The organism is Sphaerisporangium sp. NPDC051011, assembly GCF_040653595.1.
Lineage (GTDB): Bacteria > Actinomycetota > Actinomycetes > Streptosporangiales > Streptosporangiaceae > Sphaerisporangium.
On the sequence record NZ_JBFAGG010000005.1, the window covers coordinates 170688 to 228358 of the forward strand.

The 57671-nt window shown below is 71.1% G+C and carries 48 protein-coding genes (2 of these 48 cut by a window edge); 16 read left to right on the forward strand and 32 right to left on the reverse strand.

Features of this window, described 5'->3' with window-relative positions:
- The 13 genes from AB0H21_RS13675 to thrC form a co-directional block, all read right to left on the reverse strand.
- Positions 1 to 136, reverse strand: partial view of an MraY family glycosyltransferase gene (locus AB0H21_RS13675; protein ID WP_358515858.1) — the start only. 1118 nt of this gene lie to the left of the window's left edge; only the first 136 of its 1254 coding nucleotides appear in the window; it begins with the start codon at positions 134 to 136; the stop codon falls past the left edge of the window.
- Between the two features lie 60 nt (positions 137 to 196).
- The gene (gene glyA / locus AB0H21_RS13680) at positions 197 to 1507 is read right to left on the reverse strand and encodes a serine hydroxymethyltransferase (RefSeq protein ID WP_358515861.1); all 1311 of its coding nucleotides are present in this window, start codon (positions 1505 to 1507) and stop codon (positions 197 to 199) included.
- A 215-nt stretch (positions 1508 to 1722) separates the two neighbouring features.
- Positions 1723 to 2106, reverse strand: coding sequence for a hypothetical protein (locus AB0H21_RS13685; RefSeq protein ID WP_358515864.1), 384 nt, complete (start codon positions 2104 to 2106; stop codon positions 1723 to 1725).
- 33 nt (positions 2107 to 2139) lie between these two features.
- Positions 2140 to 3774: a hypothetical protein gene (locus AB0H21_RS13690; RefSeq protein ID WP_358515866.1), complete on the reverse strand. Its 1635-nt coding sequence runs from the start codon at positions 3772 to 3774 to the stop codon at positions 2140 to 2142.
- Between the two features lie 213 nt (positions 3775 to 3987).
- Positions 3988 to 4911, reverse strand: coding sequence for an L-threonylcarbamoyladenylate synthase (locus AB0H21_RS13695; RefSeq protein WP_358515869.1), 924 nt, complete (start codon positions 4909 to 4911; stop codon positions 3988 to 3990).
- 60 nt (positions 4912 to 4971) lie between these two features.
- Entirely contained in the window at positions 4972 to 5826 is an 855-nt protein-coding gene (gene prmC / locus AB0H21_RS13700; RefSeq protein ID WP_358515872.1) for a peptide chain release factor N(5)-glutamine methyltransferase, read from the reverse strand.
- 60 nt (positions 5827 to 5886) lie between these two features.
- Entirely contained in the window at positions 5887 to 6939 is a 1053-nt protein-coding gene (gene prfA / locus AB0H21_RS13705) for a peptide chain release factor 1 (RefSeq protein ID WP_358515875.1), read from the reverse strand.
- Between the two features lie 130 nt (positions 6940 to 7069).
- Positions 7070 to 7288: a 50S ribosomal protein L31 gene (gene rpmE, locus AB0H21_RS13710; RefSeq protein ID WP_358515878.1), complete on the reverse strand. Its 219-nt coding sequence runs from the start codon at positions 7286 to 7288 to the stop codon at positions 7070 to 7072.
- Between the two features lie 422 nt (positions 7289 to 7710).
- Positions 7711 to 8355: a response regulator transcription factor gene (locus tag AB0H21_RS13715; RefSeq protein ID WP_358516548.1), complete on the reverse strand. Its 645-nt coding sequence runs from the start codon at positions 8353 to 8355 to the stop codon at positions 7711 to 7713.
- Between the two features lie 11 nt (positions 8356 to 8366).
- Complete coding sequence (locus AB0H21_RS13720) at positions 8367 to 9659, reverse strand: sensor histidine kinase (RefSeq protein WP_358515881.1); 1293 nt, start codon at positions 9657 to 9659, stop codon at positions 8367 to 8369.
- 702 nt (positions 9660 to 10361) lie between these two features.
- Entirely contained in the window at positions 10362 to 12404 is a 2043-nt protein-coding gene (gene rho, locus AB0H21_RS13725) for a transcription termination factor Rho (protein WP_358515884.1), read from the reverse strand.
- A 426-nt stretch (positions 12405 to 12830) separates the two neighbouring features.
- Positions 12831 to 13790: a homoserine kinase gene (gene thrB / locus AB0H21_RS13730; RefSeq protein WP_358515887.1), complete on the reverse strand. Its 960-nt coding sequence runs from the start codon at positions 13788 to 13790 to the stop codon at positions 12831 to 12833.
- A 572-nt stretch (positions 13791 to 14362) separates the two neighbouring features.
- A complete protein-coding gene (gene thrC, locus AB0H21_RS13735; protein WP_358515890.1) occupies positions 14363 to 15421 on the reverse strand; it encodes a threonine synthase in 1059 nt (352 codons plus the stop codon).
- A gap of 314 nt (positions 15422 to 15735) precedes the next feature.
- Between thrC and AB0H21_RS13740 the strand changes: the two genes are divergently transcribed.
- On the forward strand, positions 15736 to 17034 hold the full coding sequence (locus AB0H21_RS13740) for a methyltransferase domain-containing protein (RefSeq protein WP_358515893.1): 1299 nt from the start codon (positions 15736 to 15738) through the stop codon (positions 17032 to 17034).
- A 134-nt stretch (positions 17035 to 17168) separates the two neighbouring features.
- Complete coding sequence (locus AB0H21_RS13745; RefSeq protein ID WP_358515896.1) at positions 17169 to 18845, forward strand: glycosyltransferase; 1677 nt, start codon at positions 17169 to 17171, stop codon at positions 18843 to 18845.
- Positions 18846 to 18884: 39 nt separating this feature from the next.
- On the opposite strand, the gene AB0H21_RS13750 is transcribed toward AB0H21_RS13745, so the two are convergent.
- The 5 genes from AB0H21_RS13750 to AB0H21_RS13770 all read right to left on the reverse strand — a co-directional run bounded on the left by AB0H21_RS13750 (position 18885) and on the right by AB0H21_RS13770 (position 25758).
- Positions 18885 to 20615: a glycosyltransferase gene (locus tag AB0H21_RS13750; RefSeq protein ID WP_358515899.1), complete on the reverse strand. Its 1731-nt coding sequence runs from the start codon at positions 20613 to 20615 to the stop codon at positions 18885 to 18887.
- On the reverse strand, positions 20612 to 21721 hold the full coding sequence (locus AB0H21_RS13755; RefSeq protein ID WP_358515901.1) for a glycosyltransferase: 1110 nt from the start codon (positions 21719 to 21721) through the stop codon (positions 20612 to 20614). The genes AB0H21_RS13750 and AB0H21_RS13755 overlap by 4 nt, the downstream gene beginning before the upstream one ends.
- Before the next feature lie 272 nt (positions 21722 to 21993).
- Entirely contained in the window at positions 21994 to 23280 is a 1287-nt protein-coding gene (locus tag AB0H21_RS13760; RefSeq protein ID WP_358516550.1) for a homoserine dehydrogenase, read from the reverse strand.
- Between the two features lie 92 nt (positions 23281 to 23372).
- Entirely contained in the window at positions 23373 to 24755 is a 1383-nt protein-coding gene (gene lysA / locus AB0H21_RS13765) for a diaminopimelate decarboxylase (RefSeq protein WP_358515904.1), read from the reverse strand.
- Between the two features lie 127 nt (positions 24756 to 24882).
- Positions 24883 to 25758: an anticodon-binding protein gene (locus AB0H21_RS13770; RefSeq protein WP_358515907.1), complete on the reverse strand. Its 876-nt coding sequence runs from the start codon at positions 25756 to 25758 to the stop codon at positions 24883 to 24885.
- 165 nt (positions 25759 to 25923) lie between these two features.
- Between AB0H21_RS13770 and AB0H21_RS13775 the strand changes: the two genes are divergently transcribed.
- Positions 25924 to 26550 (forward strand): Uma2 family endonuclease, encoded by a 627-nt coding sequence (locus AB0H21_RS13775; RefSeq protein ID WP_358515910.1) that lies wholly within the window; start codon positions 25924 to 25926, stop codon positions 26548 to 26550.
- Between the two features lie 25 nt (positions 26551 to 26575).
- Here the strand turns inward: AB0H21_RS13775 and AB0H21_RS13780 are convergent, their stop codons facing one another.
- Entirely contained in the window at positions 26576 to 27478 is a 903-nt protein-coding gene (locus tag AB0H21_RS13780; RefSeq protein WP_358515913.1) for a MerR family transcriptional regulator, read from the reverse strand.
- Between the two features lie 296 nt (positions 27479 to 27774).
- On the opposite strand from AB0H21_RS13780, the gene AB0H21_RS13785 reads away from it, so the two are divergent.
- Positions 27775 to 28146: a glutaredoxin domain-containing protein gene (locus AB0H21_RS13785; protein WP_358515916.1), complete on the forward strand. Its 372-nt coding sequence runs from the start codon at positions 27775 to 27777 to the stop codon at positions 28144 to 28146.
- A 4-nt stretch (positions 28147 to 28150) separates the two neighbouring features.
- Here AB0H21_RS13785 and AB0H21_RS13790 read toward each other — a convergent pair whose 3' ends face one another.
- The 3 genes from AB0H21_RS13790 to AB0H21_RS13800 form a co-directional block, all read right to left on the reverse strand.
- Positions 28151 to 28657 (reverse strand): phosphotransferase, encoded by a 507-nt coding sequence (locus AB0H21_RS13790; protein ID WP_358515919.1) that lies wholly within the window; start codon positions 28655 to 28657, stop codon positions 28151 to 28153.
- A 294-nt stretch (positions 28658 to 28951) separates the two neighbouring features.
- Complete coding sequence (locus AB0H21_RS13795) at positions 28952 to 29158, reverse strand: DUF397 domain-containing protein (RefSeq protein WP_358515922.1); 207 nt, start codon at positions 29156 to 29158, stop codon at positions 28952 to 28954.
- A gap of 14 nt (positions 29159 to 29172) precedes the next feature.
- Positions 29173 to 30033 (reverse strand): helix-turn-helix transcriptional regulator, encoded by an 861-nt coding sequence (locus AB0H21_RS13800; RefSeq protein WP_358515925.1) that lies wholly within the window; start codon positions 30031 to 30033, stop codon positions 29173 to 29175.
- Between the two features lie 565 nt (positions 30034 to 30598).
- Here AB0H21_RS13800 and AB0H21_RS13805 point away from each other — a divergent pair.
- Entirely contained in the window at positions 30599 to 31063 is a 465-nt protein-coding gene (locus AB0H21_RS13805) for an ATP-binding protein (protein ID WP_358515928.1), read from the forward strand.
- On the opposite strand, the gene AB0H21_RS13810 is transcribed toward AB0H21_RS13805, so the two are convergent.
- Positions 30989 to 31522, reverse strand: a complete 534-nt coding sequence (locus tag AB0H21_RS13810) for a hypothetical protein (RefSeq protein ID WP_358515931.1) — start codon at positions 31520 to 31522, stop codon at positions 30989 to 30991. The genes AB0H21_RS13805 and AB0H21_RS13810 overlap by 75 nt on opposite strands.
- A gap of 9 nt (positions 31523 to 31531) precedes the next feature.
- A complete protein-coding gene (locus tag AB0H21_RS13815) occupies positions 31532 to 33892 on the reverse strand; it encodes a hypothetical protein (protein ID WP_358515934.1) in 2361 nt (786 codons plus the stop codon).
- A gap of 459 nt (positions 33893 to 34351) precedes the next feature.
- Between AB0H21_RS13815 and AB0H21_RS13820 the strand changes: the two genes are divergently transcribed.
- Complete coding sequence (locus tag AB0H21_RS13820) at positions 34352 to 36112, forward strand: asparagine synthetase B family protein (protein WP_358515937.1); 1761 nt, start codon at positions 34352 to 34354, stop codon at positions 36110 to 36112.
- Between the two features lie 285 nt (positions 36113 to 36397).
- Positions 36398 to 38098 (forward strand): maltose alpha-D-glucosyltransferase, encoded by a 1701-nt coding sequence (gene treS, locus AB0H21_RS13825; protein WP_358515939.1) that lies wholly within the window; start codon positions 36398 to 36400, stop codon positions 38096 to 38098.
- A gap of 62 nt (positions 38099 to 38160) precedes the next feature.
- Here treS and AB0H21_RS13830 read toward each other — a convergent pair whose 3' ends face one another.
- The 3 genes from AB0H21_RS13830 to AB0H21_RS13840 form a co-directional block, all read right to left on the reverse strand.
- Positions 38161 to 40434, reverse strand: coding sequence for an FtsX-like permease family protein (locus AB0H21_RS13830; RefSeq protein ID WP_358515942.1), 2274 nt, complete (start codon positions 40432 to 40434; stop codon positions 38161 to 38163).
- Between the two features lie 135 nt (positions 40435 to 40569).
- Complete coding sequence (locus AB0H21_RS13835; RefSeq protein WP_358515944.1) at positions 40570 to 41337, reverse strand: ABC transporter ATP-binding protein; 768 nt, start codon at positions 41335 to 41337, stop codon at positions 40570 to 40572.
- Positions 41338 to 41374: 37 nt separating this feature from the next.
- Complete coding sequence (locus tag AB0H21_RS13840; RefSeq protein WP_358515947.1) at positions 41375 to 41881, reverse strand: PadR family transcriptional regulator; 507 nt, start codon at positions 41879 to 41881, stop codon at positions 41375 to 41377.
- A 130-nt stretch (positions 41882 to 42011) separates the two neighbouring features.
- Between AB0H21_RS13840 and AB0H21_RS13845 the strand changes: the two genes are divergently transcribed.
- From AB0H21_RS13845 to AB0H21_RS13870, 6 genes are all read left to right on the forward strand, one after another.
- Positions 42012 to 43271 (forward strand): ABC transporter substrate-binding protein, encoded by a 1260-nt coding sequence (locus AB0H21_RS13845; RefSeq protein ID WP_358515950.1) that lies wholly within the window; start codon positions 42012 to 42014, stop codon positions 43269 to 43271.
- A gap of 96 nt (positions 43272 to 43367) precedes the next feature.
- Positions 43368 to 44699, forward strand: coding sequence for an ABC transporter substrate-binding protein (locus AB0H21_RS13850; protein WP_358515953.1), 1332 nt, complete (start codon positions 43368 to 43370; stop codon positions 44697 to 44699).
- Between the two features lie 11 nt (positions 44700 to 44710).
- Positions 44711 to 46201: a sugar ABC transporter permease gene (locus AB0H21_RS13855; RefSeq protein WP_358515956.1), complete on the forward strand. Its 1491-nt coding sequence runs from the start codon at positions 44711 to 44713 to the stop codon at positions 46199 to 46201.
- Positions 46198 to 47094, forward strand: a complete 897-nt coding sequence (locus tag AB0H21_RS13860; RefSeq protein ID WP_358515959.1) for a carbohydrate ABC transporter permease — start codon at positions 46198 to 46200, stop codon at positions 47092 to 47094. The genes AB0H21_RS13855 and AB0H21_RS13860 overlap by 4 nt, the downstream gene beginning before the upstream one ends.
- A gap of 96 nt (positions 47095 to 47190) precedes the next feature.
- Positions 47191 to 47586, forward strand: a complete 396-nt coding sequence (locus tag AB0H21_RS13865) for a hypothetical protein (RefSeq protein ID WP_358515962.1) — start codon at positions 47191 to 47193, stop codon at positions 47584 to 47586.
- Positions 47587 to 47627: 41 nt separating this feature from the next.
- Positions 47628 to 48305 carry a uracil-DNA glycosylase gene (locus tag AB0H21_RS13870; protein ID WP_358515965.1) on the forward strand — a complete coding sequence of 226 codons (678 nt, stop codon included), beginning with the start codon at positions 47628 to 47630 and terminating at the stop codon, positions 48303 to 48305.
- Positions 48306 to 48441: 136 nt separating this feature from the next.
- Here the strand turns inward: AB0H21_RS13870 and pgm are convergent, their stop codons facing one another.
- Positions 48442 to 50091, reverse strand: coding sequence for a phosphoglucomutase (alpha-D-glucose-1,6-bisphosphate-dependent) (gene pgm / locus AB0H21_RS13875; RefSeq protein WP_358515968.1), 1650 nt, complete (start codon positions 50089 to 50091; stop codon positions 48442 to 48444).
- Positions 50092 to 50317: 226 nt separating this feature from the next.
- On the opposite strand from pgm, the gene AB0H21_RS13880 reads away from it, so the two are divergent.
- The gene (locus AB0H21_RS13880; protein ID WP_358515971.1) at positions 50318 to 51082 is read left to right on the forward strand and encodes an SAM-dependent methyltransferase; all 765 of its coding nucleotides are present in this window, start codon (positions 50318 to 50320) and stop codon (positions 51080 to 51082) included.
- 87 nt (positions 51083 to 51169) lie between these two features.
- On the opposite strand, the gene AB0H21_RS13885 is transcribed toward AB0H21_RS13880, so the two are convergent.
- Complete coding sequence (locus AB0H21_RS13885; protein ID WP_358515974.1) at positions 51170 to 51493, reverse strand: MTH1187 family thiamine-binding protein; 324 nt, start codon at positions 51491 to 51493, stop codon at positions 51170 to 51172.
- Positions 51494 to 52792, reverse strand: a complete 1299-nt coding sequence (locus AB0H21_RS13890) for a deoxyribodipyrimidine photo-lyase (RefSeq protein ID WP_358515977.1) — start codon at positions 52790 to 52792, stop codon at positions 51494 to 51496.
- Positions 52793 to 52943: 151 nt separating this feature from the next.
- Here AB0H21_RS13890 and AB0H21_RS13895 point away from each other — a divergent pair, with 151 nt between their 5' ends.
- Positions 52944 to 53930, forward strand: coding sequence for a MerR family transcriptional regulator (locus AB0H21_RS13895; protein WP_358515980.1), 987 nt, complete (start codon positions 52944 to 52946; stop codon positions 53928 to 53930).
- Between the two features lie 208 nt (positions 53931 to 54138).
- Positions 54139 to 54663, forward strand: a complete 525-nt coding sequence (locus tag AB0H21_RS13900; RefSeq protein WP_358515983.1) for a sigma-70 family RNA polymerase sigma factor — start codon at positions 54139 to 54141, stop codon at positions 54661 to 54663.
- A 108-nt stretch (positions 54664 to 54771) separates the two neighbouring features.
- Here AB0H21_RS13900 and treZ read toward each other — a convergent pair whose 3' ends face one another.
- Both treZ and treY read right to left on the reverse strand, forming a co-directional pair.
- Complete coding sequence (treZ, locus tag AB0H21_RS13905) at positions 54772 to 56496, reverse strand: malto-oligosyltrehalose trehalohydrolase (protein WP_358515985.1); 1725 nt, start codon at positions 56494 to 56496, stop codon at positions 54772 to 54774.
- Between the two features lie 64 nt (positions 56497 to 56560).
- A protein-coding gene (gene treY, locus AB0H21_RS13910; protein ID WP_358515988.1) for a malto-oligosyltrehalose synthase crosses the window boundary here: on the reverse strand, positions 56561 to 57671 show its 3' portion. It continues 1166 nt past the right edge of the window; only the last 1111 of its 2277 coding nucleotides appear in the window; the start codon falls outside the window, past its right edge; the stop codon is at positions 56561 to 56563.

The window sequence follows — 57671 nt, forward strand, 5'->3', positions numbered from 1 at the left end:
GGGTCCGGACGGTGTGCACGTCGCGCTCGCGGATCTCGGGCGCGGCGCCGATGCGGAGCGCGAAGACCCTGACCAGGGGGACCAGCAGGTAGGTAACCGCGGCCGCCACCAGCGCTATGAGTGTGTATTCGCGCACGTACCTAGTTTCCCGGATTGTCCGGTCATCTGTGACCGGAAAACTGCACAGAACTGCACATTAACCCCGCGGATATGCCGGGTGACCCCGTGTGAGCCGCGTCACCCGCTCGGCCACCGACGTTATCGCACCTGGATCCCCCACCGCTTGCGCCACCATCGACGCGATCTCCTTCATCTCCGGCACGCCCATGCCCTGCGTCGTCACGCACGGCGTGCCCAGACGGATGCCCGAGGTCACCGTGGGCGGCTCGGGGTCGTACGGGATCGTGTTGCGGTTCAGGGTGATCCCCGCGCGGGCGCACGCGTCCTCGGCCTCGGCCCCCGAGACGCCGAGGTCGCGCAGGTCGATGAGCGTCAGATGCGTGTCGGTGCCGCCGGAGACCGGGCGCATCCCCTCCGCCGCCAGCCCGTCCGCCAGCGCCCGCGCGTTGGCCACCACCTGCCCGGCGTACGCGCCGAAATCCGGGCGGGACGCCTCGCCGAACGCCACGGCCTTGGCCGCGACCGCGTGCATCAGCGGCCCTCCCTGCGTGAACGGGAACACCGCGCGGTCGACGCGCGAGGCGATCTCGTCGGTGCACAGGATCGCCCCGCCCCTCGGACCGCGCAGCGCCTTGTGCGTCGTGAACGTCACCACGTCGGCGTACGGCACCGGCGACGGGATCACACCGCCCGCCACCAGCCCGATCGTGTGCGCGACGTCGGCGAGCAGCCAGGCCCCGACCTCGTCGGCGATGCCCCGGAACACGGCGAAGTCGATGAGCCTCGGGTACGCCGTCGCGCCGCAGATGATCAGCTTGGGCTGGTGGCGCAGCGCCAGGTCGCGCACCTCGTCGTAGTCGATCGTCTCGGTGTCGCGCCGCACCCCGTACGCCACCACGTCGAACCAGCGGCCCGAGAAGTTGACCTTCGAGCCGTGCGTCAGGTGGCCTCCGTGCGAGAGCGCCATGGCCAGAACCGTGTCGCCGGGCTGGAGCAGCGCCGCGTAGGCGGCGAGGTTCGCGGAGGCGCCCGAATGCGGCTGGACGTTGGCGTGGTCGGCGCCGAAGAGCGCCCTGGCACGGTCGATCGCCAGCTGTTCCGCGCGGTCGACCACCTCGCAGCCGCCGTAGTAGCGCCTGCCCGGGTAGCCCTCGGCGTACTTGTTGGTCAGCGTCGAGCCGAGCGCCGTCATCACCGCGGGCGAGGTGAAGTTCTCACTGGCGATGAGCTGCAGGCCGGCGCGCTGGCGTTCCAGCTCGTCCAGCAGCACCAGCGCGATCTCGGGGTCACTGCGCAGCAGCTCGGAGAAGTCGGGGCCGTAGAAGACACCCTCGCCCGGGGGCGCGTCGCCGGGCCGTCGTCCGTGGTCTCGCCCTTTCGCCCGCATGGCTCGATCACCATCCCCTCCTCGCGCCGCGACGCGCGTGGCAAAGGACCGCCGATTTCCCCACTGTATGCCCCGGCGCGGGCGGGCCCGCCCGCGCACACCATGCCGGACCTGCTCAGGGCGCTCCCGGACGGCTTCCAGGCGTGCACCACCCGTACGGCCCGGCGTGTGCGGCGGGCCGTACGGGTATCAGCCGTATCGGTTTCTCAGCCGTCTCAGCTGTAGGCGTGCGGGGCCGAGGAGGAGACCGGGACCCAGCGGGGGGTGTCCGCCGCCTGGTCGCTGATCGCGGTCAGCACGGCCTGCCGGTACATGCCGAGGCGTGTGCGCCACTCACCCATGTCCTGCACGTACCTCTCGGCGACCGGCGCGTCCCAGACGTCACGGCTCCGCGCCATCTGGTACGCCTTGTCCAGCGAGCCGGTGAGGCTCTCCAGCAGCGGCTGGGCCTGCTGCCAGAGATCGACGAGCTTCTGGTACTCGGGGTTGAAGCGCCAGCTCGTCGCGTGCCCGTCCGGGCTGAACGGATCGGGCGACGCCGACGCGGGCGGCATCTCCCCGGGCTGCAGCGGCCTCGGCGCGGGCGGATCCGCGTACATGTCGGAACACCACTCCTTCAGCTGGCGGACGACTTAGCCGGCGGACGACGAAGAGCGGGAGCCGTCGGAGGCGGCGTGGCTCGGGCCCCGGTCTTCGGTCGCGTCGCCGTCGTAGGCGGGGTCGGTGAACGGGTCGCCAGTGTATGGATCGGCGGGCGAGGCGAATGGGGACTGTGAGGCGCTGAGATCGCCGAGCCGGGGCGCAGAGTCCGGGGGCATGTAGACGCCCGACTGCACCTGTCCTCCCGCCTGGACGGCGCCCTGAGGCGCGCCCATGGGCTGGTCAGGCGTCTGGCCGCCGGAGCCGGACGGCTGGGCGCCGGTATCGGACGGCTGGGCGCCCGGGTCGGGCGGCAGGGGCGCCGACGGCTTGGCCGCGCCGGACGGATCGCCGGGCTGGACGTAGCCCACTGGGCCGTCGGAGTGAGGATGCCCCGGCTGCGCGCCGTCCGGAGGGACGACCACCGGCTGCTCCATGGGAGGGATCTTGTCCATGTTCTGCGACAGCCAGTCGAGGTGCTCGGCACTGGGCGGCTTCATGGTGACCTCGACCACCCGGACGCCGTCGACGTTCACCACCCGCGTGCGTTCCTGGCTGGTGTCGATGTCGTTGGCGTTGTCGGGCCTCGAGGTGTCCAGCCGGCCGTCGCCCCCGCCGCCCTGCGTCGCCGTCGGGTCGACGTACTGCGGCTGGTCGGCCTTGGGAACCGGCTCGGCCTTCGGGGCATGATCGGCCTTCGGCGCCGCGTCGTGCTTGGGGGCCGGGTCGTGCTTGGGCGCGGGGTCGCCCTTGTCCGTGGGAGCCGGATCGTGCTTGGGCGCGGGCTCGTGCTTGGGGGCCGGGTCGTGCCTGGGGGCGTCGTTCTTCTCGTGCGTGGGCGCCTCGTGCTTGGGCGCCTCGTCCTTGGGCGCCTCGTGAGTGGTCGGTTTGTCCGCGCGGGGAGCGTCCTGCCCGTCGGATCGCGGCGGCTCGACCTTGTGCGTCTGGTCGTTCTTCGGCGGGTCCTGCTTCTCGACCTTGGGGTCGTCCCGCCTCTCCCCCTTTGGCGCGTCCTTGTCGCCCTTGGGCCCGTCGTCCTTGTGCTCCTTGGGCGCGTCCTTGTGGTCTTTGGGCGTGTCGTCCTTGTCGGCCTTCGGGGACGGGTCCGCCGAGTGCTTGTCCCGATCGTGCGGCTTGGTGTCCTTGTCGGGCTTGTCGTCCTTCGGCGCGTCGTGCTTTTGGGGCTGGTCGTGCTTTTCGGGCTTAGGCGCGTCGTGCTTGTCGGTCTTGTCGGCGGGCGGGCGGGCCTTCGGCTTGTCCTTGGTCTGCGACTCCGACGTGGGAGCGCCGTTCCGGTCGCCCTTGTCGGCCTTGTCGCCCTTATCAGCCTTGTCGCCGTCGTCCTTCTTGTCCGCAGCCGTCTGCTTCATGGTCTTGGGAGCGGCCGGCCCCTCGTTCTGCTTTTCTTTCTTCTCCAGCAGCACGAGGCGCGCGTTGACGTCCTTGACCAGTGTGTCCCCGGCGTCGGCGACCTGCGCGGGCCGGTGGGTCGCCGGGACGGCCAGGCCCGCCGCGCTCGTGAGCTGGGTGATGCGGGACTCGACCGTGCGCATCTGATTGCCGGCCTGCCCGACCTCGGCCAGCAGCTCGCGGACCAGCTTGGGGTCCATGCCGTTCAGCTTGCCCATGGGCGCCTCCCTGCTCGTGGTCGCGCTCCGCCGGTCGCTCTGTGGCAGGGCTTTCACCCTGCCCGCAGCCATGCTCCCCCGCCACGGCCCGTCGCTCAAGAGCGCGGACGCGGTTCACGGTACTGTCCGCGGCGAGCCGGACCACCCATCGATAGCCACAGAGCATGAATCACGGTCACGCGCTGTCGCGGGGGCGGCCCGCCCGGACCCGGCTCAGGCCTCGCCGTCCGCCTTTTTTGCCTGCTCGACGGGCTTGTCCACCGGCTTGCCGGCCGGCTTCGGCTCCTCGGCGACCGTCTCGACGGGCTTCGGCTCCTCGACCGGCTTCCCCTCAACCGGCTTGACCTCAGCCGGCTTCCCCTCGGCCGCCTTGACCTCAGCCGACTTGACCTCGGCCGGCTGCTCCTCGGCCGGCTTGACCTCGGCCTGCGCGTCCTCCGGCTTCTCGGCCTCGGCGCCGGGCAGAGAGCGGCGGGTGTCGACCTCGGGCTCGCCGTCGGTGGCGATGTACCCGACGATCGCGCGCAGCTTCTCGACCGGCACGGCACCCTTGCGCAGCACGCGGGGCACGGGCGTGGTGAGGTCGACGATCGTGGACGGAATCTCGTCCGCGCAGGACCCGCCGTCCAGGTAGACGCCGACCGACTCGCCGAGCTGGGCCTCGGCGTCGGCCGCGGTGGTCGCGGGCGGCGCGCCGGAGCGGTTCGCACTGCTCACCGCCATCGGACCGGTCTCCTTGAGCAGCTCGAGCGCGAGCGAGTGCAGCGGCATGCGGACCGCGACCGTCCCCTTGGAGTCGCCGAGGTCCCAGGTGAGGGACCGGCTCGCCCGGCAGACCAGCGTCAGTGGCCCGGGCCAGAACTCGTCGATCAGATCCTGCCCGTAGGCGCCGAGGTCATCGATCAGGGCGGTGGCCGCCCGTACGGTGCCCACCAGGACGGGAACGGGCATGTCCCTGCCCCGGCCCTTGGCCTCCAGCAGTTCCGCCACCGCCGAGGGCGTGAAGGCGTCGGCGCCGATGCCGTAGACGGTGTCGGTCGGTATCACGACCAGCTCGCCCGCGCGGATCGCGGCCGCCGCGTCGGCGAGCCCGGTCGCGCGCTCCTCGCTGTTCGAACAGTTATAACGTCGGATCACGAGTCGTCATCCTTCCACGTGGGCCGCACCGTCATGCCAGGGGCACCGGTGCATGTGCCCTCATTCCTGGCCGTAACGGGCCGTCACGAATCGATCACGCCCGGCGAGGTCGGTGTGGTCGCGGGTGTCGCGCCAGCCGCGCTCCTCGGTGAACTCCAGGTACACCGACGACCCCTGCTGGTCGGCGTGCTCGACGGCGACCAGGCCGCCGGGCCGCAGGAGCCGCCTCGCGGTGCGCTCGACGGCGCGGACCTCGTCCAACCCGTCCTCACCGGAACCGTACAACGCGCGGGAGGGGTCGTAGTCGCGCACCTCGGGGTCGCGCGGCACCGCCCCCGGCGGGATGTAGGGCGGGTTGGAGATCACCAGGTCGACGCGGCCGTTCAGCTCGGGCAGGCAGTCGGCGAGGTCTTCGGGGTGGAGGGAGACGCGGCCCTGGCCGTGCTCGACGATGTTGTGCTTGGCCCAGCCGTACGCCGACGGGTCGACCTCGACGGCGTGGACCTGCGAGAGCGAGACCTCTTGGGCGATCGACAGGGCGATGGCGCCGGAGCCGGTGCCGAGGTCGACCACGACGGGCGAGGCGACGTCCATCTCGTGGAGCCGGTCGATCGCCCACCCGGCGACCACCTCGGTCTCGGGTCTCGGGACGAAGACGCCGGGCCCGACCTCCAGGGAGAGGTAGCGGAAGTAGGCGCGCCCGGTGATGTGCTGGAGCGGCTCGCGGGCCTCGCGCCGGGCGACGCCCTCCCAGAACAGAGCGTCGAAGTCGGCGTCGCGCACGGTGTGAAGCTGGCCACGCCGCACGCCGTGGACGAACGCCGCGATCTCCTCAGCGTCGGTTCGCGGTGAGGGGACACCCGCCTCGGCGAGCCGGGCGGTGGCGAGCGCTATCTCGTCCATCAGCAAGGTCATGGGCGTTTTCGTGATTTGTCTCGTTACGAGTGGACGGCGGGCACCAAGGTCATCTCAGGGTCACGCATGGGCGGCGAGCTTCTCCGCCATCTCGGCGTCCGTGAGGGCCTGGATGACGGCGGAGAGATCTCCGTCGAGCACCTGGTCGAGGTTGTACGCCTTGAACCCTACGCGGTGGTCCGAGATGCGGTTCTCCGGGAAATTGTAGGTGCGCACGCGCTCGGACCGGTCGACCGTACGGACCTGGGACTTGCGCTCGGCCGAGGCGGCGGCGTCGGCCTGCTCCTGGGCGATCGACAGCAGCCGGGCGCGCAGGATGCGCAGCGCCGACTCCTTGTTCTGGAGCTGGCTCTTCTCGTTCTGGCAGGAGACGACCACGCCGGTGGGCACGTGGGTGATGCGCACGGCGGAGTCGGTCGTGTTGACGCTCTGGCCGCCGGGGCCGGAGCTGCGGAACACGTCGATGCGCAGGTCGTTGGGGTCGATCTGGACGTCGACCTCCTCGGCCTCGGGGTAGACCAGGACGCCCGCCGCCGAGGTGTGGATGCGGCCCTGGGACTCGGTGACCGGCACGCGCTGCACGCGGTGGACGCCGCCCTCGAACTTCAGCCGCGACCAGACGCCGTCGGCGCCCTTGCCCTTCACGGCGACCGTCACGTCCTTGTAGCCGCCGAGATCGGAGTGCTGCGCGTCGATGATCTCGGTCTTCCAGCCCACCCGCTCGGCATACCGCAGGTACATGCGCAGCAGGTCGCCGGCGAACAGCGCGGACTCCTCGCCGCCCTCGCCCGCCTTGATCTCCATGATGATGTCCTTGTCATCGTTGGGATCGCGGGGAATGAGCAGGTGTTTGAGCCGCTCCTCCAGCGGCGGGATGCGGCTTTCGAGCTCGGCCACCTCGTCGGCGAAGGCGGCGTCCTCGGTGGCGAGTTCCCGGGCGGCCCCCAGATCGTCGCGGACGCCGTCCAGCTCGCGGTAGGCGGAGACGATCGGCGTCAGCTGGGCGTACCGCTTGCCAAGGGTCCGCGCCTGGTTCTGGTCGGCGTGCACCGCGGGGTCGGCGAGCTTGAGCTCCAGCTCGGCGTACTCGGCGAGCAACTCCTCCAGGTGCACCGTGCGTCCCTTCTTTCGTGCTTGGCTTGTGGCGGAAACCCGTGGCGGAAACCGGGGCCATCATCAAGAACGCCGACCCGGGCACGCCCCGCGAACAGGGGGGCGTTTCCGGGCCGGCGCTGCTTGCGGGCTACTTGCTCGCGGGCTTCTTGCCGAAACGCTTCTCGAAGCGCGCCACGCGGCCGCCGGTGTCCAGGATCTTCTGCTTGCCCGTGTAGAACGGGTGGCAGGCCGAGCACACGTCGGCGTGGATGACGCCGTTCTTGGCCGTGCTGCGGGTGGTGAAGCTGCTGCCGCAGCTACAGGTCACCTGGGTGAGACCGTACTGCGGGTGGATGTCAGGCTTCATCTCAGTCCTCTCTGGGGCGCGGCCGCCGGGTCGCCTTCATCTCTCGCGGTCGGAGTGACGCGCGGGCGGGCGGGAACCGGAACCGCCATGGGTCGGCTACCAGTGTGCCAGATCCTGTAACCGCGCCAGGCCATCGTCCATTCCCGCGCCCCTCTCGCCCGCCCGGGACCGGCCATCCGACACGGTGCTATGACTACGAAATTGAGTGCTAAAGGGCCCCATTCCGGGAAAAGGCGGACTGTGACCGCGATTCCTGGCAGGAACACGCCCTGGGGGAGCCACAAGCTCAGGCGAAAGGGCAACGAGACGGACAGCGCGGCCGACGCGACGGGCAGAGCAAGGCACGCGGACAGGAGCCGCGTTCGACTGGCTTATCCGGTTCGCCCGGCTCGCACGACCCGGACCAGGGCGGCGGGAACGGCTCAGAGACGGCCGAGGTAGGCCAGCACGGCCAGGACCCTGCGGTGGTCGTCCGGCGTGGGGTCCAGCCCCAGTTTGCCGAAGATGCCGGAGATGTGCTTCTCGACCGCCCCCTCGGTGACCCCGAGGCGTCCGGCGATCGCGTTGTTCGACCGCCCCTCGGCCATGAGCGCGAGCACCTCTGACTCGCGGCCGGTCAGCGACTCGATCGGCTGCCCCCGGCGGCGGCTCAGCAACTGCACGACCACCTCGGGGTCGATCACCGTACCCCCGGCGGCCACCCGGCGCACGGCGTCGAGGAACTCGGCGACGTCGGCGACCCGTTCCTTGAGCAGGTAGCCGACGGCCGCAGCGCCGCGGCCGATCAGTTCGGTCGCGTAGCGCTCCTCGACGTACTGCGACAGCACGAGCACCGGCAGGCCGGGCAGCAGGGCGCGCGCGGAGATCGCCGCGCGCAGGCCCTCGTCGGTGTGGCTCGGCGGCATGCGCACGTCGACCACCGCGAGATCGGGCTCGTGCGCGCGCACCGCCTCGACGAGCCCCGGGCCGTCCCCGGCGGTGGCGACGGTGTCGATGCCACCGTCGGCGAGCAGCCGGACCAGGCCCTCCCGCAGCAGGACGGAGTCCTCCGCGATCACGACCCGCATCGCGCGTTCTCTCACCACTCGTACGGTAGCCGGGCCCGGATCACCGTGGGGCCACCCGGCGGGCTCTCCACGGTCAGCGTGCCGTCGATGGTCGCCGCGCGGTCCGCGAGCCCCGCCAGCCCGCCGCCGGGGCTCGCCACCGCTCCCCCGGCGCCGTTGTCGCGCACCTCGACGACCACCCGCTCGTCCTCCCGCCCGACCCGGACGGACGCCTCGGTCGCCACCGAGTGCTTGGCGACGTTCGTCAGCGCCTCGGCGACGATGAAGTAGGCGATGCTCTCGACGGCGGCCGGCGGCCGGTCGGTGATCTCGACGCTCACGTCCACGCGAATCGGCGCCCGCGCGGCCAGCGCCGACAGGGCGGCGTCCAGGCCCCGGTCGGTCAAGATCGCCGGGTAGATGCCGCGGGCCAGGTCGCGCAGCTCGGCGATCGCGGCCTTGGTGTCCGCGTGGGCGCGGACGAGCAGCTCTCTGGCCTGCTCGGGGTCGGAGTCGAACTTCGCCTGCGCCCTGCCGAGCTCCAGCGCCACCGACAGCAGCCGCTGCTGGGCCCCGTCGTGCAGGTCGCGCTCGATCCTGCGCCGCTCGGCCTCGGCGGCGTCCACTCCCCTGGCCCGGCTCGCCCTCAGGTGCGTGACGCGCGCCTCGTCCCCCGGGCCGAGCAACGCGACCGCGAGCAGGGTGTGCAGCCACGCCATGCCCCGTACGACGTACAGCGTGATCACCAGGAGCGCCAGGCCCACCAGCGTCCACGGCAGGGACTCGGGGAGGGTGTCGACCCCCAGGCGGTCGGTGATGACCGTGGTCTCACCTGACAACACGAACACGGGCTGCATCATCAGCCCCACGCAGGACACCCACAGGGTCAGCGACACGAGGAACTCGCCGAGCCCGAGAGGGAACAGCAGCAGCAGGTAGCCGAGGTCCTTCCACGTGGCCGGGTCGCCGAACAGCCAGCCGAGATGCCGCACCACCCCGCCCGGCGGCCTCGGACGGTACGGATTCGAAATAGCGACGCCCAGCGCCAGGCGCAGCAGGCGCCGCTCCAGCATGGCGCCGCCGCGCCACAGCAGCATGGTGGCCAGCAGCAACGGCAGTCCCACCCACACCAGGATCAACCCCAGCGAGATCGACAGCCCCGTGGCCAGGATCACGAACCAGGTGACGCCGAGCGCCGCACTGACCCCCAGCAGGTACGGCACCGAGCGCCAGGTCAGCGGGTCGGCGAGCAGCCCGAGCGGCCCGTACGGCCCGAGGGGCACCCGCCCGCGCAGCGGCGGGCGGCCCCTCGGCTCCGCGGTCATCCCGAACGCCCTCCGGTCGAACCTCGGCGTGTGCTGTCCAGCGGCCCGGACATCCAGAGCGTCTCTGATCGGCTTAGCGATCCTGTGCGTTACACAGAATCAAGGCACAACGAGCTGCCCGGTATTCACCGATCGTCTTCGTGCCCTGGTGCCGGCCACTGGAGCCGCCGGCCCGTCGAGCACGTCCCTCCGGACGCTGACCGGTCAGGCGTGCACAGCCCGACCGGAGAGGGTGCCCGACGTCGCCTGGGCGCCGGACGTATTGGTAACAATATGCCACGACATAACTACGATTCGCTAATCGAATCAGAAAGCCTGCCAAGTCCGCGGGCACGACGCCATGGGGCGAGTGTCAGTCCCCGGGTAGAGACACCCCCACCCCGGACGCGAAATCCTCACCCCGCCGCCCCACCCCAGGTCGAAAACTCTTCAGCCCACCGCGAACCCTCCGCTGGGCTCCGCGGGCGCGAACTCCTCGCCGGGCCCGCGGGCGGGAACTCCGCGCCGTGCACGGTAAAGGGCGGCGAGCCCGTGGCCCGCCGCCCCTTCACACACCCGCCCGACCCCTGTGCCTATGGCCGCGCCTCCGGCACGGCGGTTCGGGGCGCTCCTTTAGGCGGCGTTCTTCCGTCGTCACTCGGAAGGGCTCGTTCCTCACCCTTCCTCCCTCCTCCTCCAGAACACCGCCGCGCCCCGAACAGGTCAGTCGCGGTCGTTGCTGACCGTGGTCTTCTGGACCTGGAGCAGGAACTCGGCGTTCGACTGCGTCTCGCGCATCTTCTCCAGCAGCAGCTCCAGCGCCTGCTGCATGTCGAGGGCGTGAAGCACCCGGCGCAGCTTCCAGACGATCTGCAGCTCGTCCCTGGACAGCAGGATCTCCTCCTTGCGGGTGCCGGACGCGTCGACGTCCACCGCGGGGAAGATGCGCTTGTCGGCCAGGGAGCGGTTGAGCTTGAGCTCGGCGTTGCCGGTGCCCTTGAACTCCTCGAAGATGACCTCGTCCATCTTGGAGCCGGTCTCGACCAGCGCCGTGGCGAGGATCGTCAGCGAGCCGCCGTTCTCGATGTTGCGCGCGGCGCCGAAGAACCGCTTCGGCGGGTACAGCGCGGTCGAGTCGACACCACCGGACAGGATGCGCCCGGACGCCGGGGCCGCCAGGTTGTAGGCGCGGCCGAGACGGGTGATCGAGTCGAGCAGCACGACGACGTCGTGGCCCAGCTCGACCAGCCGCTTGGCGCGCTCGATGGCGAGCTCGGCGACCGTGGTGTGGTCCTCGGCGGGACGGTCGAAGGTCGAGTGGATGACCTCGCCCTTCACCGACCGCTGCATGTCGGTGACCTCTTCCGGCCGCTCGTCGACCAGGACGACCATGAGGTGGCACTCGGGGTTGTTACGGGTGATCGCGTTGGCGATCGCCTGCAGGACCATCGTCTTACCGGCCTTCGGCGGGGAGACGATCAGCCCGCGCTGGCCCTTGCCGATCGGCGCGACCAGGTCGATGATGCGCGTGGTCAGGATGTTCGGGTCCGTCTCCAGCCGCAGGCGCTCCTGCGGGTAGAGCGGCGTGAGCTTGGTGAAGTCGGGGCGGTTGCGCGACTGCTCCGGGTCCATGCCGTTGACGGTGTCGAGCCGCACGAGCGCGTTGAACTTCTCGCGGCGCTCGCCGTCACGGGGCTGGCGCACCGCGCCGGTGATCACGTCGCCCTTGCGCAGGCCGTTGCGGCGGATCTGCGCCAGCGAGACGTACACGTCGTTGGACCCCGGCAGGTAGCCGCTGGTGCGCACGAACGCGTAGTTGTCGAGGATGTCGAGGATGCCGGCGATCGGGATCAGGACGTCGTCGTCGCCGATCACGGGCTCGTTGCTGTCGAAGCGGTCGCGGCCCCGGCGGTTGCGCTCCCGGAACCGGCCGCGGCGGCCACGGCGGTCGTCGTCGCCCTGCGGGTCGCCGCCCCGGTCGCCGCCCCGGTCCCGAGACTGGTCGCGGCTCTGGTCCCGAGACTGGTCACGTCCCTGGTCGCGGGTCTGCTCGCGTCCCTGGTCACGGCCCTGCTCGCGGTTCTGGTCACGGTTCTGGTCACGGTTCTGGTCACGGTTCTGGTCGCGGCGGCCCTCGCCGGCGTCGGCGGCACGCTGCTCGGGACGGCTGTTGTCGCTGCGGTTGTCGGGACGGTTGTCCCCGCGCTCGCGCCGGTCTCCACGGTCACCGCGGCCGCGGCGCTCGCCACGCTCGCGGCGGGACTCGGTGCGCTCGGGACGGGTCTCGGACTGCGCGACCGGCCCGGCGTCGGCGGACGCGGCGACGGGAGCGATCGTCTCGGCGGGCTGCGGCGCCTCGGCGGCCGGGGCGCGCTCCTCGCGAACCTCGGTCGTGACCTCGGCGGGAGCCGGACGGGAACGTTCCCGCCGGGTGCGGGCGGGGCGCTCGGCCGGTGGCTCGGCGACGACCGCGGGCGCGGCCGCGGCGGGAGCCGGGGCAGCGGCGGCGGTCTCGGCGGTGGTAGAGGCACCGTCGGCGGTGACGCCCTGCTTCTCCTGGATGGCGGCGATGAGCTGGCTCTTGCGCATCCGCCCGATCCCGCTGATGCCCAGGCTCGACGCGAGAGCCTGCAACTCGGGCAGCACCATGGCCGCGAGGCCGGTGCCGGAGCGACGGCGCGGCCTGGCCGCGGCGCGGGTGGGGGTGTCGCCGGCGGCCGGCGCTGCGCCGGGGGCGTCGGAGAGGAGTTCGGTGGTGTCGCTCAACTAAAAGGTCCTTCCCAGGGGTCGGGCGTCGGCCACGATCAGCCAGGCGTCCCGGTGGTGCGACCCGGCGGGACAGACCGGGTCGGGCTGGACGAACTTCCAAGGTGTCGGAAAGCCGGTGCGTCGAACCGGCACACAGCCGTCACCGTAGAGATTCGCGAGCCGTTGGGGGCCCGGGGGTCGCCCCCCGGCTGGTTACCGCCGACCAGATGTCGATGCCAATCGAACGCGCATGTCCCCGATTACGCCGCTTCTCGACACGCCAACCGGATGTGGACCAACCGGAGGCGATGAAATCAGGAAGCCCGCTGTGCGGCCTGCGTCTTGCGACGCGAGGCGCGATCCAGCGATGTATGGCTGACAAGCACGCACCCGCAACGGGGGCATCTGGTGCGGCTATCAGCCTAACATCACCAGCGCACACTGCTATTCCCTGAAGGTCGAAGATGCATCAGCGTGTCTCGGGAATTGAACGGTCGCGCCAGATCGGTCGACGTCCAATGGCTGGATGTGCCAGTCATTACCCACTTCCGACGCGATCAAATCATGAGTATCCGTCGTGCCGAACGCGAGAACCGTCGGACCGGCCCCCGATACGACCGCGGGTACCCCGGCCACGCGCAGACGTTTTACCAGATCGGCCGTGCCCGGCATCGCAGGCGCGCGGTAGGCCTGGTGCAAACGGTCTTCTGTGGCTGCCAGCAGAACCTCGCTCTCGGGTCGCTGGGTGAGCGCCGCGATGAGCAGTGCGGCGCGTCCGGCGTTCGCCGCGGCGTCGGCGTGCGGAACATCCTTCGGCAGGAGCCCGCGCGCCGTCTCCGTGGACAGCCGGGTTCCCGGCACCAACACCACAGGTCGGACGCCCCCATGCGGGCTCAGTTTCAGCTTACGCGGCGTTCCGGACAACTCGGTCCACGCGATGGTGAGACCTCCGGAAAGACAGGGGGCGACGTTGTCGGGATGCCCCTCCATCTCCGTGGCCAGCGCGAACACCTCGTCGTCCGTCATCTCGGGGGCGGCGAGCGCGCGGGCGGCGAGGATGCCCGCGCAGATGGCGGCCGAGGACGAGCCCAGGCCGCGCGCGTGCGGAATGCGGTTGAGGCAGCGCAGCCGGATGCCCCTGGGCTGGGGCACGCCGGCACGGTCGAACGTCGCGCGCATCGCCTTGACGATCAGATGGCCGTCGCCGAGGTCGAGTTCCCCCGCCCCCTCGCCTTCGACCGCCACCACGACCCCGCGCGCGTTCGGCGACCCCGGCACGTCGTCGTGCAGGACGGCCTCGATCTCGTCGTACAGGGTGAGCGCGAGCCCGAGCGAGTCGAAACCCGGCCCGAGATTGGCGCTGGTGGCCGGCACCCGGACGACGACGGGGCTGCTCGTTGCCATGCGTTCCTCGGATTCGTTCTGGGTTGTGCGCGAAAGGCGATCTCGGTGGCGCCGAGTGCCGTCTGAAAAGGTTCACGAACGCCGATCGCCGGGCGTTCCCGGGCACACCAAGAAGTTTCACGGGCGCACCTGGCGGTGTACCCGCTTCTCGGGCGGTCCGCGGGGGGCCGCGGCCGACTCGTGGGGCCTGCCCCGTGAGCCGCCGGGTCGACCGGAGCGGACCTCGCGGTGGGCTCCGGCGCGTTCCCGGGGTGCGCGGGACCGCCACCGGGGCACGGCCGACGTCGCGTCCCGGGTGACGCCCTTGAGGATTACGGGTGGCCGGGTGAAGGCTCTGGGGTGATCCCGACGATTTCTCCGGCCGGTACGGGCCGCGCTCCCCACGTAACCGCGACCGTCTCCGGCACCCTGTGAACCTTACCGGTCCGCCCCCAACCCCTTCCGGGTGTCGCCCGACATAATGCCGGGTCATGGCCGGTTTCGTCCAGGGGCGGGGCGGCGGGAACCACCCGGAATCCGCCCTCCGCGAAAGCGGGACCGTCCCGGGCGGTCGCGCCGCCCGGGGAAGCGGCTCAGGCCAGCTCGAGCGCCGCGGCGGCGGCGAACGCGTCGACCGGGATCGTCAGCGGGGTGGGCGCGCCGGAGATCGCCCAGTCCGGGTCCTTGAGCCCGTTGCCGGTGACCGTGCAGACCACGCGCTCGCCGGGCTTGAGCAGGCCCTGCTCGTGCGCCTGGAGCAGGCCCGCCACGCTCGCGGCCGAGGCCAGCTCGACGAACACGCCTTCCTCCTGCGCGAGGAGCTTGTACGCGGCGGCGATCTGCCGGTCGGTGACGGCCTGGATGGTGCCCCCGGAATCGTCGCGCGCGGCCTCGGCGAGCTTCCACGAGGCGGGGTTGCCGATGCGGATCGCCGTGGCGATCGTGTGCGGGTGGGTGACCGGGGCGCCCTGGACGATCGGCGCGGCGCCGCTGGCCTGGAAGCCGAGCATGCGCGGCGTGCGGGTCGCCACGCCGTCCGCGGCGTATTCGCGGTAGCCCATCCAGTAGGCCGAGATGTTGCCGGCGTTGCCAACGGGGATGCAGTGGACGTCCGGCGCGTCGCCGAGGGCGTCGACGATCTCGAACGCGGCGGTCTTCTGGCCCTGGAGGCGGTGCGGGTTCACCGAGTTGACCAGCGCGATCGGGTAGTTCTCCGCGAGCTTCCTGGTCATCTCCAGGCAGTCGTCGAACGAGCCGTCGACCTGCAGGAGCTTGGCGCCGTGCACCAGGGCCTGCGCCAGCTTGCCCATCGCGATCTTGCCCCGGGGCACCAGGACCGCGCACGTCAGGCCGGCGCGCACGGCGTAGGCCGCGGCGGAGGCGCTGGTGTTGCCGGTGGAGGCGCAGATCACCGCCTTGGCGCCTTCCTCCACCGCCTTGCTGATGGCCACGGTCATGCCGCGGTCCTTGAAGCTGCCGGTGGGGTTGAGGCCCTCGACCTTGAGGTAGACCTCGCAGCCGGTCAGGTCGGAGACGCGGCGGGCCGGGACCAGCGGCGTGCCTCCCTCGTGCAGCGTGATCACGGGCGTCGTCTCGGTCACGGGAAGCCTGTCACGGTATTCCTCGATAAGGCCACGCCATGCCCTGAACATCGTCGCTCCTCCCGCGCCCGGCCCGGCCTGTCGCCGGGGCCTCGGCGGCGCGTAACCATGGGTCCGCTACCAGCGGTATCAGGCCTTGAGTCTACGGGGACGGCCGACCCGGCCGCCTCCGTTGTCCACAAGCTGGACCGGCCTTTTCGGCCCGTCCACAGCGTGCCGGACGATTCGCCGGGTGCCCCTGTGTGAAGGGCCGCCGCGAAATCCTCACCACATCATCGTGGAAGGAATGAGAACCTCACTGTCTCTTTATCATCTTTTACCCCACAATTGGGGGAACGTCCGCAAGCTCCGAGGAGAAACGTCGCGTGCCCGACGAACACAACACCGCCGGCACGTACACGCGAGCCCCCGAAACACCGGATGACGACCTCCACGTCCACGCGCGGGCCCCCGAGACACCGGACAACGGCCTCCAGGTCCGCGCACCAGCCCCCGAGACGCGAGACAACGGCCGCCGCGACCGTCCACGAGCCCATGAGATCCCGGACGAGGGGTATCGCGACCGCGTCCACTGGATCCTCGAGCACCTGCCCTGCGGCCGTCCCGGACGCCCGATCGCCGTCCTCGACCTCGGCTGCGGGCCCGGCGACCTCTCCCTGCTGCTGGCCGAGCGCGGCGACCAGGTCACCGGGCTCGACACCGACCCCTCCGCCGTCGCGGACGCGGATGGTCTGCGCGACCGGGCGGCGGCCGACGTGGCGTCCCGCATGACGTTCGCCGTCGCCGACGGGCACGACCTCGCCGGCGTGCCCGACCAGGCGTTCGACGCCGGGGTCGCGGGCGGCCTGCTCCACGAGGCCGTCGACCCCGTGCGCGTGCTGACCGAACTACACCGGACGCTGCGCCCCGGCGCGATCCTCGTCCTCACCGTCCCGTACGGCGTCCACCGCCCCACCCCGGCGGCCCCCGCGCGGACGCCCGCCCTCGCCGATCCGGGCTCCGGGACAGAGTCGGCGCGGACGTCCCTCGCCGGGCCGGGCACTGGGACCGGCCCCACCCGGGCACCCGGGCCGGGCTCGGGCCGGATCTTCTACCACGGAAGCCTTCGCCACCTGGTGGAACCGCTCTTCGAGATCCGCGAGCTCACCGTCCTGCGGCGTCACCTCGCGGGCGTCGCGGTACGCCGGGACGAAGCGCGCGGCACGCCCGGGTACGCCATGAGCCGCGCAGAAAGCGCCTTCCTGCACAGAGAGCGCCTCCTGCACGGCGAGATCGCCGACCTGCGGGTCCGCTGCGCCGGTCTGGCCGCGCGGGAAACCGAACTCACGGCCCGCGTAGCCGAGCTGGCCTGCGCCCGTGAGGAGCTGGTGCGCGTCAACGCCGAGCTGCGCGCGGAGGCCGTCCGCCTCAGGCGCCGGGTGAAGCTTCTCGACGACCGCCTCGGGGAGTATCGCGAGGCCATCGCCCGCATCCGCCGCTCCCGGGCCTGGCGCGTGATCACCGCCTACCGCCGCGTCCGCCACCCCGGCCGCCGCCCCGCCGCCGACCTCTCCCCTGCCCAGGCCCCCCTTCCGGGCGGGACCGTCCCCGCCGCGATCTCCCGCACGGCGGCTGGCTCGCCCTCAGGCGACGGTTCCGAGCGGCTTCCGCGAGGGCACGCCTAGACCTGCTCCGAAGACACCGGTCGTGCGGGCGTTTCGCAGGCCACCGCCCGGATAGGAGCTCCCACAAAGCTCACAGGTTCCAGGGGTAGGGTCGTCAGGCGGTGGCGAAGCGCAGCGACGAAGGAGCGATCATCGTGTCCGTCTCCCCACGGACGAGCCCGGGGCCGCCCGGCCACGTCCAGGGAAACCCCACGACGGCGGGCCCCGGCGACCGGCCCCGGATCCGCCACAACGACTACTCCCCGCTGGTTCCGCCCCCGCTCGGCGCGTGGAGTCCCGAGCTGCGCGTGAGCGTGGTGATCCCGGCCCACGGCGGGCAGCACCGGCTCGACCTGACGCTCGCCGCGCTGGCGGCGCAGACCTACCCGGCCGGCCTGATGGAGGTCATCGTCGTCGACGACGGCAGCGAGCCGCCGCTGCGCCTGCCCGAGACGCGGCCGCAGAACACGCGGCTCGTGCCCGCCGCGGCGGGCGGCTGGGGAATCGCGCACGCGCTCAACACCGGGGCCCGCCTCGCCGAGGGCGAGATCATCCAGCGCCTGGACGCCGACATGGTGACCTCCCGCGAGCACATCGAGGCGCTGATGCGCTGGCACCACCTCACCGACTACGTCGTCACGATCGGCGCCAAGGTCTTCGTCGAGGAGCCCGCCCTGACGTCGGCGCAGGTCCGGGAGGCCGTGGGCGCGGGGAATCTCGACTCGTTGTTCGACATGGCGGCGGCCATCCCCAGCAGCACGGAGGCGACGATCCGGCGGCTGGACGGGCTGCGGGCCAGCAAGAACCCCTACCACGTCTGCACCGGGCCCACGGTCTCGCTGCGCCGCGCCCTGTTCCACGAGGCCGGCGGCCTGGATCCGGCCGTGCTCCGGGGCGAGGACACCGAGTTCGCCTACCGGCTGGCGATGCGCGGCGTGGTGTTCGTCCCCGACATGGAGGCGCGGGCCGTCCATCTCGGCATCCCGGCCCAGCGTGTCGACACCGAGGCGACCGTGCGGGTCGTGGCCCCCTACCTCGCCCACCGCGTCCCCCTGCGCCGTGACCTGCGCAAAGAGCGCGGCAGACGCTGGCTGATCCCGTACGCCGAGGTCGTCCTGGACGTACGGCGCGCCGAGCCCGGGGGACGCGGACACAGCGGGCCCGACAGGAAGGAAGACAGCGACTCCGCGGCGCGGACGCAAGCCGAGCCCAAGGTTCGGGCGGCCGTCGGCGCGGCGCTCGGGGGCAGCCTGCCCGACGTCGTCGTGACGCTGCTCGGCCCGTGGTCCGCGCTGCCCGAGGGCCGCCACCGGGTGCTGGACGATCCGGGCTTCGAGGCGCGGCTGATCCGCGAGCAGTTCCGCCACGACGACGCCGTCCGGCTCGCCGAGGAGGCCGCCCCCGACCCCGCCCCCGTCCCGTTCCGGTACACCGGGCCCGTGGACGTGCCGCTGGCCCGGCGCTCGCTGGAGCTGATGATCAAGAACCTGAACGACACCCGCGCCGGGCTGCTGGTGGTCGAGTTCCCCGACGGCCGTGCGGCCCGCCTGGAACGCACGGACGCGACGAACCGCGCCCGCCTCCTCGCGGGTCCCGGCGAGGACCTCGACGACGTGATCGAGCAGACCCACGGCGTCCGCCGGTGCCCGTCATCGGACTTCTGGCCGCCCGAGAAGCCCAAACCGCAGCCACCCCCCGCCGCCACCGCGCCGTCCCCGGATCTTCCATCATCCGCCACCACGCCCCCCGACCGCCCGGGCCCGAGTCCCACGTCGCCGGGCGCCCCCGAAAAGCTGGTGAAACGCCTCCGCACAGCCCTCCGCGGCCGGTGACCCTCCCACCCGGGCCTCCGGGCGGTCCCGCTCGGGCGGTCAGGTGTCGGACCGCTGGTCGTTCGCGGGTTTCGCGGCGCCCGTCCGGCGGGGGGAGATGCGCTTCATGACGGTGCGCAGGCGGCTGGTCTTGAGGGCCGCGAGCTCCTTGCGTAGGCTGCCCACCTCGCGGCGCAGGTCGACGGCGGACTTGCGCCAGCGACCGGCCTCCTCGCGCCACTTGGTCACCTGGCCGCGCAGGCGTTCGGCCTCTTTGGTGAGCTTGACGATCTCGGCCTCGGCGTCCAGCCTCGCGCGATAGGCCATCCTGCGGCCTTTGACCGGGGTCGCGTCCGCGGCGGGCAGGAAGCCGAGGCTCTCGCCGTCGATCCACAGAGTGCCGTACACGTCGTCGACAAGATCATCGACCGCCCGGCCGGCCACGACGCCCGTACCGAGTCCGCCGGCCGTGGCGTCCGAAACGGCCCCATCGGCCCCGAGGTCCGGATCGGCGGAACCGACCAGGGCTGCGCGGGCGAAGGCGGAGCGGCGTTCCAGGCGGGCCGTGGTCACGCCGTCCGGGCTCTCGGCCAGCAGCACGCCGACCAGCCCGTGGTCGCCGTCGACCGCCAGGTCGAGCAGCCGGGCGAGGGAGTCCTCCCCCGGCACCCAGCCCGCCGGGAGGCGCAGCCGGTACGGCGCCAGGCGCTCGGCCTCGCCGGACGTGAGCCGGACCCGCGGGTCGTGGGCGTAGTGCCCGCGCAGGAGCGTGAGGTCGAGGCGCGGGTCGGTGAGCGGGGCCCTGCGCTCGGGCGTCAGCGCGTCCCAGGGGCCGTCGAGCAGCACCGACACGTCCGGGATCGTGCCGGCGAGCACGGCGTCCACGGTCGCGCGCGTCTCGTCGTATCCGCCGGCCTCGACCACGACGTCGAGGTATGGGACCTTCCACTGCCGCGTGGGGTGCCCGCGCAGCCAGCGGTACTGCGGGACGCGGTCGCCGAGCAACGCCTGGCTGACCCGGTCGATGCGCTCCTTGTCGCGCATGCGCATGGACGGCCCGAGGTGGTACCCCACCGCGAGCGGCTCGGGGACGAACACCCCGCCCGCCTGGGCGAGGCGGTACCCCATCTCGGTGTCCTGGCCGAGGACGAGCTCGGCGTCCATGGGCCCGGCGGCGTCGATCAGCCGCCGGTTGACCGAGGTCGCGCCGCCGACGTGCAGGCTGAAGGCCCGGCTCGAGGCCTGGGTCAGCCCGCCGGTGCGTTCGACCAGGTCGACGAGCCATTCGTGCGGCTCGGCGGGTTCGAAGAGCGCGGCGAGGTCCTTGCCCGACGTGATGGCCTCGGGCGCGGGCAGGGCGGCCGTGGTGAAGCGCAGGTAGCCGGTGACGACGAGGTAGGGCGCGAGGTGGTGCCAGCGCATGTGCGCCTCGACCTCGTGCCGGTCGGCGACGACGTCGGAGTCGAGCCAGTGGACGACGTCGCCGGTCGCGACCGCGAGCCCGGCGTTGCGCGCGTCGGCCCGGCCGGGGGTCTCGCAGATGATCAGACGCGTGCCCGCCGGGCGGATCGGCGGCAGGCGCAGGGCCGGGCTGCTGCCATTGTCGACGACGACCACCTCGAGAAGCTCGTCGGGGTAGGTCTGCGCGGCGAGGGCGGCCAGGACCAGGTCGAGCTTGTCCTGCCCGTTGTGGGCGGGGACGACCACGCTGACCCGCAGGGACGGTGACCAACCACCGAGTGCGGGCGGGCCGAGGACGGTGTAGTCGTTGCCGCGGACGCGCGGGATCATGAGGCTTCCAAGACGCGGCTGGGCCGGAAGCCGCGCCACTGGTTGGTCGAGACCCGTAGGAAGTGGGCCAGGGGAAGCTGCCAGGTGTGCCCGGCGGCGAGCGAGCGGCGCAGGACGTAGCCGAGGCCCTGGGTGCGGTAGATGCGGGCGCCTGCGGCGTGGGCGGTCTTGAGGAACCGGGCGTCCACGCCCCGCGCCACCCCCTCGAACCCGCCTATCTCCTGAAATTTCGCCCGCGCGAGGAAGATCGTGCCCCCGGCCACATGGTCCGACCACACCTCGCTGGTGTAGTCCGTACGCCGGACCGTGACCTCCAGCGGCTCCAGGTAGAAGAACTCGGCCGTCGCGCCCACGATGTCGGCCTCGCTGTAGGCCCGGGCCATGAGCAGGTCGGACAGGTGCTCCGGCGAGTACCAGTCGTCGTCGTCCCACTTGGCGATCTCGTCGCCGGCCGCCCGCGCCGCCGCCCGGTCGAGCACCTCGCCGAACGGCGTGGCGACGTCCGCCTCGACGACGGTCACCGGCAGCGGGAACGACGCCAGGGCGCGCCGCACGTCCGGATGCGCGGCCGGGACGCCGTGCAGGCCGAGCAGGATCTCGACCTCGACGTGGCGCTGGCGCGCGATCTGCGCGAGCGCCGTCCAGAGCAGCTCCGGGCGCTTGCTGGACATCACCACGCTGACCTTCGGCGCCGGACGGCCCGCGGGCTTTCGCAGGACTTGGCGGCGCAGGCGCAGGCTGTGCTCCTCACGGCGAAGATCGCTGACGGACCGCACAGAAGGGTCGCGCGGGCCCGGGGCCCACGCGGACAACAGCGCGGCGAGCTCGGGCTCGGTCTCCTTGAACCAGGCCGGGACCTCTTCGGCGTACACCGGCACCCCGGCGGCCGCGAGGCCCGAGATCGTCTCCAGAACCCCCGCGCGCCCCTCCGGCCAGCGCACGCGCAACCCGTCGAGCGAGCGCAGGCCCACGACGGACGCCGCCGTCACCGGAAGATCGGCGGGCTCGCCGTCGAAGACCGGACGCCCGTCGCGGAAGGACAGCTCACCAGGGCCGCCGGTGGGGGTGCGCGTGAACCCGAGCGGGGTCGGGTCGCCCTCTGCCACTGCGCTCCCTTCGACGATCGCCCTCCGCCGGGGCGGGGGAAGCCCGGATGCCGGCCCGGGCGGCACGGCGGTCTCGTCGAAGAAAATGCTCTCACCCGCGAGGGGTCACCGGGCGCCGTACGGCACGCTCTCGGCGAACTCCCAGCTTGATGGGCACGCTCTCGGCGAACGACCGGTTTGACGGGCACACCGAGGAGCGAACCCCGCCCCAGAAGGATGGACCCCGGCCGGATGGGCACGCCTTGCGGCGAGCACCCGGCCGGTGGCCGGCGTCAGGAGGTCTCTTCGCCCTCGACGCGCATCACGCTGGTCACGTCCCGGACGATGTCCAGCTCGCGCAGCCCCGCGATCGTGGCCGACAGCGCGGCGTCGCTGGCCCGGTGGGTGACCAGGACGAGCTGGGCGTCGTCGCCGCGCCCCTCCTGCCGGACGATCTGGATGGAGACGTCATGCTTGGCGAACATCTCGGCGACCGTGGCGAGCACGCCGGGCTTGTCCGCGACGTCCAGCGAGACGTGGTAGCGGGTCACCGTCTCGCCCATCGGGTGGACGGCCAGGTCGGCGTACGTCGACTCCTGCGGCCCGTGGGTGCCAGCGATGCGGTTACGGGCCACGGCGACGATGTCGCCCAGCACGGCCGACGCCGTGGGCGCGCCCCCGGCCCCCTTGCCGTAGAACATGAGCTGGCCTGCGGACTCGGCCTCCACGAACACCGCGTTGTACGCCTCACGGACGCCCGCCAGCGGGTGCGTCCTCGGGATCATCGCCGGGTGGACGCGGACGCCGACCGACCGGCCGTCGTCGGACCGGGCGCAGATGGCCAGCAGCTTGATGACGTACCCCATCGCCTTGGCGCTGGAGACGTCGGTCGCGGTGATCTCGGTGATGCCCTCGCGGTGGACGTCGGCGGCCGTCACGCGCGTGTGGAAGGCGAGCCCGGCGAGGATGGCGGCCTTGGCGGCGGCGTCGAAGCCCTCCACGTCGGCCGTCGGGTCCGCCTCGGCGTACCCCAGGGCCTGGGCCTCCTCCAGGGCGTCACTGAACGACGCGCCGGTGGAGTCCATCTTGTCCAGAATGTAGTTGGTCGTCCCGTTGACGATGCCGAGCACGCGGTGGACGCGGTCGCCCGCCATGGACTCGCGCAGCGGCCGCAGCAGAGGGATCGCCCCCGCCACGCTGGCCTCGAAGTACAGGTCGCCGCCGTGCTTCTTGGCCGAGCCGTGGACGGCGGCGCCGTCCTCGGCCAGCAGCGCCTTGTTGGCCGTGACGATCGACTTGCCCGCCGAGATCGCCGACAGGATGAGCGACCGCGCAGGCTCGATGCCGCCGATCACCTCCACCACGATGTCGACGTCCTCGCGGGTGACCAGGGACTCGGCGTCGGTCGTCAGCAGCGCCGGGTCGACGTCGCTGTCACGCTTACGGCCGAGGCGCCGTACGGCCACCCCGGCGAGCTCCAGCGGCGCGCCGACACGGGCGGCCAGATCGTCGGCCTGCTCCTGCAACAGCCGCACGACCTGCGAGCCGACGACGCCGCAGCCGAGCAGCGCGACCCGCAACGGCCTGCCCTGCTCGCCCGATTTCTCGTGGCGTCCCCGCGGCGAAAGATCCTCCCGCGCGCCGGCGACCTCCCGCACCTCTTCGGCGGTTTTCACACTTGCCCCCTCAGCAGGTCGTCCTCGGTTTCGCGGCGCACGATCACGCGGGACGCCCCGTCCCGTACGGCGACCACGGCGGGCTTGGGCAGGTAGTTGTAGTTGTGCGCCAGCGACCGGCAGTAAGCGCCCGTCGCCGGGACCGCCAGCAGGTCGCCCGCGGCGAGGTCGTGCGGCAGCCAGGTGTCCCGGACGACGATGTCGCCGCTCTCGCAGTGCTTGCCGACCACGCGGGACAGGACCGGCCGGGCGTCGCTGGAACGGGACGCGAGCACGCAGGTGTACTCGGCGCCGTACAGCGCGGTGCGGAGGTTGTCGCTCATGCCGCCGTCCACGCTGACGTAGGAGCGGATGCCCTCGACGTCCTTGATCGTGCCGACCTCGTAGACCGTCACGCCGCCGGGCCCGGCGATGGCCCGCCCCGGCTCGACGGTGAGCCTCGGCACGGGAAGCCCGGCGTCCTCGCACACGCGAGAGATGATCTCGCGGAGACTGTCGGCGACCACCTTGATGTCCGGCGCGTCGTCGCCCGCGACGTAGGCGATGCCGTACCCGCCGCCGAGGTCCAGCTCGGGCAGGACGACGCCGTGCTCCTCCTTGATCTGCGTCAGCAGCACCGCGAGGCGCCGCGCGGCGACCTCGAAGCCCGCCGTGTCGAAGATCTGGGAGCCGATATGGGAGTGCAGGCCGACGAGCTCGAGCTGAGGAAGGGCCAGCACCCGGCGCACGGCCTCGGCGGCGGCGCCGCTGTTCAGCGACAGGCCGAACTTCTGGTCGTCGTGGGCCGTGGCGATGAACTCGTGGGTGTGCGCCTCAACGCCGGTGGTCACGCGGATCTGCACCTGGGCGCGCACGCCGAGCTTCTCGGCGAGGTAGCCGACGCGGGCGATCTCGTCGAAGGAGTCGACGACGATGCGGCCGACCCCGGCGGTCAGGGCCTGCTCCAGCTCGGCATACGACTTGTTGTTGCCGTGCAGGGCGACGCGCGCGGGCGGGAAGCCGACGCTGAGCGCCACGGCCAGCTCACCGCTGGTGCAGACGTCCAGGCCGAGGCCCTCCTGGTCGACCCAGCGGGCGACCTCCCTGCACAAGAACGCCTTGCCCGCGTAGTAGACGTCGCCGCCGTCGAAGGCGGCCTTGTAGTCGCGGCAGCGCGAGCGGAAATCGTCCTCGTCCACGACGTAGAGAGGAGTGCGGTACTCGCGGGCGAGATCGCGGACGTCCACGCCGGCGATCGTGACCGCCCCGTCCACACGGCCGGACGTTCGCGGCCAGATGGTGGGGTCGAGCGAATTGAGGTCGGCCGGGGCCTGCGGAGGCCGCTCCTCAGGCAGCACTTCGGCGTGCCGGTCACCGGCGGGATGGGCGAATCGACTCACCCGAACGAGGCTATCCGACCCTGTGATCCCCCCGCGCCCAATGCTCACCAGACGAGACGGTCCTGAGGAAGATGTTCACGGTGGCAGGCCAGACGGCGTACCACTTCCTGCTATTTACCGGTTTTTGTCATATTTTCACGGGATGGGCTTGCCCGAGTGCTGTCAACCCCTCACCCAGCACCTCGCGGACGGCCCGCGCCATCCACAGGCGCGCGACATGAGTGCCGGTCGGCGGTTCGTCACCCTTGGGAATCGCCGGGGCGTGCTCGAACGCGTCGTGGTACGCCTCGGCCAGCCGCTCCAGGTACGCGGGCCATCCGGACTCCCGTCCAGGCCCGCGACCGCCGGAGGCGCGCGCTTCGCCACCACCGGACGGATACCTCCCTGATCGTCCGGCATCCCGCCCCGCCCGCCGGCTCGGCAGCTCGGCCAGCACGCGCAGCACCGCCCGATCACGCGGATCGTCCAGCGACTCGGGCCGGAACCCCGCAGCCGCCCCCGGCTCACCCCTGCGTCCCTCCGGCTCCCCCTTACCCTGACCGGACACACCCGGAGGACCGGCCTCGATCCCGAGGTCGCGGGCCCAGCGCTGAACGGCACCCGCCCGCACGTAGGCGTACCTCACGACGAAACCAGGGTTGCTCCACGTGAGCGGACCGGACGGCCACGGCGCCGGTTCCCCTCCCGGCGGCATCGAGCCTTTCTCCAGCGGCGCCATGCCCCGCCCTGGCGCCACAGCCGGACCAGCGGGCTCCGCCAGGATCTCGCGGACGATCTCGCCGGGCGTGTCCACCTCGATCACCAGGAAGCCGTTCGGCCGGACCTGCACCCTTCTCACCCCTGGCACGGCGCGCAGCCGCTCCGCCAGCCGCTCCGCCGCCTCGCGCGCGGGCGCGCCCGCCCCGGCCTGCCGCAGCGCCGCCGCCGAGACGTACACCGCGTCCCGCTCCCACGTCCCCTCGGGCACGGGAGGCGCCCCGAGGACCGCCCGCAGCACTTTCACGATCCCCCCCACGACCTCCGTACGATCTCACCGCACGACCCGCGCCTTCCCCACGGCCGCACAGGGCCCAGGCTACGGCGTCATCCCCGCACGCCACGGCGGTGGGAGCCGCCCCAGGCCAGTAAGCTTGGGTCAGCGGATCGCACCCTGACGAGGAGACGTCGGATGAAAGCCCTGCCCGACGACAGTTGGCTTCTCACCATCCGCCCTCAACCGACGCGAGTCACCGCCGAGGAGTACGAGGCGCTGCCGGAAGGCATCGCCAAAGCCATCGAGATCGTCGACGGGTACGTCGTCTACTGCGCGGCGCCGACGCCCGACCACCAAACCGCCGGCAGGCGGCTGGCCAACCTGCTCGAACGTCACGCACGGGCCGCGATGAGCGCCGGCCACGAATGCCTCACCGTCAACAACGACGTGGATCTGCGTCTGAGAGACCTTCCGCTGCTCAACCGGCGACCCGACATCGCGCTCTACAGGTGCCTGGACCGGGAACGCGGCGAACGGCTCCGCGCCGAGCACACCCTGCTGGTCGTGGAAATCGTGTCTCCCGGCTCGGAAACGCAGGACACGACCGACAAACTCGGCGAGTACGCCAAGGCCGGCATCCCGCACTACTGGATCGTCCGGCTCGACCGAACAGGCGTCTCGACCATCGAACGCTACCGCCTCGACCGGGCGGCCATGCTGTACAAGCACATCGGCACCTTCATGAAGGAAGAGTCCGGTGAGGCTCCGAGTGTCACCAATCCCATCCCCATAGTGATCGACTGGGCAGAGCTCCAGTTCTGACGGCAGTCCTCTGCCGCACCAGGCTTCAGCCGTGGGCGCGCAGGGCGGCGATCAGCCATTTGAAGGCCGGTATGGCCGAGGGGAACGACGTCCGGCCGTTGAGCACTTCCAGCAGCTGCCAATACCGCTCCACGCGCGGGTCGGCGAGCTGTTCCAGCCGCTCGCGCAGTTCCGCGCGTTCGGAGGCCGGAAGGCTCGGGCTGACGATGTCGTCCAGGACGGCCTTGCCCCGGGGCGACTCGGGGGTGATCCCGTCGGCCAGCGCGCCGCCCGCGAGCTCGACGACGGCCGGGTACAGACCGGGCCGCCACTCGGGCGCCCACCCGTCCCCTGTCCCGGCGATCACCATCTGCCGGATCTTCCGCTGGAAGTCCTCGTCCGCGACGAGCCCGGCCAGTTCGATCCAGGCGTCCACCCGCTCCGGCGCGGGATCGTCGGGCAGTTCGCGCATCCAGTCCGCGATGATCATCGCATCCGGGCTCAGCCCCACGCCGGCGGTCACCCGCGCGACGAAGTCGTCGATGATCTGCTTTCGCTCGCGTACGGACAGCCGGGCCAGTTCGTGCATCAGAAGCATCTCCTTCGGGGTTCCGCCGCGCTTGGCGACCGTGCTGAGCACGACGCGGCGCAGCCGGAGGGTGCGGATCTCCACGTCCAGGGCCTTGACGTGGGCCTCGGCCACCTCGGCGACCGTCGCCCTCCGCTCCAGCACCTCGCGGACGGCCTCCAGCCCGAGGCCGAGATCACGCAGCGTCTTCACCAGGTCGAAGCGGGCGACCGCCTCGGCGTCGTAGAGCCGGTAACCACCGGCGGACCGCCCGCTCGGCGGCACCAGCCCGGCGTCCGACCAGAACCGCACCGTCCGCGCCGGCACGCCCGCCCGCCGCGCGAGATCACCGATCGTGTACAGCCGCTCGCGTTCGCCCACACCGCCCACCCTGCACCTTCCACCCACTGGAACCTCAACCCGTGTTCCACGAGAAGCCGCGGCTGTGAGGGGCCGTCATGACGGCGATGGCCGCCCGTACCCCGACGCGACGCCGCGAGCTTCCCGGCACTCCTCACACGCAGTCCCTGGAAAGCCGAACCTCGTGGCCGCGACCGCCCGCCAACGCCCTGGACGCCGTCACTCCGAGCGAAGCCCGTCCTCGTATCGCCTCATCGCCACCGGAAATCACCGGCCGCGGATCCGTCGCCCGACGTCCGGTTTGAGATACTCGCCCTATGTCTCCCGGGCTCTTCCTCCTCATCATCGCGATGGTGCTGGCGATCATCACGAACCTCCCTCGCCGAGGCCGGTCGACCTCGTACAAGGGCGCCGACCACACGGGCGTGGTCGTCTACTGGCGACCCGGGTGCACGTTCTGCATGAGGCTGCGCACGCGCCTGCGCTTCACGCGGCTGCGCTACCACGAAGTCAACATCTGGCGGGACCCCGACGCGGCGGCGTTCGTCCGCTCGGTCGCGAACGGGAACGAGACCGTACCGACCGTCACCGTGGCCGGAAAGGCGATGGTGAACCCGTCGAAGCAGCAGTTGCTCGAAGCGGTCACGACGCACGCGCCGCACCTGACATCCGGTGACCGAGACGGGTGACCCGCTACCGCAGCCAGTCCTCCAACTCCCGCCGATGTCGGCCGACCCACCGGGCGGCGTCCCTGATCGAGACCACCACGCCCGCCTCGGCGAGCCGGATCATCGCCGGGTCGCCGGCGGCGGCGCTTGATTCGATGCCGCGCCGGCAGCGGTCCTGCCACCACAGGATCGTCTCGACCAGCCCGTCACGGTCCGCGAGGCCGTAGGCGTCGGCGATCACACGTATCCGCCGACCGGCCTCCGCGACGTCCGTCACCGACGGCCCGAGGTCGAGATATTGCCAGCAGACATGCGCGACGTCGTGAACGCGGGCGCCGGGCGCGGCGATGTCCCAGTCGATGAACGCCACCGGCCGCGTCTGCTCCCCAATCCCCTCGTACACCGTGTTCTTCGGCGACAGGTCGTTGTGACAGACCACCTCTTCGTCCCCCGCGAGTTCCGTCCCCGCCGTCAGATCGTGAAACGCCCGCACAAGCTCGGCAACCCGGACGAGACTCTCGTCCGAGCTCACCCAAAGCGCCCTATCCGGCTCCCAGGGAACATCGCCAGGCAGATAAGACAGCACTTCCCGCCCCTGCTCATCCACCCCGAGAAACCTCGGCGCTCCGCCCCACCCTCGCCGCTCGAACAGCTCCAACAGCGCGTGCACGAAGCCACTACGCCCCGTCAACGACCGCCGAACCGTCTCACCGACCCGCACGACGTCATTGACGAACCCCCCGGCCAAACGGATCTCTTCCACCCGCCAACCCTGCCGAAGACGCGGCGAGAAGACAACCGACCAGTTGAGGAGCCACCCGAGTCTTCAGATCAGGTGAGCGTTCCTCTTAACCCCGGCGACAAAGGCATGCCATTCGTCGCTGGGAAACGTCAGAGTCGGGCCGTTCGGGTTCTTGCTGTCCCGCACGGCGCGAACGCCGCCCCTCATTTCCGCCACTTCAACGCAGTCTTGACCGTTTCCGCTACGAGAGCTTTTCCGCCATACGGCGTGCGGCAGATCCAGCGCGGACATCCCGCGCCTCCTCCCTAGGATTCGGCTGTCAGACCGATCATCTCCGTGATGCAGCGACGAGACTCGTCAGGATCCCGGGCCTTGGCACGGAGATGGTCAAAGGCCAGCGTATACCGATACACATCCGTCTCCTTCTCCACATAAAGACTGCCGGTCAGGTTCTCGAGAAATACGACATCGGCATCCACCTGCTCGGGAAACTCGAAGATCGAGAAGGCTCCACTGGTGGCGGCGTGCGCTCCCACGGCGAATGGCAATACTTGGAGGGTGATGTTGGGCGTCTCGGCGAGGTCGGCCAGATGCCGGAGTTGCGCGCGCATCACGTCGGGGCCCCCGACGAGGCGGCGCAGCGTCGCTTCGTCGAGGACACTCCACAGGCGTAGCGGATCCTGCTGAGAAAGCCGCGCCTGCCGCGCCATTCGCACCTCTACGCGGCGTTCGATCTCGCCTGGTGGCGAGGTGATCAGTGCGGCGCGGATGACGGCGCGCGCGTAGTCCTCGGTCTGGAGGAGACCCGGCACGATCTCGGGCGCGAAGCTTCGTATCGAGGTGGTCGCCGCCTCCAAGCCGATATAGGTGGCGTATTCGGTGGGCAGGTCGCCATAGCCTTCCCACCAGCCTTTCTTCTGCGCATCACGTGCCAGCGTGAGGACCTCGGCGCGCCTGGAGGGCGTCAGCTCGTACAGGTCGAGAAGAAGTCCGACGTCCTTGACGGTGACCCCGACCTTCGACGTCTCGATTCGCGACACCTTGGTGATCGACCAGCCGAGCCTTTCCGCGACCTGTTCCATCGTCAGTTCGGCCTTTTCGCGCATACGCCGGAGGTCGGACGCGAGCCGCCGCCTGCGAACGGTCGGGCTTCCGGGTTGTTTCATCGTGGCTCCTGTGAGGGGACTGTTCGCGGACAAAGCCGGATGGTTACGACATAGCGGGCTAGCGGCGCGCAAATTGCGGAACCACTTGCGGCGCACGACAGCGTAGCGTCATGCTGACACTACCGCTGGTAACCATGACGGGTCGGCGGATCATCGCAAGTTGCTGGTGAACGACCATGCGACCGTACGAAGGGCGCCGACGATGACACCGCGCGATCAGAGACCGGAACCGACCGAGTCATGTATCGCCGTGAAGGGGCGCCATCGGCACGGAACCACGCCGAGCCACGTCGCACCGAAGAACTGGGACATCGCTAAGCGCGCCAGCGCGGATCAGATGGACCGACTCGAACCGGGCTGGGCCGTCTGGTACGGGGTCGGGAGTCGTCGTTTCTACGCCGTGGCCAGGTGGGCGACGCCGGTTCCCCTTACCGCGAAGGCTCGCACGATCGAGGAACTGCGTGGCCTTATGCGTGAAGCGGAGTCGATGATGCCACCGCCCGGCCCACCCGCACCCTCTCGCGACACGCCCCTACGAATTTCACCCCCTGTCGGAGGAGAATCCATGACGACGACGCCGGACGGACTTCGTACGGCCTGCTGGGACATTCCGCACGACCCAGCCGCAGTAGGGCGGGCCAGAGACACGATCAAAGAGACGCTCGCCGGCTGGGGCCTTCGTGACCTCACCGACGATGTTCTCCTCGCCGCAGGTGAACTGCTGGGCAACGCGGTTTCGCATGGCGCTCCCCCGATTCGGCTTTCCCTGTGGGCGACCGGCATCGATCTGTGCGTACGGGTGACCGACCACGGGACGGGACGGCCACGGCGGCTCGATTTGGGACCCGAAGCGGTACATGGCCGTGGCCTGGCGATCGTCGCCGCGCTGGCCGACCAATTCGGCGTCATTCCGCTCCCGGAGGGTCCGGGTAAGACGGTCTGGGCCAGATGGCTACTAAGGGGCACCGGGACGCAGGCGGCCCAGCCAGTCATCGGCCTCTCTCGGGGTGGCGAATCGGACGACCTCTAAGTGCGCGAAGCGGGGTTCGTCGGCCCGCCGTGCGATTTCCGTGCGGCGGGCGGCATGTTGCGACCACGCCCACCAAGCCGGGTGCTCACGACTGAGCCATCCGACCCAGATCTCCACGTCGCCGCCGAAGACGCGCTCGCGACGCAGCGTCCTCAGCAAGGACCGGCGCAGGACGCGGGGCATGATGACGGCTCTGGAGTAATCCAGCCAGATGACGGTATCGGCACGCGTCCACAGCAGGTCACGTACGTCGGGGTATCCGAAGGAATCGAATACCCAGGTGGATGTCGATGCGATCTCGGATATCCGCTCACGGAATTCCGGGTCGGTCGCCCAATCCGGGCCGACGTAGTGCAGCGCATCCATCTCGTGAAACTGCAGCCCAAGCCGTTCCCCGACAACCCGGGCCATGGTGGTCTTCCCGGCACCACTGATGCCGGCGACGAGTACGCGTTTCACTCGCGAGGGTCAGATCATGGCCAGGGGTTCTGCCGGGGTGTAGCCCTGGAGGTGGGATGAGGACAGGAGGCGTTCGTTCGTTGCCGGGGGGACGCGGACGTAGGAGTAGCGGTCGGCGGAGTAGACGCGGATGCCGTCGGTGCGGCATTGGCGCATGAGAGTTTCGTCCCACTCGTCGGAGACGTCGGCTATGCCGAGGTCGGTCAGGGTGGGGCGGCGGGCCAGGAGGGTGGCGCCGGCGAGCTCTGGGAGGAAGCGGTGCTCGGTGCCGGGGCCGCGGAGCAGGGTGGCGCCTGTGCCAGGGATGTGGGCGTAGTAGGACGACTTGCCGATGATCTCGGCGTCCACGGCGGCGAAGTAGCGGACGAGGTCGGCCAGGTAGTGCTCGCCGTAGAGGTCACGGGGGTCCAGGACGGCCACCAGGTCGCCGTCGGCGAGCCTCAGGGCGCGGTCGAGGGCCGCTCCCCTCGTGGCGGGCGCGCCGGTCTCCCGGACGATCACGTCACCTCTGTGGACGGCTCGCACGGACTTCTCGACGGTGGCGGCGTCCAGGCCTTCGGCCACGATGACGAGCTGACCGGGGGCATGGGCCTGGCGGTGGAGCTGGGCGAGTACGTGGTCGAGTTCGGCGGAGTTGGAGACGGCCGTGATGGCGGTGATCGAGGCGGCGTTCCGGATCGACGGCAGGCCCGCGGTGGCGATGATCGGGTCGAGCAGCGGGGTGACCGAGATCGTCGCGCGCCAGGCGAGGTGGGCTTCGGCGGCGGACTGGTCCTCTGCGGCCAGATACTCCTGGACGGAGGTGAGGGCGCGGCGTAGGGAGTCTTCGTCGGTCGCGATGGGGGCGGTGAGCTGCATGATGGGGGTGCCGCAGGCGGACAGCTCTTCGATGGTCCGCGCGTCGGCGTCCGGCCCGGCGAGCACGAGCGCGGCCGACCTGTAGGCCGTCAGCAGGTCGTCGTACGTGGCCTTCGGGGTGATCAACGGCCCCCACGGCGCGGCGAGGAGCACGTCTCCTCCGTACGCCGCACCGGGTCGCGGACCGCCCTCATCGGCACTTTCTCGCACCCCGGGACGAGGAGTACCCGTGCCGGGCATGGCTGAGGAACCCGTGCGGCCGACCCCACCGGCCGTACCAGAAGCGACTCCTCCGTACGCCGCACCGGGTCGCGGACCGCCCTCATCGGCACCCTCTCGCGCCCCCGGACGAGGAGCGGTGGTGCTCGGGGTGGCAGTTCCCGCGGTCGGGGCGGCTCCCGCGCTCTGGGGGACGGCACCCGGAGTCGGGGCGGCGCCCGCGGTCGGCGCAGCGGCTCCCGTGCTCAGAGTGGCGGCTCCCGTTGTGGGGGTGGGGAGGTAGGGCTTGGGGAAGTCAGCAGGGAGTGCGCCTTGGACTGCGGTGCCTAGGAGGGCTACTGCCGTGCGGCCTCCTGCTGCAGGGATCTGGTTGTGGACGCGGGGTTGGGTGGCCACGGGGAGGACGGTGACGCGGTCGTGGCGCAGCGCGGCGCGCCACTCGCGGGCGCGGGCCTCGGACGTCGCGAGGACGTGGTCGAAGTACGACGCCACTGGGACGCTGACCGACACCGGGCCGCCGGAGTGCCAGAAGACCGTGCGGATGCCGCGCCGTCCGCATTCCTCGACCAGGTCGCGCAGCCCTCGCGTACGCCCGGCCAGTTCCTCAAGCCAGCGGCCGCCGTTGCCCTGGAGGGGACCGGTCTGGACGGACTCCACGAACAGCAGGTGCGGGCGGTGCTGGTCGAGCATCGCCTGCCAGTTGTCCGGGCCGAAGTTGGTCACCTGACGCCACTCGTAGCGGAACAGCGCCTCCGAGCGCCGGTCGACGATGGCGGCGACGGTGAGGTACGGCCTGGTCAGCGGGCCCTTAGGCACGACGAAGTGCTCGTCCATCGCGGTGGAGACGGCGGGACCGGCGGTGTTGGGGGCGACGGGCGCGACGGCCGGGGGCGGGTCGAGCGGGGCGGGGGCGAAGTCGGCGCGTTTGGGCGCCGGGCGCTTGCTGATCGGGGCCCGGAGGGTGCGGGCGACCTCGCCGGGCTTCTTGGTGTGGATGGCGTCGCCGAGCTTGGACCATCGGCTTTCCTGCACCGACTCCAGGCGCCACAGGGCGACCTCGGTCTGGTACTTCTGCTCGGCGAGGTTCTTGGCGAGCTGGGTCGCCTGCCGCTCGGCCGACTTGAGCCGGGCCTCGGTCTCCTTCAGCCGGGTGAACGCCTCGGCCTCCGAGACGGCCGCCGCCGCCAGCCGTTCCTGGTAGTCGGCCAGCAGCCGGGTGAGCTCGGCGGCACCGGACGCGGCCGCCACGGCGGCCTCAAGGGCCCGCCGGGTGCTCTCCAACTCTTCGCTCATGCCATCACCGTGTCCCCGAAAGCCGTCGAGGCAGAATACTCGCAGATCCCACCCCACCACCTCGAACCGAAAGAAGCAGAGAAACGTCAACCAGGGGGAATCGAGCCGTCCACCTGACCAAACACCAGAACGGCTGATGGAGGGGGTGCCATGTTCGGGGAGCACATCGACCACGGAAGACTGACCGCCGCAGTGGTACCCCACAGACCCGCAGATAGAGGACTTGCCGCAACAGTCATACCCCATGAACCGTGGCCGGGAGCGTTGCGACCGCTCGTCGCACGAAGGACGAACTCCCACGACCTCGACCCGCCACACGGCGGCGCAGGCGCCCGGATCGACACAGACCGCGCGGAGCGAGGGCCATTTCGTCCGACTGGCGGTTTGTGGACCGTCTTGGAGTTGGAGGAATCCGTACACTCGGCACGTACTCAACTGGGCGCTGAGGGGAGAAGGCCGGTGCGCAAGGGGAAGTGGCCGGAGTACCAGGCGCGGCCGTACGTGTGCGGCGCGATCGGAGGCTACGACCCGGCACGGCTGGCGGTGCTGGCGCAGGCGGGCCCGTCGGTGCGCGAGGTCCACCGGTCCCCCGGCGCGGCTCTGTTCGGCTCCGCGCCCCTCGTCCCGTACGCGAGCACCTCCACGCTGACGGCCGATGCTCCGAACCTCGTCCCGTACGCGAGCGCCCCCGCCCCTGACCGGACCGCGGGCGCGCCCGATTCGGCGAACGGCACCACGCGGTTCGCCTGGGCCGAGCGGGGACCGGACAGGCCCCTCCCCTGGCTCGCGGTGGCGGAGACCTACGAGGCTCCGGGGCTGATCGACGAGGCCCACGCCGTCACGCTGCACACCGGGGCGTTCGGGTTGATCGACGTGTACTACCTGGCCGAGGGGGACGCGGTCTACTTCGCGGGGAACATCGAGCCGCTGCTGGCGCTGGCGCGCAGGCCGTACGAGGTGGACTGGGACGCGTGGGCGGCGATCCTCAAGCTGACCTACCCCCTGCTGGAGGCCACACCGTACAAGCAGGTCAGGAGGCTGCCGGGCTCGACGGCGCTCGTCTGGTGCCGGACCGCGCGGAAGATCACCGTGGAGAGGCGGACGCCGCGCTGGGTGCGTGAGGAGCCGTTCGACCGCGGGGTCACGGCCGGGGACATCGTGGCGCTGCTGCACGAGGCGCTGAAGCCGTACGACGACCGGCCGCTGCTGGTACCGGTGAGCGGCGGGTATGACTCGCGGCTGCTGGCGTCGGTCGCCAAGGCCCGCCGGATCGACGTCGAATCGTGGACGACCAGCCCGGACGACGGCCTGGACAACGACATCGACTTCGCCCGCATGGTGACCCGCGTGCTGGAGATCCCGCACCGGATCGTCCCGCAGGACGCGGCGGCCTTCCCCGACGAGGCGCGGTGGGCGGCGCGCAGGCTGGAGTACCTGACCAGCCACCATGCCTGGTACTCGCCGTTCGCACGCGAGGTGCACGCCGCGGGCCGTCCGGTCGTGGACGGCCTGGCGGGCGGGCCTCTGATGAAGAACTTCCTGATCACCGCGGACGCCGTGGGCGCGGGGACCTCCGCCGACCGCCAGACCGCCCTGCTGGCCGCGCTGTCCACGGGCGAGCCGCACATGCCGATGCTGTCGGAGAAAGCGCTCGCCTTCGTCGAGGACCGGGTGGGGTCGGCGTTCGCGCAGGCCACGTCGATGCTGCGCGGTCACAGGTCGGAGCTCCCGCTGAGCGTGCTGCACACCCGGACGGCCCGGGGCATCGCCCGCTCGCCCGTGAACCTGGTCGGCCCCGAGGTCACGCCGGTCTTCCCGTTCCTTCACCCGGAGTTCTTCGACGCGGCGCTGTCGGTGCCGGTGGAGCGCAAGGAGGGCGGCCGGTTCTACCGGGAGATCCTGTGGGCGGCGAACCCGAAGGTGGCGTCGCTGCCGTCCACGAACGGCGCGTTGCCGCACCGCCGGGTGCCGCTGCGCTCGGCGGGCCCGGCGGCCCGGGAGTGGAACCACCGGATGCTGCGCAAGGTCGCCGCGGCCGTGCCGAGCCTGATGTCCGCCCCGATGCTGGAGGCGATCTCCCAGGGGCCGGACGGGCTGACGGCGTTCGGGTCGTGGAACTCGCGGTTCTGGTTGCGCAGCCTGGTGCTTTTCGGTTCCTGGCTGACCGACTACGAGGACGTGCTCGGGGACCTCACACCTCCGTGGGAGGCCGCGTCGTGAAACGTTCCCTCCACCAGCGCTCGGCACCGTGCGTGTTCACGCCTTTACGTGAGCAAAGCCCGGACTGCGGGCGATTACGCGGTTGGCGTCGGGGAGACGAGCGCTGATCGTCTCCGGATGGCCCTAATGGCCTGCTAGTCTTCCGCGAAACAGCGCTGAAACACGCCGCCGCGCACCGCGCTACCCCTTCGGTGACGGCGTCGGGCGGTAGCCGCAGGGATGACGGCTCCATAGGCGCGTTCCCCTCCGTTTGCATGCCCTACTCTCCCAATGCGAGCGAACCATATGAGCGCTTCACCATGCCCGGAATCATGTCCGGAATCGGTTTCCGAGGACTTCGTCTCGTCCGACCCCCAGTGGTACAAGCGAGCCGTCTTCTACGAGGTACTGGTCCGGGGCTTCCGTGACTCCAACGGCGATGGCACCGGCGACCTGCGCGGTCTGATCGAGAAGCTCGACTACCTGCAGTGGCTGGGCGTCGACTGCTTGTGGCTGCTTCCCCTGTACGAGTCGCCGCTGCGCGACGGCGGGTACGACATCGCCGACTACATGAAGATCCTCCAGGAGTTCGGCAACCTGGCCGACTTCATGGAGCTGATCGAGCAGGCGCACAAGCGGGGCCTGCGCATCATCACCGACCTGGTGATGAACCACACCAGCGACCGGCACCCGTGGTTCCAGGCCTCCCGGCACGACCCCACGGGCCCGTACGGCGACTTCTACGTGTGGTCCGACGACCCGACCCGCTACCCCGACGCGCCGATCATCTTCGTCGGCGCCGAGGAGTCGAACTGGACCTATGACCCGGTGCGCGGGCAGTACTACTGGCACAGGTTCTTCCACCACCAGCCGGACCTCAACTACGAGAACCCGGCCGTGCAGGACGCCATGCTGGAGGTGCTGAGGTTCTGGCTCGACGTCGGCATCGACGGCTTCCGCCTGGACGCGGTGCCGTACCTGTTCGAGCGTGAGGGCACCGACTGCTCCGGGCTGCCCGAGACCCACGCCTACCTGAAGCGCGTCAGGGCCGAGGTCGACCGCCTGTACCCGGACCGGGTGCTGCTCGCCGAGGCGAACGGCTGGCCCGAGGACGTGGTCGCGTACTTCGGCGATCCGACGACGGGCGGGGACGAGTGCCACATGGCGTTCCACTTCCCGCTGATGCCGCGCATCTTCATGGCCGTGCGGCGGGAGTCGCGCGAACCGATCTCCGAGATCATGTCCCGCACGCCGAAGATCCCGGACACGGCGCAGTGGGGCATCTTCCTGCGCAACCACGACGAGCTGACGCTGGAGACGGTCACCGAGGAAGAGCGGGACTACATGCACGCCGAGTACGCCAAGGACCCGCGCATGCGGGCCTACCTCGGCATCCGGCGCAGGCTGGCCCCGCTGCTGGACAACGACCGCGACCAGATCGAGCTGTTCACGGCGCTGCTGCTGTCCATGCCGGGGTCGCCGGTCATGTACTACGGCGACGAGATCGGCATGGGCGACAACATCTGGCTGGAGGACCGTGACTCGGTCCGCACGCCGATGCAGTGGAGCCCGGACCGCAACGCGGGCTTCTCCGGCGGCGACCCCGGCCGTCTGTACCTGCCGGCCATCATGGACCCGATCTACGGCTACCAGGCCGTCAACGTCGAGGCGCAGCAGAAGAACAGCTCGTCGCTGCTGCACTTCACCCGCACGATGCTGGAGGTGCGGCGCGCCCACCCGGTGTTCGGCACCGGCGCGTACACCGAGCTGTGGTCGCCGAACTACGCCGTGCTGGCGTTCGTCCGGGAGGAGGGCGAGGACCGCATGCTGTGCGTCAACAACCTCTCCCGGCACCCGCAGCCGGTGGAGCTGGACCTGCGGCGGTTCGCCGGCCTCACGCCGGTGGAGTGCCGGGGCGACGTGGCCTTCCCGGCGATCGGCGAGCGGCCGTACCTGCTGACCCTGCCGGGCCACGGGTTCTACTGGTTCTCCCTGACCGAGCGCTGAGCCGGTTCTCCTGAGCGAGCGCTGAGCCCGGTCGTACTACGCCCGGAAGATCCCGGTGGCCTCTAGCGGGGGGTCACCGGGACGCGGGCGCGGGCGGCCTTGCGGGCGGGGATCAGCGCGACCAGCAGCGCCGCCCCGACCGCCGTGAGGACCGCGACGAGCAGCGTCGCCGCCCCGGGCGCGCGGCCGATGCCCGCGCCGATGCCGCTGGCCGCGCCCTGCAGGTCGATCAGCCCGGACGAGACCGCCGCCCCGGCCAGCGCCCCCGCGCCGACGCCGAGCACCACGAGCAGCCCGGTGCCGGTGACCAGGGTCGCCATGACCTGGCGCGGCGTGAGGCCCATGGCCTTGAGCACGGCCAGGTCGAGGGCGTGGTCGCGCAGCCCGAGCGCGCTGGCCGTGAGCATGGTCGCGAGGCCCAGCAGCGCCAGCACGACCACCAGCAGGACGATGATCACACGGATGACCGACAGCCGGTCGGCGAGGTTGACGGCCTGCGTGACCTCCAGCCCCTGGGACTGCAGGCGGGCATGGACGACCGCCGGGTCGGCCCCCTGCCGGAGCACCACGCCGAAGAACTGCGGCGGCAGCGCGTCCTTGGGGGCCAGGCTGTCCAGCGCGACCGACAGCACCTCTCCGTCCTGTTCCGGCTCCAGCACCCGTCCGACGATCTGGACGATCAGCGGGGTGCCGCCGATGGTCAGGCGCGTGCGGTCGCCGATGCGCACGTTCAGCAGGTCGAGCAGGCCCTGCCCCGCCACGGCCTCCCCGCGCTCGCGGAACATGCGGCCCTCGACGACCGAGAACGGGTAGGGGTCGGCGACGGTGCCGAGCGCCCGCGTGCGGACCGTGCGCGTCTGCCCGGGGACGACGGTGTCGACCTCCGTGCCGGGGTAGGACGCGACGACGTCGGGGTTGCCGAGCACGAGCCGGTTGGCCGCGTCGGAGGTGAGGTTGCCGGAACGCACGGTCAGCGCGGCGGCCTGGCCGACCTGCTCGGGATGGCTGCGGAACGCGTCCAGCGTGGCCCAGCAGCCCAGGCCGATGGTGATCATCATCATGGGGATCGCCAGGCCGAACGTCGTCAGCAGGGCCGGGAGCCTGCGGGTGAAGGCGTCCCGGGCGCCGAGCACCAGCGCGGGCGGCAGCCGTACGAGCAGGGCGACGCGGGCCATGCGCGACAGGTGGCCGCGCGGGGGCGCGGACGGCGCGGCGGGGATCGGCGGGGTGCGTCCGCCGCTCCAGGCGGGCAGCCAGACGGCCACCAGCACCATCAGGACCGCGCCGAAGGTGATCGCCACCAGCGGAGCCGAGGACAGCGGGACGACGACCGTCTCGGCGAGCGTGTACGCCGTGATCAGCCGGCCGCACAGCACGCCGAGCGCGATGCCCGCGAGCCCCAGCGAGCCGTGCTCGATGACCAGCATGCGGACGACCTGGCGGCGGGTGAAGCCGAGGGACTTCAGCGTCGCGATGTCGCGCTGCTGGGCGAGCACGCGGCCGCCCACGGCGTTGGCGATGGCCAGCGCCGCCGCCACCAGCCCGGCCACGCCGAACAGGGCGAGCATCACGCCGAGGAGCCGGTTGTCGAGTTCCATCGACGCCTGGACCTCGCGCCAGGTGGTCGCCCGCTGCACCTGCCCCGCCAGGGCGGTGATGGTCCGCTGGACGATGAGCGAGGTGGCGTCCGGGTCGGCCAGCCGCAGCCCGGTGACGGCTTCGCTGCGGCCGAGGGCGGGCTCGACCTGCCGGAGGGTGGTCGACAGCGTCCAGGCCAGGCCGGGGGTCCACTCGGGGTAGAAGCCCTGGTCGCCGCTCTCGGCGAGGCCGACGACGGTCAGAGCGTGGTCGGCGCCGTTCAGGCCGATGACGGGGAAGGAGGCGCCGGGGCGCAGGCCCAGGGCCTTGGCGAACGAGCGCTCGACGACGACGCCCGCCGGGACGTCCGGGTCCAGCCAGCCGCCCTCGCGGACGATGGGGCGTCCTACGGCGGGGAGCGCGGCGGGCATCTCCTGGAGCGCCACCGGGGTCTTCTTGCCGTCCTGTACGAGGGTGGCGGGGGCGCTGCGGTACGGGCCCGCGACGTCGGTCACGCCGTCCAGGGCCTTCAGCGTCGCGGGGTTGGGGGCGTCCTTGGTGTGGATCCAGACGTGGGCGCCGTTGCCCCGGGTGAACAGCCCGCGCCAGGGGTTGGTGCCGTCCTCCAGCAGAGTGGCGGCGGTGATCAGCGCCCCGACGATGCCCGCGACCGCCAGGACGGTCAGCACCGCCTGGCCGCGCCGCGCCAGCAGATCGGCCTTGATCCAGCGTCTCTCCGCCGTGTTAATGGCGCTCACCCTGCCTATTGCGCTCTCTCCGTTCGCGCGGTGTGAGGGCGCCCTTGAGCCGGCGCTCTTCCGTCGTCACTCGGAAGGGCTCGTTCCTCACCCTTCCTCCCTCCTCCTCCAGAGCACCGGCGCGCCCTCACACACTCATCCGCGTAGTTCCACGACGTCGCCGGCGCCGGGTTTGGTGCGGCGGCGGGGCGCGGCGATGGCGCCGTCGTCGACGATCATGCCGTCCAGGAGGGTGACCACGCGGTCGGCGAGGCCGGCGACGCGGGCGTCGTGGGTGACCATGACGATCGTCTGGCCCTGCCGGTGAACCTGGCCGAGCAGGCGGAGCACGTCCTTGGTGTTGCGGCTGTCGAGGTTGCCCGTGGGCTCGTCCGCGAGCAGGACCTGGGGCTGGTTGGCGAGCGCGCGGGCCAGCGCCACCCGCTGCTGCTCGCCGCCGGAGAGTTGGGCCGGGGAGGCGTCGGCCTTGTCGACGAGGCCGAGCTCGCCCAGGAGGTACTCGCGGCGCTCGCGGGCGTGCCGGGGGGACGAGCCGCCGAGCAGGGCGGGCAGTTCGACGTTGTCGGCGACCGTCATGTTGGCGACCAGGTTGAAGAACTGGAAGACGAAGCCGATCTTCTGGCGGCGCAGGATGGCCCAGCCGCTCTCGTTGAGGGTGTCGGCCCGCTTGCCGTCCACCCAGATCTCACCGCTGGTGCGGCTGTCGAGCCCGCCGAGCATGTGGACGAGCGTGGACTTGCCGGACCCGGACGGCCCCATGATGGCGACGAACTCGCCCCGGTCCACCCGCAGGTCGACGCCGCGCACGGCGTGCACCGGCAGCCCTCCGGTCTGGTAGACCTTCACCAGGTTGACGGCCTGGACGGCAGCGCTCGTCGTGCCGGGCTCATTGGCGGGGCTCACGGGGCTCGATCACCACTTTTCATACTTTTCTACCGCATCAGGCCAGCTCTTCCTGGCAGCGTTCCAGCCAGTCGAGGTCGGCCTGGAGGTGGAGCATGGCGCCTTCGATCAGCAGATGCGCCGCGCGGTTGTCCTGGTCGGTCTGCTCGGCGACTTCTACCAGATCGCGCATGATAGCGAGGTAATGACGGCGCTGCCTGTTGATCAGCGCCATACGGTCGGCGATGCCCGTCATGGGGGCGAGGACGAGCTTCATGAAGAACTCGTCCCTGACCCGCGGGCCCTCTGACGGCGACTCGGCCCACTCGTCGAGGGCCTCGCGTCCGGCGGCCGTGCAGTAGTAGACCTTCTTGTTCGGGCGGTTCGACTGCTCGACGTCGACGCCGCGCACCAGGCCGTCCTTCTCCAAGCGGCCGAGCGTGACGTAGATCTGCCCGATGTTGGGCGAGGGATAGGCGCTGCCGAATATCTGCTCGAGCGCCTGTTTCAGTTCGTACCCGTGGGCAGGTTCCTTCGCCAGGAGCGCCAGCAGCGAGAGCCGCACGCCCCACCTCCTCGGGCTTCACGTTACCTGAGCGTTACGCGGTTATCCGTTGACGGTCACCTTACCGCTATGCATAACATGCATGCATCTACATAACACGCATGTAACCCAAACAAAATCCGGAGGACACGTGCGGCCCCTCGCCCCCCTGCTGCTGGCGGCACTGCTGCTCGGCGGCTGCGCGGGCCTCGGGGAGCGCGAGGGAGGCCAGGCCGGAAGCGCGGACGGCACGGGCCCCATGACCTTCGCCACCGGGCGGGACACCACCGCCTACCTGCAACCCCTGATCGACAAGTGGAACCGCGCCCACCCCAAGGAACCGGTCACGCTGCTGGAGCTCCCGGAGGCCGCCGACGAGCAGCGCGCGCAGATGGTGGCCAACCTGCAGGCCAGGAGCGACCGCTACGACGTGCTCGGCCTGGACGTCGTCTTGACCGCGGAGTTCGCCGACGCCGGCTGGATCGTCCCGCTCGACGGCGGCCTGTTCAAGCTGGACCGGTTCCTCCCCCCGGTCGTCGACACGGCCACGTACAACGGCAAGCTCTACGCGGTGCCCTACACCAGCAACGCGGGGCTGCTCTACTACCGCAAGGACATCCTGGACCGCGAGCACCTCAAGCCGCCCAAGACCTGGGCCGAGCTCCGCGACCAGGCCACGCGCCTCGGCAAGAAGTACAAGCTCGACGGCTACGCCGGCCAGTTCCTGCCGTACGAGGGCCTGACCGTCAACTTCGCCGAGGCCGTGCAGTCGGCGGGCGGCCAGATCCTCAGCCCGGACGGCACCAGGGTGACCATGGACCTCGGCACGGCCACGACCGGGCTGAACTTCCTGGTGAACGGCCTGCGCGAGGGGTGGATCCCTCAGGAGGCCCTGACCTACAAGGAAGAGGAGTCCCGCCTGGCGTTCCAGGAGGGCAAGCTGCTGTTCGCCCGCAACTGGCCGCACGCCTACGGCCCGGCCACGCGGTCCGCCCTCGCGGGGAAGTTCGCGGTCACGCGGCTGCCCGGCCTGCACGGGCCCGGGTCCAGCTCGCTCGGCGGCAACAACCTCGCCATCAGCGCGTACTCCAAGCACCAGAAGTCGGCGCTGGAGTTCATCCGCTACTTCACGGGGCTGGAGAACGAGCGCAGCGTGCTCACCGACGGCTCCTTCCCCCCGGTGTGGTCGGAGTTGTACGACGACCCCGCCCTGATCAAGCGTTATCCATATCTGCCCGTGCTCAAAGAGAGCATCATGTCAGCGCGGCCGAGACCGGCCAGCTCCAACTACGACCAGGTCAGCCTGGCGATGTCGAGTGCCGTCTCCGACGCGCTCGACTTCAGGAAACCGAGCGACGAGACCGTCGCCGCCCTGAAGCAGGAACTCGGCGAGATCATTCGCACCCCATAGGCGGGGGCGATCCCCCCGCTCTCATCCCGCATCCCTTTTCATCCCTTCTCGATATTCCATTCGCACATTTCGGGGGCTTCACCAGGAGGTAGCACCATGCGTGTCAAGACGACTGCGGTGGTGGCCGGGCTGATGCTCGCGGCCGCCGCGTGTAGCGGCCAGTCGAACGACACCGGTTCGTCGCCGTCGGCCTCCGCCGGAGGTAGCAGCGCGCCAGCGGCGAAACCGCTCGAGGGCACCACCCTCGAGGTCGCCGCCAAGTGGACGGGCGACGAGCAGAAGAACTTCCAGAAGGTGCTCGACGCCTTCCAGGAGAAGACCGGCGCCAAGGTCACCTACGCCTCGACCGGCGAGGACACCGGCGCGTATCTCGGCCCGCGCATCCAGGGCGGCAACCCGCCGGACGTCGCGATCCTGCCGCAGCCGGGCCTCGTCCAGCAGTACGCGGAGCAGAACGCGCTCAAGCCGCTGTCCACCGAGGTCCAGGCGCAGATCGACCAGAACTACACCCCGTACTGGAAGGAGCTCGGCTCGGCGGGCGGCCAGGTGTACGGCGTGCTCGTGAAGGCGGCGCACAAGTCGCTGATCTGGTACCGGCAGCCCGCGTTCGACGACGCCGGCGCCCAGCCCGCAACAACGTGGGACGACCTGATCGGCAAAACGGCCCAGTCGCTCGCCGACTCCGGGACGGCCCCGTTCGCCCTCTGCGCCGCCTCCGGCTGGACGCTGACGGACCTGTTCGAGAACGTCTACCTGTCGAGCGCGGGCCCGGAGAACTACGACAAGCTCTCCAAGCACGAGATCCCGTGGACCGACCCGTCGGTGACCACGGCCCTGGAGAAGCTGGCCCAGATCTTCTCCAAGAAGGACTTCATGGTCGGCGGCTCCTCAGGCGCCCTGCAGACCGACTTCCCGACGTGCGTCACCCAGGTGTACGGCGAGAAGAAGGCCGCCATGGTGATCGAGGCCGACTTCGTCGCCGTCTCGGCCGTCCAGTCCGGCGCCAAGGTCGGCGAGGACGCCAAGATCATGCCGTTCCCCCCGGCCGGTGACACCCCGCCGGTCGTGCTCGGCGGCGACGTCGCGGTCGCGATGAAGGACTCCAAGGGCGCGATGGCGCTGCTGGAGTACCTGGCCTCCGCCGAGGGCGGCACGGTCTGGGCCAAGAGCCCCGGCTACCTCTCCCCCAACCGCAACGTCTCGCCCGACAACTACCCGGACGCCCTGACCAAGCAGCTCGCGCAGACGATCATCTCCGCGGGTGAGGCCGTCCGGTACGACATGTCGGACCTGGCGCCGAGCGCCTTCGGCGGCACCGACGGCAAGGGCGAGTGGAAGCACCTCCAGGACTTCCTGCGCAACCCCCAGGACGTCAAGGGCATCCAGGAGAAGCTCGAGGCCGACGCCGCGAAGGCCTGGAAGAAGTAGGGACGGCGGCCGTGACCGAACGGTTGGACGGCCCGCAGACCCCGCGCGGCGACGGCGACGTCGCCCGCGGGGCCTCCCCCGGACCAGACGAGACCCCCCAGAACCCCCAGACCGGCACGGCGACCCATCCGGCCCTGGGCGACGTCACCACCGGCGACACCGCGCTTCCCGCCCTCGCGACCGGCCCGGCCGCTCGCAAGGCCGGGTACTCCGGGTCGGGCGACCTCGGCCCCTCCCCCAAGGTGGCCCTCTTCTTCCTGCTCCCGGCGTTCGTCCTGCTCGGCGCCTGGGTGGTCTACCCGATCATCTACTCGCTCCTCCGCAGCCTGTACGACGCGGGCGGCGGCACGTTCGTCGGCGTCGACAACTACGCGGCCATCTTCAGCGACTCCGCCACGCTCACGACGATCAGGAACAACCTCATCTGGGTCGTCGTGGCGCCGAGCCTGGTCACCGTGCTCGGCCTGCTGTTCGCGGTGCTCACCGAGCGCGTCCGCTGGGCGACCGCCTTCAAGCTGGTCGTCTTCATGCCCATGGCCGTCTCGCTGCTGGCCTCGGGCGTCATCTTCCGGCTCGTCTACGAGCAGGACCCGGACCGCGGCGTAGCCAACGCCATCATCACCTCGGTGCACGACGTGTTCGCGTCCAGCAGCGGCTACCCGGGCGCGCGGCCCCGCGAGAACGACCAGGCGCCCGCCGTCGTGGACAAGGGCGCGGTCGTCACCAAGCAGGCCGCCCAGGCCGGGAGCCAGGTGCTGATCCCGCTGGTCGGCCTGAAGACCGAGGCGCTGCCCTCGGGCGCCGCCGCGGCCAAGGAGGCGCAGGCGGCCGGAGAGCTGTCGGGCACGGTGTGGCTCGACTTCACCCCGGGCGGCGGCACGGTCAACGAGATCGACGGTACCGAGAAGGGCATGCCGGACATCACCGTCGAGGCCGTCGCCGGAGGCGCGGTCAAGGCGACCACGACGACGGCGGCCGACGGAACCTTCCACTTCAGCGGGCTGCCCGCCGGGTCGTACCAGGTGCGGTTGCCACAGGAGAACTTCGCCCAGCCGTTCTCCGGCGCCACCTGGCTCGGGCCCACGCTGATCACGCCGGCCATCATCGGCGCGTTCATCTGGGTGTGGGCGGGCTTCGCGATGGTGCTGATCGCGGCCGGGCTGTCGGCGATCCCGCGCGACGCCCTGGAGGCGGCGCGCATCGACGGCGCGACCGAGTGGCAGGTGTTCCGCCGCATCACGATCCCGCTGCTGTCGCCGGTGCTGCTGGTCGTCCTCGTCACGATGATCATCAACACGCTCAAGGTCTTCGACCTCGTCTTCATCATCGCGCCCGGATCCGTGCAGCCGCAGGCCAACGTGATCGCGCTGGAGATGTGGCGCGTCTCGTTCGGCGGCGGCGGCAACCAGGGGCTGGGCAGCGCGCTCGCGATCTTCCTGCTCGTGCTCGTGCTGCCGTTCATGGCCATCAACATCCGGCGGTTCCGGAGGGAGCAGGCATGACGACGATCACCGCGCCCCGCACGAGCCCCGGCGCGGGCACGCTCCGCCGCGGAGTCCTGTCACGGGTGGCCGACCGGGTCGGGGGCGGGCTGGTCCAGGTCGTCCTGATCGTGCTGGGCCTGTTCTGGCTGGTCCCCACGCTCGGGCTGCTCGTCGTCTCGCTGCGCGACGACGCCGACAACAACTCCAGCGGATGGTGGACGTTCTTCACCAAGCCCGCGCAGCTCACGTTCGAGAACTACAGCAACCTGCTGGCGAGCGGGTTCACCTCGTCGTTCTGGAACACCGTGGCGATCACGGTGCCCTCGACGATCCTGGTCATCGGCTTCGCGGCCATGGCGGGGTACGCCTTCGCCTGGATCGAGTTCCCCGGACGCGACGCGCTGTTCCTGGTGGTCATCGCGCTGCTGGTGGTGCCCGTCCAGATCGCGCTGATCCCGATCGCCAAGATGTACGGGGCGTTCGGAATCTTCGGCTCGATCCCCGGGGTGGTGCTGTTCCACACGGCCTTCGGGCTGCCGTTCGCCATCTTCCTGTTGCGCAACTTCTTCGTCGGCATCCCCAAGGAGCTGCTGGAGGCCGCGCGCATGGACGGCGCGGCGGAGTGGAAGATCTTCGCTACCGTGGTGTTCCCCCTGGCCAAGCCCGCGGTCGCCTCGCTCGGCATCTTCCAGTTCCTGTGGGTGTGGAACGACCTGCTCATCGCGCTGGTGTTCGCCGACACCGGCTCGCAGCCGATGACCAAGGCGTTGCAGTCACAGATGCGGCAGTTCGGCACCAACGTGGACATCCTCGCGCCGGGAGCCTTCCTGTCGCTGATCATCCCGCTGGTGCTCTTCTTCTCCTTCCAGCGCTACTTCGTCCAGGGCCTGCTCGCGGGCTCGGTCAAGTAGTCCGCACGGGTGCCCGTCTCGCGGGGGCAGACGGGCACCCGGCATTCACGCCCGAGGAGTGCATTGACCACTCCCTGTGACTGTATGATTACGCGCATGGTCGATGAATTTCCTCCCCCCACCGTGACCGTCCCGGCTTACGAACTGAGTGACCTCCGCTCCCTCATGGCGAAGTGGGCGCAGAAGACGCACCAAAACTCGGTGATCGTCACAGAGCACAGCGATCTCATTCGCTGCATCTACAACCGGCTCGAACACTTCGGTTCGGCGCAGGATGACCTGATCACCGAGGTACACGACCTCCGCAAGCGCATGATCGGCGTCGAGGCAGGTGTCACCGACCTACGGTCGCAGGTAGCCGACCTCCGAACCGAGGTCGGCGAGATCAAGAGCACGATGGCCACCAGAGCCGAACTCGACGAGGTCAAGGCCGACCTGGCCGGGGTGGACGGCAAGATGGATTTGCTGCTCGCGCACTTCCAGCTCAACTGAGTTCGCGTCCGGTTGTCGGTCGTCACGGCTAGGATCCCGGCATGACCGGACGTCCATTAAACGAAGTCGTCGAATCCGGGTGGGCAACCGCCCTGGAGCCCGTCGCCGAGCGCATCTCCGCGCTCGGCGACTTCCTCAGGCAGGAGATCGCCGAGGGCAGGCAATATCTTCCCGCGGGCGCGAACGTCCTGCGGGCTTTCCAGCAGCCGTTCGACCAGGTGCGCGTGCTCATCGTCGGGCAGGACCCCTACCCCACTCCCGGTCACGCCGTCGGCCTGAGCTTCTCCGTCGCGCCGGACGTCCGTCCGCTGCCGGGCAGCCTGGTGAACATCTACAAGGAGTACACCGCCGACCTCGGCTACCCGCAGCCCTCCAACGGCGACCTGACCCCATGGACGGAACAGGGCGTGCTGCTGCTCAACAGGGCGCTCACCGTCGCGCCGGGCAAGCCGGCCTCACACCGCGGCAAGGGGTGGGAGGAGGTCACCGAGCAGGCGATCCACGCGCTGGCCGCCCGGGGCGGCCCGCTGGTCGCCATCTTGTGGGGCCGCGACGCCCGCTCACTCAAGCCGATGCTCGGCCAGGTGCCCGCCGTCGAGTCGGCCCACCCGAGCCCGCTGTCGGCGCGCAGCGGTTTCTTCGGCAGCCGCCCGTTCAGCCGGGCCAACGAGCTGCTCGAGAAGCAGGGCGCGGCCCCGGTCGAGTGGAAGCTTCCCTGACGCGAGCGAACCCGGCCGCGCGCCCGCGCCGCTGAGACCCGTACCGCGCCAGACCGGCCACACCGACGCGCCCGCCGGAACGGGCGGGCGCGTCACCACGGGCGGGTCACCCACCCGCCCGCGCGGGCATCGAAGGCTACGCGCCGGCCCGCTCCAGCACCGAGCCGACCAGTGTGCGGGCCTCGTCCTGGACCTGGGCGAGGTGGTCCGGCCCCTTGAACGACTCGGCGTAGATCTTGTAGACGTCCTCGGTGCCGGACGGGCGGGCGGCGAACCAGGCGCTCTCGGTCGAGACCTTGAGCCCGCCGAGCGGGGCGCCGTTGCCGGGCGCGGTGGTCTGCACGTTCGTGATGGGCTCCCCGGCCAGCGACCCGGCAGGCACGTCCTCGGCGGACAGCCGCGCCAGCGCCGTCTTCTGCTCCCGGGTCGCGGGCGCGTCGACGCGGGCGTACGCGGGGTCGCCGAACCGGGAGACGAGCCCGGCGTAGTGCTCGCTGGGCGACCTGCCGGTCACCGCGACGATCTCCGAGGCCAGCAGGGCGAGGATGATGCCGTCCTTGTCGGTGGTCCAGATCGAGCCGTCCCGCCGCAGGAAGGACGCGCCGGCGCTCTCCTCGCCGCCGAAGCCGAGGCTGCCGTCGAGCAGGCCGCCGACGAACCACTTGAACCCGACCGGCACCTCGTACAACTCGCGGCCGAGGTCGGCGGCCACGCGGTCGATCATGCTGCTGCTGACCATGGTCTTGCCGACGCGGGCGGCGCCCGGCCAGCCGGACCGGTGGTTCCAGAGGTAGGAGATGGCGACGGCGAGGTAGTGGTTGGGGTTCATCAACCCGCCGTCCGGGGTGACGATGCCGTGGCGGTCGGCGTCGGCGTCATTGCCCGTCGAGATCTGGTAGGCCGACCGGTTCGCGATGAGGGACGCCATCGCGTACGGCGACGAGCAGTCCATGCGGATCTTGCCGTCCCAGTCGAGCGTCATGAACCGCCAAGTGGGGTCGACCTCGGGGTTCACGACGGTGAGGTCGAGCCGGTGCCGCTCGGCGATCTCGCCCCAGTAGGCGACGCTGGCCCCGCCCAGCGGGTCGGCGCCGATGCGCACGGACGCGCCGCGGATGGCGTCCACGTCGATCACCGCGGGCAGGTCGTCGACGTAGGAGCCGAGGAAGTCGTACCGCCCGGTGGTCTCGGCGGTCAGCGCCCGCGCGTACGGAACGCGCCGGATCTCCTTCAGGCCCCCGGCGATCAGCGTGTTCGCGCGGTCCTGGATCCAGGAGGTGGCGTCGGTGTCGGCGGGGCCGCCGTTCGGCGGGTTGTACTTGTAGCCGCCGTCGGCCGGCGGGTTGTGCGACGGCGTCACGACCACGCCGTCGGCCAGGCCCGAGGAGCGCCCCCGGTTGTAGGTGAGGATCGCGTGGGACACCGCGGGCGTGGGGGTGTAGCCGTCCCGCGAGTCGATCAGCACGGTGACGCCGTTCGCGGCGAAGACCTCCAGCGCGGTCGCCCGGGCGGGCTCGGACAGCGCGTGGGTGTCGATGCCGAGGAACAGCGGCCCGTCCACGCCCTGCCGCGCGCGGTACTCGCAGATGGCCTGGCTGGTGGCCGCGATGTGGTCCTCGTTGAACGCCGTCCTGAGCGAGGACCCGCGGTGGCCGGAGGTGCCGAAGGTCACCCGCTCCTCTTGCCGGCCGGGATCGGGGTGCAGGGCGTAGTAAGCCGTCACGAGACGGGGCACATCGACCAGGTCAGACGCCTGCGCCGGTTTGCCGGCGCGCTCGTGCACCATGAGAACTCCCTCGTCCCGCGCTCGTTTTCCGCTGCGATGGCATACCCTCGGCCGGTCCGGTTAATACGGATATCGGACCGCAGGCCAGATGGTACTCAGGCGCCCAGGCCGCCCCGAAGCCGCACCTAACGCACGCCGAAAATTCGGATTGATCCGTTTGCCGCTCGTCCTAATTCGTAAGGATTCCTTCCGGTACGATCAGCGCAAAGGCGAGGAGGAGATGCGCGTGACGACCGCCCTGGACGCCTTCGACGTCCGAACGCCGAACTCGGCCCGTGTCTACGACTACATGCTCGGCGGCAAGGACAACTTCGCCGCGGACCGCGAGGCGGCCGAGCAGATCTTCCGCGTGTTCCCCGAGACCCGCGAGGCCGTCCAGCGCAACCGTGAGTTCCTCGGCAACGCCGTCCGGCGCCTGGCGGAGTACGGAATCCGCCAGTTCGTGGACATCGGAGCCGGGCTGCCTACCCTGGACAACGTGCACGAGGTCGCCCGCGCCGCCGCACCCGGCACGCGGACGGTGTACGTCGACAACGACCCGCTCGTGTGCGTGCACGGCCGCGCGCTGCTCGCCAACACCCCCACCGTCGCCATGGTCGACGGGGACGTCCGCAAGCCCGAGGACATCCGCGACAAGGTCTCCCAGACCGGGCTGGTCGACTGGAACCGGCCGGTCGGGCTGCTCATGGTCGCGACGCTGCAGCTCGTCGAGGACCCGTACGAGCACGTGGCCATGCTGCGGGACCTTCTCGCGCCCGGCAGCTACCTCGTGATCAGCCACCTCAGCAAGATCCGGGAACACGCCGACGACACCGGACGGCTCCAGGACATCTGGGCCCAGGGCGGCGTCCCCATGTTCCCGCGCGGCCCCGAGGAGATCGACCGCTTCATCGGCGACTTCGAGCGCGTCGACCTCGACCGCTTCATCCCATCCCACATCGCCTGCCGCTTCGTCCACATCGGCTGGGCCGCCGTCGCCCTCAAACACTGACCGGCCCGCCCTCCACCAAGAGAACGGACCGGTCGCTGGTGAGAGCCGACGCGGGGTGCGATCCTGACGTCCGGTGGATGAACGGATTTACCCCGACACCGCCGTCGCCCCGTCGCCGGTGTCGGCGAGGTAGTGTTCCAGGGCCTCGACCTTGGAGGTCATCGCGTCGGTGACGCCCTGGCGGATGTCGGCCTTGAGGACGAGGCTCACGCGGGGGGCGACCTCGGCGACGGCCTCGACGGCGCGCTTCACCACGTCCATCACCTCGTCCCACTCGCCCTCGACGGTGGTGAACATGGCGTCGGTGCGGTTCGGCAGGCCGCTGTCGCGGACCACGCGCACGGCGCGGGCGACGGGCTCGGCCACGCCCTCGCCGACGCCGAGCGGGGTCACGGAGAATGCGATGATCATCTATCCATTGTCGGGGGTCGTCAGCGGCGCCGGGTACCCGGGGGCCCGCGGTGCGGCCTTCCAGGGCTCGTGGATCAGTGAAGCGGGCAGGGATGCCAGTTCGGGGACGTACCGGCGCACGTACGCGCCGTCCGGGTCGAACCTCATCGCCTGGCGCAGGGGGTCGAGCACGCGGTTCGGCCGGGTGTCGTTGCCCGTGCCCGCGACCCACTGCCAGTTGCCCCAGTTGCTGGGGATGTCCGCGTCCAGCAGCAACTCGGCGAAATGCTCGCCGCCCACCCGCCAGTGGATCTTCAGCCGCCTGGTGAGGTAGGAGCCGACGATCATCCGGGCGCGGTTGTGCATCCAGCCCTCGGCCTGGAGCTGGCGCATCCCTGCGTCCACGATGGGCACCCCGGTCATGCCCGCGCGCCACGCGTCGGCGGCGTGCGCGTCCTCGTTCCAGTCGACCTCGCGCGGCCGGTAGTCGCGGCGCGGCAGGTCGGGAAAGGCGAGGGCCACCTGGTAGAAGAAGTCGCGCCAGCAGAGCCGCCGCACGAACTCCTCCGCCCCGGGGTAGCCGGCCGCACGCGCGGCGACCTCGGCGGGCGACACGCAGCCGAACCGCAGGTAGGGGCTCAGCATCGAGGTCTGGTCCTCGGCCGGCTCGTCGCGCCCGTCGGCGTAGTCGGCCAGGCAGAGCTCCAGCCACAGGTCCAGGTGCCGGCGTGCCAGGGTCTCGCCGCCGCACAGGTGCCCGTACGGGGTGCGCGGCCGGGCCGGGAGCTCGCCGGGCTCGACGCCGGGCGGCAGCGTCACCATCCGCGGCGGGCCGATCACGGGCCGGTGGGCCGTCTTCGACCAGGCCCGCCAGTACGGCGTGAACACCCGGTAGTGGTCACCTCCGGCGGGCCGCAGCCGGTCGGGGGGCACGATGGTGACGCCGGGAAAGAGCCGGAACTGGAGCCGCCGCTCGGCGCACGCGCGGGACAGCCGTTCCTGGCGCCGCCGCGCGTAAGCGCTGACGTCGGCCGAAGTCCAGATGGCCGGCGCACCCACATCGCCGGCCAACTGGACGGCCTCGGCCACCGGATCGCCCCGTCGCAGGACGAGGTCGCCTCCGAGGTCTCGCAGAGAGGACCGCAGGTCGCTCAGCGCCTCGGCCAGGAAGCCCTGGCGGTGGCGTGCCCGGATCGCCGGATCGACCACGAACAGGGGCACGACATGGCGCGCACGCGCGCACGCCTCGGCGAGGGCCGGGTGGTCGCAGGTCCGCAGGTCCCGGTTGAACAGGACGATCACCGTCTCCAGGCTGTCCACGATGAAGTATTCGTACGGCCACCCCGGGGCGGTTGCGTCCGGCCGAGGTCGATTCCCCGAAGTATCGGATGAAGGTCCGGCCGGTGGCCGGCACCTGGCAGGCTGGTGAGGCGAAGATCCGCGATCGGGCGGACGAGGTCGGAGTGCGCGTGTGGTGAACGACGAGCCGCAGGAGGACGGGCCGAGCTACGGCATCGGAGCCGTGGCCCGGCGCCTCGGCGTGCCCGCGCCCACCTTGCGCACCTGGAACCTGCGCTACGGCATCGGGCCGAGCCGGCGCAGCGCGGGCGGTCACCGGCGCTACGACGCGGCCGACCTGCTGCGACTCGAGGAGATGACCCGGCTGATCAAGGTGGGCCTGCCGCCGGCCGAGGCCGCCCACGCGGCCCTGAGCGTGCGGGCGACGCTCCTGGCGCCTCCGCCGGCCCGCGGGCAGGAGACCCCCGCCACGCCGGACACCGGGGCGGGCCCGGTCGCACCGGGCGCGACGGCCGTGCCGGGTGCCGGGGTCATGCCTGGTGCCGCCATGGTGCCGAGCGCGGCGGTGCTGACCCGGGCGGCGTTCCACCTCGATGCCGACGCGGTGGCCGAAGGCCTGGAGGCGGCGATCGGCGCGCACGGCGCGGCCTGGATGTGGGAGCGGCTGGCGCTGCCGGTCTTCGGTGCGATCATCCGGCGGCAGGAGGCCACGGGTGGAGGCGTCGAGATCGAGCATCTGTTCTCCGAGCGGCTGCTGAGCGCGCTGAGCCGGCGCGTCGGAAGGCCTCCGCGTCCGGGGCATCCCCGCATCGTCCTGCTGGCCTGCGCGCAGGACGAGCAGCACAGCCTGCCGGTGTACGCGCTGGCCGCCACGCTGACCACGTCGCTGGGCCTGGAGACCCGGGTCCTCGGCCCCCGCACGCCGTACGCCGCCCTGGCCGACGCCATGCGCCGCCTCGGCCCCGTCGCGGTGTTCGTCTGGTCGCAGATCTCGGAAACGGGCGACCCCGCGCCGCTGGCCGCGCTCCCCGGCCTGCGCCCGGCGAGCCGGACGCTCGCGGGCGGCCCCGGCTGGCACGCCGAACGGATTCCCGCCTCCGTCACGCACGTGTCGTCCCTGTACGACGCCGTGACCGAGGTCCGCGCGTCCCTCGGCTGATCCGACCGGCCTCGGCAGACCGCCGACGGCCTACCTCCGGCTGACTTGCGGCGGCTTCCCTTCCGACGGGGACGGCGTGGGTGCTCGTCGTGGTGACTCTTGGTGAAGTCTTGACTCCGGTTTGGCCACTTCGGCTTGTGTCGTGTACGCACGCCGGTCTATGAATAGGTTTTGAATAAGTTTTCGCTCACCCCCCGAGGAGGGTCCCATGGCCCGCACGCTCGGCTCGCGGCTGGCGAGCGGTGACGACGACGCCCTCGAGGAGTGCTTCAGATCCCACTCCTCGCTGGTCACCGGCTATCTGCGCAGGCTCGTGCCCGCGCAGGACGTGGAGGATCTGCGGCAGGTGGTCTTCTCGGAGGTGTGGCGCTCGCGGCACCGCTACGACCCGGAGCGCAGCCTGGAGGCGTGGATTCTCGGCATCACGCGCAAGCGCGCCATCGACCACCTGCGGGTACGCACGCTCACGACCGTCCCCCTGGACAGCGTGGGGGAGGCCGTCGGCGGCGACGGCCGCGACACGGCGGACGCGCTCGGACGACGCGACCAGGTCCAGCGGGCGCTCGCGGTGCTGCCCGGGCCGCAGCGCGAGGCCATCGAACTGGCGTACTACGGCGATCTCACGCAGCGGGAGATCGCCGAGCGGCTGGACATCCCCCTGGGCACGGTGAAGGCGCGCACGGCGCGCGGCCTCCACCGCCTGTCCACGGTGCTGTCGGCGCTCGCCGCCTGAGCGAGCGCACATCTCCAGCAGGCCCGACGTCAGACCGCTCGGGAGGCCCTCCACCACACCGACGCCTTCCGGAGGCCCGCCGTCAGACGGACGCCTGGCGCCCTGCGGTCAGACCGGGCGGGCGACCGCCAGGGAGCGTGGCGGCAGCGTCAGCGAGGCGTCGTGCGCGGTGACCTTCTCATCCGAGGCGAGCAGCACCTCGGCCACGGCGATCGGCAGCGTGACGGGCGCGCCGCCGAGGTTGGCGGCCACGCGCAGGGAGCCCCGGGTGACGACGATCCAGCGGTCGTCCTCGCTGAACTCGGCCGAGACCCGGTCCAGCCGGGGGTCGGCGAGGTCGGGGTGGTCCCGGCGCAGCCTGATCAACGCGCGGTACCAGTCCAGCACCTCGCGGTGGCCCGGCGCGGCGGGCTCGGTCCAGTCGAGCTTCGAGCGGTGGAAGGTGGCCTCGTCCTGCGGATCGGGCGCGGTGCCCGCCCAGTCGTCGTAGCCGAAGCCGACGAACTCCCGCTCCCGCCGCTCGCTCTCGCCCTGCGCCAGGTGCGGCTCGACGTGGTCGGTGAAGAACAGGAACGGCGTGCTCGCCGCCCATTCCTCCCCCATGAACAGCATCGGCGTGAACGGCGAGGTCAGCAGCAGGCCCGCGCCGAGCCTCAGCGCCTCGGCCGGCAGCCGGTCGCCCGCCGCCCGGTTGCCGATCTGGTCGTGGTTCTGGACGAAACAGACGAAGCGGTGGCCAGGGACGCGCAGCCGGTCCACCGGCCGCCCGTGCGTGCGCCCCCGGAACGTCGAGAAGGTGCCGTCGTGGAAGTACGCGCTGGTCAGCACCTTGGCCAGGGCGGCCATCGACCCGAAGTCGCCGTAGTAGCCGTGGCGCTCGCCGCTGACCGCCGAGTGCAGGGCGTGGTGTACGTCGTCGTCCCAGGCGGCGGCCAGGCCGTACCCGCCGGCCTCGCGCGGGGTGACCAGCCGGGGGTCGTTCAGGTCGGCCTCGGCGATCAGCGTGAGCGGACGTCCGAGCGTGGCCGACAGCGCGTCGACCTCGGTGGCGAGTTCCTCCAGGAAGTGGACGGCCCGCTTGTCGTGGAAGGCGTGCACGGCGTCCAGCCGCAGGCCGTCGATGTGGAAGTCGCGCAGCCACTGCACGGCGTTGCCGACGAAGTAGCGGCGCACCTCGTCCGACTCCTTGCCGTCGAGGTTGATCGCCTGCCCCCAGAAGGACGACGCCGAATCGTGGAGGTAGGGCCCGAACTGGGCGAGGAAGTTCCCCGAGGGGCCGAGGTGGTTGTAGACGACGTCCAGCAGCACGCCGATGCCCGCGCGGTGGCAGGCGTCCGCGAACCGCTTGAGCCCGTCGGGGCCGCCGTACTCCTCGTGCACCGCGTACAGGTCGACGCCGTCGTACCCCCAGTTGTGGCGGCCGGGGACGGGCGGGACCGGCATCAGCTCGACGTAGCCGACGCCGAGCTGCACCAGGTGCTCCAGCTTGCCCGCGGCCGCGTCGAACGTGCCCTCCGGGGTGAACGTGCCGACGTGCAGCTCGTAGATCACCGAGCCGGGCAGGGTGCGCCCGCGCCAGCCCTGGTCGTTCCAGGCGTACCGGTCGTGGTCGTAGACGCGGCTCGGGCCGAACACGCCGTACGGCTGCCACCGCGTCCTCGGGTCGGGGAACGCCTCGCCGCCGTCGACGCTGAACGCGTAGTCGGTGCCGTGCGCGGCGCCGGGCACCTCCGCCGTCCACCAGCCCCCGGGGCCGCGGACCATCTCGTGCCGCTCGGCCTTGTCGATCTCGACCTCGACACGGCCGGCCGTCGGTGCCCAGACCTCGAACATGTTCCTCCCGCCGTCGAAGGGCGTCATAGGGGGTCACAGGGACAACACAGGAAAAGCGCGCGGACTACTCTCTTTCCAGCAGCGCCACGGGGTAACGCGCCAGCAGGTGAGCGTACGGGACGCGGCCGGTGTGCGGGACGCCGGTGAGGACGTCGCGCCAGCGCCCCTGCGGCAGGCCGATCGGCTCGCAGTCCCAGCCGCCGCGCCGCTCCAGCCCCGCGGGCAGGCGGGTGGCCATCACCACCGCGCGGTCCCCGCGAGCGAAGGCGACGGCGTGGTCCGCGCCGAGCCCGTCCTCGCCGGTGTCCACCGGGACGTACGGCAGGCCGGGGGCGAGCGTGGCGCGCAGCCGCAACGCCGATCGGGTGACCAGCAGCTTGGCGGCGTCCCAGCTGTCGCCGCCCGGGGAGGCGAGCAGCGAGCGCCGGTAGGCGAAGTCGACCGGGCGACGGTTGTCCGGGTCGACCAGCGAGAAGTCGGTGGTCTCGCAGCCCTGGTAGACGTCGGGAACGCCCGGCATCATGAGCTGCACGAGCTTCTGACCGAGGGAGTTGGACCGCGCGTACCGGTCGACGCGCCCGGTGAACGCCGCCACCGAGGGCCCGCACACCTCGATCGCCCGGGCCGCGAAGTCGCGGACGCCCTGCTCGTAGGCCGGGTCGGGGTTCATCCACGAGATCGAGGTCTTGGCCTCGCGCGCGGCCTTGGCCAGGTAGTCGGCGAAGCGCTCCGGCGTGATCGGCCAGGCGGCCATGAGGTTCTGCCAGGCGAGGTAGTCCAGCTTGGGGTCGAACGCCACCTGGGACGACCACTCGGCGACCACGCCGGCCCACTCGGCGGGCAGCTCGGACAGGACGGCCAGGCGCGCCCGCACGTCCTCCGACCGCTTGGTGTCGTGCGTCGAGAGCGTGGTCATCGTGTACGGCGCCATCTCGGCGCAGTAGCGGTGGAACCGATCGGGGCTCACGCCGAACCGGTCGGGCTCGCCGCCGACCTCGTTGAGGCAGGCCAGCGGGTACCAGCGGTACAGGGCGGTGTCCTCGACCCCCTTGGCCATGACCGGCCCGCAGGTCTGCTGGAAGCGGGTGACCGTCTCGGCCGGGCCGTACAGCACCAGGTCGGCGGCCTTGGCGACGGCCTCCGGCTCGGCGCGCAGCGAGGCGGCCTCGGCGGCC

What these genes read in the sequence shown, in the direction of transcription:
- AB0H21_RS13690 (WP_358515866.1), bottom strand. Translation starts at nt 3,774, where the DNA reads ATGGGCAAGCTGAACGGCATGGACCCCAAGCTGGTCCGCGAGCTGCTG.
- AB0H21_RS13870 (WP_358515965.1), top strand. Translation starts at nt 47,628, where the DNA reads ATGACCGGACGTCCATTAAACGAAGTCGTCGAATCCGGGTGGGCAACC.
- treS (WP_358515939.1), top strand. Translation starts at nt 36,398, where the DNA reads ATGAGCGCTTCACCATGCCCGGAATCATGTCCGGAATCGGTTTCCGAG.
- AB0H21_RS13885 (WP_358515974.1), bottom strand. Translation starts at nt 51,493, where the DNA reads ATGATCATCGCATTCTCCGTGACCCCGCTCGGCGTCGGCGAGGGCGTG.
- AB0H21_RS13775 (WP_358515910.1), top strand. Translation starts at nt 25,924, where the DNA reads ATGAAAGCCCTGCCCGACGACAGTTGGCTTCTCACCATCCGCCCTCAA.
- AB0H21_RS13795 (WP_358515922.1), bottom strand. Translation starts at nt 29,158, where the DNA reads ATGTCCGCGCTGGATCTGCCGCACGCCGTATGGCGGAAAAGCTCTCGT.
- AB0H21_RS13720 (WP_358515881.1), bottom strand. Translation starts at nt 9,659, where the DNA reads ATGACCGCGGAGCCGAGGGGCCGCCCGCCGCTGCGCGGGCGGGTGCCC.
- thrB (WP_358515887.1), bottom strand. Translation starts at nt 13,790, where the DNA reads ATGGCAACGAGCAGCCCCGTCGTCGTCCGGGTGCCGGCCACCAGCGCC.
- AB0H21_RS13785 (WP_358515916.1), top strand. Translation starts at nt 27,775, where the DNA reads ATGTCTCCCGGGCTCTTCCTCCTCATCATCGCGATGGTGCTGGCGATC.
- AB0H21_RS13860 (WP_358515959.1), top strand. Translation starts at nt 46,198, where the DNA reads ATGACGACGATCACCGCGCCCCGCACGAGCCCCGGCGCGGGCACGCTC.
- AB0H21_RS13715 (WP_358516548.1), bottom strand. Translation starts at nt 8,355, where the DNA reads ATGCGGGTCGTGATCGCGGAGGACTCCGTCCTGCTGCGGGAGGGCCTG.
- AB0H21_RS13805 (WP_358515928.1), top strand. Translation starts at nt 30,599, where the DNA reads ATGACGACGACGCCGGACGGACTTCGTACGGCCTGCTGGGACATTCCG.
- thrC (WP_358515890.1), bottom strand. Translation starts at nt 15,421, where the DNA reads ATGTTCAGGGCATGGCGTGGCCTTATCGAGGAATACCGTGACAGGCTT.
- pgm (WP_358515968.1), bottom strand. Translation starts at nt 50,091, where the DNA reads ATGGTGCACGAGCGCGCCGGCAAACCGGCGCAGGCGTCTGACCTGGTC.
- AB0H21_RS13750 (WP_358515899.1), bottom strand. Translation starts at nt 20,615, where the DNA reads ATGATCCCGCGCGTCCGCGGCAACGACTACACCGTCCTCGGCCCGCCC.
- prmC (WP_358515872.1), bottom strand. Translation starts at nt 5,826, where the DNA reads ATGACCTTGCTGATGGACGAGATAGCGCTCGCCACCGCCCGGCTCGCC.
- AB0H21_RS13685 (WP_358515864.1), bottom strand. Translation starts at nt 2,106, where the DNA reads ATGTACGCGGATCCGCCCGCGCCGAGGCCGCTGCAGCCCGGGGAGATG.
- rpmE (WP_358515878.1), bottom strand. Translation starts at nt 7,288, where the DNA reads ATGAAGCCTGACATCCACCCGCAGTACGGTCTCACCCAGGTGACCTGT.
- AB0H21_RS13850 (WP_358515953.1), top strand. Translation starts at nt 43,368, where the DNA reads ATGCGTGTCAAGACGACTGCGGTGGTGGCCGGGCTGATGCTCGCGGCC.
- AB0H21_RS13865 (WP_358515962.1), top strand. Translation starts at nt 47,191, where the DNA reads ATGGTCGATGAATTTCCTCCCCCCACCGTGACCGTCCCGGCTTACGAA.
- AB0H21_RS13815 (WP_358515934.1), bottom strand. Translation starts at nt 33,892, where the DNA reads ATGAGCGAAGAGTTGGAGAGCACCCGGCGGGCCCTTGAGGCCGCCGTG.
- AB0H21_RS13800 (WP_358515925.1), bottom strand. Translation starts at nt 30,033, where the DNA reads ATGAAACAACCCGGAAGCCCGACCGTTCGCAGGCGGCGGCTCGCGTCC.
- AB0H21_RS13900 (WP_358515983.1), top strand. Translation starts at nt 54,139, where the DNA reads ATGGCCCGCACGCTCGGCTCGCGGCTGGCGAGCGGTGACGACGACGCC.
- treZ (WP_358515985.1), bottom strand. Translation starts at nt 56,496, where the DNA reads ATGTTCGAGGTCTGGGCACCGACGGCCGGCCGTGTCGAGGTCGAGATC.
- glyA (WP_358515861.1), bottom strand. Translation starts at nt 1,507, where the DNA reads ATGCGGGCGAAAGGGCGAGACCACGGACGACGGCCCGGCGACGCGCCC.